The 56,564-nt window shown below is 72.8% G+C and carries 55 protein-coding genes and 2 pseudogenes (1 of these 57 running past the window's edge); 46 read left to right on the forward strand and 11 right to left on the reverse strand.

Annotation, left to right across the window (positions count from 1 at the left end):
- The coding region (locus FB457_RS17545; RefSeq protein ID WP_486589053.1) for a carboxyl transferase domain-containing protein at positions 1-306 on the forward strand (306 nt) is incomplete at its 5' end.
- 216 nt (positions 307-522) lie between these two features.
- Entirely contained in the window at positions 523-1,350 is an 828-nt protein-coding gene (locus FB457_RS17550) for an AfsR/SARP family transcriptional regulator (RefSeq protein WP_047019012.1), read from the forward strand.
- Positions 1,351-1,405: 55 nt separating this feature from the next.
- Here the strand turns inward: FB457_RS17550 and FB457_RS17555 are convergent, their stop codons facing one another.
- Positions 1,406-2,398, reverse strand: coding sequence for an AfsR/SARP family transcriptional regulator (locus tag FB457_RS17555; protein WP_047019013.1), 993 nt, complete (start codon positions 2,396-2,398; stop codon positions 1,406-1,408).
- A gap of 401 nt (positions 2,399-2,799) precedes the next feature.
- On the opposite strand from FB457_RS17555, the pseudogene FB457_RS17560 reads away from it, so the two are divergent.
- Together FB457_RS17560 and FB457_RS17565 are read left to right on the forward strand one after the other, a co-directional pair.
- A pseudogene (locus FB457_RS17560) lies at positions 2,800-3,621 on the forward strand (AfsR/SARP family transcriptional regulator); the annotation flags it as partial.
- Positions 3,622-3,797: 176 nt separating this feature from the next.
- Positions 3,798-4,340 (forward strand): annotated as a pseudogene (locus tag FB457_RS17565) (transposase); the annotation flags it as partial.
- Positions 4,341-4,362: 22 nt separating this feature from the next.
- Here FB457_RS17565 and FB457_RS35685 read toward each other — a convergent pair.
- Positions 4,363-4,584 (reverse strand): DUF6059 family protein, encoded by a 222-nt coding sequence (locus tag FB457_RS35685; protein WP_047019014.1) that lies wholly within the window; start codon positions 4,582-4,584, stop codon positions 4,363-4,365.
- A gap of 677 nt (positions 4,585-5,261) precedes the next feature.
- On the opposite strand from FB457_RS35685, the gene FB457_RS36230 reads away from it, so the two are divergent.
- Together FB457_RS36230 and FB457_RS17570 are read left to right on the forward strand one after the other, a co-directional pair.
- On the forward strand, positions 5,262-5,384 hold the full coding sequence (locus tag FB457_RS36230; protein WP_301540189.1) for a hypothetical protein: 123 nt from the start codon (positions 5,262-5,264) through the stop codon (positions 5,382-5,384).
- 2 nt (positions 5,385-5,386) lie between these two features.
- Positions 5,387-5,842 carry a pyridoxamine 5'-phosphate oxidase family protein gene (locus FB457_RS17570; protein ID WP_078898535.1) on the forward strand — a complete coding sequence of 152 codons (456 nt, stop codon included), beginning with the start codon at positions 5,387-5,389 and terminating at the stop codon, positions 5,840-5,842.
- A gap of 56 nt (positions 5,843-5,898) precedes the next feature.
- Here the strand turns inward: FB457_RS17570 and FB457_RS17575 are convergent, their stop codons facing one another.
- Entirely contained in the window at positions 5,899-6,354 is a 456-nt protein-coding gene (locus tag FB457_RS17575) for a nuclear transport factor 2 family protein (protein ID WP_047019015.1), read from the reverse strand.
- 178 nt (positions 6,355-6,532) lie between these two features.
- Between FB457_RS17575 and FB457_RS17580 the strand changes: the two genes are divergently transcribed.
- The 14 genes from FB457_RS17580 to FB457_RS17645 all read left to right on the forward strand — a co-directional run bounded on the left by FB457_RS17580 (position 6,533) and on the right by FB457_RS17645 (position 20,710).
- A complete protein-coding gene (locus tag FB457_RS17580; protein WP_145782362.1) occupies positions 6,533-7,993 on the forward strand; it encodes an FAD-dependent monooxygenase in 1,461 nt (486 codons plus the stop codon).
- Positions 7,994-8,044: 51 nt separating this feature from the next.
- Complete coding sequence (locus FB457_RS17585; RefSeq protein WP_047019017.1) at positions 8,045-8,740, forward strand: antibiotic biosynthesis monooxygenase family protein; 696 nt, start codon at positions 8,045-8,047, stop codon at positions 8,738-8,740.
- A 31-nt stretch (positions 8,741-8,771) separates the two neighbouring features.
- A complete protein-coding gene (locus FB457_RS17590; RefSeq protein WP_047019018.1) occupies positions 8,772-9,104 on the forward strand; it encodes a TcmI family type II polyketide cyclase in 333 nt (110 codons plus the stop codon).
- The gene (locus FB457_RS17595) at positions 9,101-10,372 is read left to right on the forward strand and encodes a beta-ketoacyl-[acyl-carrier-protein] synthase family protein (RefSeq protein WP_047019019.1); all 1,272 of its coding nucleotides are present in this window, start codon (positions 9,101-9,103) and stop codon (positions 10,370-10,372) included. Before FB457_RS17590 ends, FB457_RS17595 begins: the two co-directional genes overlap by 4 nt.
- The gene (locus FB457_RS17600; RefSeq protein ID WP_047019020.1) at positions 10,369-11,607 is read left to right on the forward strand and encodes a ketosynthase chain-length factor; all 1,239 of its coding nucleotides are present in this window, start codon (positions 10,369-10,371) and stop codon (positions 11,605-11,607) included. The genes FB457_RS17595 and FB457_RS17600 overlap by 4 nt, the downstream gene beginning before the upstream one ends.
- Positions 11,608-11,626: 19 nt before the next feature.
- Complete coding sequence (locus FB457_RS17605) at positions 11,627-11,902, forward strand: phosphopantetheine-binding protein (RefSeq protein WP_047019021.1); 276 nt, start codon at positions 11,627-11,629, stop codon at positions 11,900-11,902.
- 21 nt (positions 11,903-11,923) lie between these two features.
- Entirely contained in the window at positions 11,924-12,709 is a 786-nt protein-coding gene (gene fabG, locus FB457_RS17610) for a 3-oxoacyl-ACP reductase FabG (protein ID WP_145782364.1), read from the forward strand.
- 20 nt (positions 12,710-12,729) lie between these two features.
- On the forward strand, positions 12,730-13,674 hold the full coding sequence (locus tag FB457_RS17615; RefSeq protein WP_145782366.1) for an aromatase/cyclase: 945 nt from the start codon (positions 12,730-12,732) through the stop codon (positions 13,672-13,674).
- Between the two features lies 1 nt (position 13,675).
- A complete protein-coding gene (locus FB457_RS17620; RefSeq protein WP_145782368.1) occupies positions 13,676-15,304 on the forward strand; it encodes an FAD-dependent monooxygenase in 1,629 nt (542 codons plus the stop codon).
- Between the two features lie 19 nt (positions 15,305-15,323).
- A complete protein-coding gene (locus tag FB457_RS17625) occupies positions 15,324-16,877 on the forward strand; it encodes an FAD-dependent monooxygenase (RefSeq protein WP_052770547.1) in 1,554 nt (517 codons plus the stop codon).
- A complete protein-coding gene (locus tag FB457_RS17630; RefSeq protein ID WP_047019025.1) occupies positions 16,874-17,734 on the forward strand; it encodes an alpha/beta hydrolase in 861 nt (286 codons plus the stop codon). Before FB457_RS17625 ends, FB457_RS17630 begins: the two co-directional genes overlap by 4 nt.
- 114 nt (positions 17,735-17,848) lie before the next feature.
- Positions 17,849-18,295 (forward strand): carboxymuconolactone decarboxylase family protein, encoded by a 447-nt coding sequence (locus FB457_RS17635; RefSeq protein ID WP_047019026.1) that lies wholly within the window; start codon positions 17,849-17,851, stop codon positions 18,293-18,295.
- A 162-nt stretch (positions 18,296-18,457) separates the two neighbouring features.
- Complete coding sequence (locus tag FB457_RS17640; protein ID WP_047019027.1) at positions 18,458-19,312, forward strand: sigma-70 family RNA polymerase sigma factor; 855 nt, start codon at positions 18,458-18,460, stop codon at positions 19,310-19,312.
- Between the two features lie 165 nt (positions 19,313-19,477).
- A complete protein-coding gene (locus tag FB457_RS17645; RefSeq protein ID WP_052770549.1) occupies positions 19,478-20,710 on the forward strand; it encodes an acyltransferase family protein in 1,233 nt (410 codons plus the stop codon).
- A 243-nt stretch (positions 20,711-20,953) separates the two neighbouring features.
- On the opposite strand, the gene FB457_RS17650 is transcribed toward FB457_RS17645, so the two are convergent.
- The 4 genes from FB457_RS17650 to FB457_RS17665 form a co-directional block, all read right to left on the reverse strand.
- Positions 20,954-21,763 carry an AfsR/SARP family transcriptional regulator gene (locus FB457_RS17650; RefSeq protein ID WP_047019028.1) on the reverse strand — a complete coding sequence of 270 codons (810 nt, stop codon included), beginning with the start codon at positions 21,761-21,763 and terminating at the stop codon, positions 20,954-20,956.
- A 365-nt stretch (positions 21,764-22,128) separates the two neighbouring features.
- Positions 22,129-22,839 (reverse strand): SDR family oxidoreductase, encoded by a 711-nt coding sequence (locus FB457_RS17655; RefSeq protein ID WP_052770551.1) that lies wholly within the window; start codon positions 22,837-22,839, stop codon positions 22,129-22,131.
- Positions 22,840-23,115: 276 nt separating this feature from the next.
- Positions 23,116-24,624 carry an MFS transporter gene (locus tag FB457_RS17660; RefSeq protein WP_047019029.1) on the reverse strand — a complete coding sequence of 503 codons (1,509 nt, stop codon included), beginning with the start codon at positions 24,622-24,624 and terminating at the stop codon, positions 23,116-23,118.
- A 243-nt stretch (positions 24,625-24,867) separates the two neighbouring features.
- The gene (locus tag FB457_RS17665) at positions 24,868-25,533 is read right to left on the reverse strand and encodes a hemerythrin domain-containing protein (RefSeq protein ID WP_047019030.1); all 666 of its coding nucleotides are present in this window, start codon (positions 25,531-25,533) and stop codon (positions 24,868-24,870) included.
- A 357-nt stretch (positions 25,534-25,890) separates the two neighbouring features.
- On the opposite strand from FB457_RS17665, the gene FB457_RS17670 reads away from it, so the two are divergent.
- The 3 genes from FB457_RS17670 (at position 25,891) to FB457_RS17680 (ending at position 30,536) form a co-directional block, all read left to right on the forward strand.
- The gene (locus tag FB457_RS17670) at positions 25,891-27,357 is read left to right on the forward strand and encodes an FAD-dependent monooxygenase (RefSeq protein ID WP_145782370.1); all 1,467 of its coding nucleotides are present in this window, start codon (positions 25,891-25,893) and stop codon (positions 27,355-27,357) included.
- A 657-nt stretch (positions 27,358-28,014) separates the two neighbouring features.
- Positions 28,015-29,007 carry an alpha/beta fold hydrolase gene (locus FB457_RS17675; protein ID WP_253911501.1) on the forward strand — a complete coding sequence of 331 codons (993 nt, stop codon included), beginning with the start codon at positions 28,015-28,017 and terminating at the stop codon, positions 29,005-29,007.
- Between the two features lie 41 nt (positions 29,008-29,048).
- Positions 29,049-30,536 (forward strand): FAD-dependent monooxygenase, encoded by a 1,488-nt coding sequence (locus tag FB457_RS17680; RefSeq protein ID WP_047019033.1) that lies wholly within the window; start codon positions 29,049-29,051, stop codon positions 30,534-30,536.
- Positions 30,537-30,680: 144 nt separating this feature from the next.
- Here the strand turns inward: FB457_RS17680 and FB457_RS17685 are convergent, their stop codons facing one another.
- The gene (locus FB457_RS17685) at positions 30,681-31,397 is read right to left on the reverse strand and encodes a gamma-glutamyl-gamma-aminobutyrate hydrolase family protein (protein ID WP_047019034.1); all 717 of its coding nucleotides are present in this window, start codon (positions 31,395-31,397) and stop codon (positions 30,681-30,683) included.
- 390 nt (positions 31,398-31,787) lie between these two features.
- On the opposite strand from FB457_RS17685, the gene FB457_RS17690 reads away from it, so the two are divergent.
- The 7 genes from FB457_RS17690 to FB457_RS17720 all read left to right on the forward strand — a co-directional run bounded on the left by FB457_RS17690 (position 31,788) and on the right by FB457_RS17720 (position 39,560).
- Entirely contained in the window at positions 31,788-32,117 is a 330-nt protein-coding gene (locus FB457_RS17690) for a 4Fe-4S dicluster-binding protein (RefSeq protein ID WP_052770553.1), read from the forward strand.
- Positions 32,114-34,072, forward strand: a complete 1,959-nt coding sequence (locus FB457_RS17695) for a hypothetical protein (protein ID WP_145782372.1) — start codon at positions 32,114-32,116, stop codon at positions 34,070-34,072. The genes FB457_RS17690 and FB457_RS17695 overlap by 4 nt, the downstream gene beginning before the upstream one ends.
- Positions 34,069-35,496, forward strand: a complete 1,428-nt coding sequence (locus FB457_RS17700) for an amidase family protein (protein WP_222439508.1) — start codon at positions 34,069-34,071, stop codon at positions 35,494-35,496. The genes FB457_RS17695 and FB457_RS17700 overlap by 4 nt, the downstream gene beginning before the upstream one ends.
- A 3-nt stretch (positions 35,497-35,499) precedes the next feature.
- Entirely contained in the window at positions 35,500-36,996 is a 1,497-nt protein-coding gene (locus FB457_RS17705; RefSeq protein WP_047019036.1) for a glutamine synthetase family protein, read from the forward strand.
- 42 nt (positions 36,997-37,038) lie between these two features.
- Positions 37,039-38,328, forward strand: a complete 1,290-nt coding sequence (gene purB, locus FB457_RS17710; protein ID WP_047019037.1) for an adenylosuccinate lyase — start codon at positions 37,039-37,041, stop codon at positions 38,326-38,328.
- The gene (locus FB457_RS17715; protein ID WP_047019038.1) at positions 38,312-38,716 is read left to right on the forward strand and encodes a GNAT family N-acetyltransferase; all 405 of its coding nucleotides are present in this window, start codon (positions 38,312-38,314) and stop codon (positions 38,714-38,716) included. The genes purB and FB457_RS17715 overlap by 17 nt, the downstream gene beginning before the upstream one ends.
- Before the next feature lie 67 nt (positions 38,717-38,783).
- On the forward strand, positions 38,784-39,560 hold the full coding sequence (locus FB457_RS17720; RefSeq protein WP_486589054.1) for a response regulator transcription factor: 777 nt from the start codon (positions 38,784-38,786) through the stop codon (positions 39,558-39,560).
- Positions 39,561-39,605: 45 nt separating this feature from the next.
- Here the strand turns inward: FB457_RS17720 and FB457_RS17725 are convergent, their stop codons facing one another.
- Positions 39,606-40,637, reverse strand: a complete 1,032-nt coding sequence (locus FB457_RS17725; RefSeq protein ID WP_052770555.1) for a ParB/RepB/Spo0J family partition protein — start codon at positions 40,635-40,637, stop codon at positions 39,606-39,608.
- A 272-nt stretch (positions 40,638-40,909) separates the two neighbouring features.
- On the opposite strand from FB457_RS17725, the gene FB457_RS35280 reads away from it, so the two are divergent.
- Together FB457_RS35280 and FB457_RS17735 are read left to right on the forward strand one after the other, a co-directional pair.
- On the forward strand, positions 40,910-41,080 hold the full coding sequence (locus FB457_RS35280) for a hypothetical protein (protein WP_164492607.1): 171 nt from the start codon (positions 40,910-40,912) through the stop codon (positions 41,078-41,080).
- Between the two features lie 156 nt (positions 41,081-41,236).
- Positions 41,237-41,650: an enediyne antibiotic chromoprotein gene (locus FB457_RS17735; RefSeq protein ID WP_145782374.1), complete on the forward strand. Its 414-nt coding sequence runs from the start codon at positions 41,237-41,239 to the stop codon at positions 41,648-41,650.
- 117 nt (positions 41,651-41,767) lie between these two features.
- Here FB457_RS17735 and FB457_RS17740 read toward each other — a convergent pair whose 3' ends face one another.
- Complete coding sequence (locus tag FB457_RS17740) at positions 41,768-42,220, reverse strand: YdeI/OmpD-associated family protein (protein WP_145782376.1); 453 nt, start codon at positions 42,218-42,220, stop codon at positions 41,768-41,770.
- 169 nt (positions 42,221-42,389) lie between these two features.
- Between FB457_RS17740 and FB457_RS17745 the strand changes: the two genes are divergently transcribed.
- A complete protein-coding gene (locus FB457_RS17745; protein ID WP_047019041.1) occupies positions 42,390-42,848 on the forward strand; it encodes a carboxymuconolactone decarboxylase family protein in 459 nt (152 codons plus the stop codon).
- Between the two features lie 32 nt (positions 42,849-42,880).
- On the opposite strand, the gene FB457_RS17750 is transcribed toward FB457_RS17745, so the two are convergent.
- On the reverse strand, positions 42,881-43,966 hold the full coding sequence (locus FB457_RS17750) for a methyltransferase (RefSeq protein WP_078898537.1): 1,086 nt from the start codon (positions 43,964-43,966) through the stop codon (positions 42,881-42,883).
- Between the two features lie 253 nt (positions 43,967-44,219).
- Here FB457_RS17750 and FB457_RS17755 point away from each other — a divergent pair, with 253 nt between their 5' ends.
- The 13 genes from FB457_RS17755 to FB457_RS17820 form a co-directional block, all read left to right on the forward strand.
- Complete coding sequence (locus tag FB457_RS17755) at positions 44,220-45,335, forward strand: ScyD/ScyE family protein (protein WP_047019043.1); 1,116 nt, start codon at positions 44,220-44,222, stop codon at positions 45,333-45,335.
- A 123-nt stretch (positions 45,336-45,458) separates the two neighbouring features.
- Positions 45,459-46,136, forward strand: coding sequence for a ScbR family autoregulator-binding transcription factor (locus tag FB457_RS17760; RefSeq protein ID WP_145782378.1), 678 nt, complete (start codon positions 45,459-45,461; stop codon positions 46,134-46,136).
- Entirely contained in the window at positions 46,133-46,489 is a 357-nt protein-coding gene (locus FB457_RS17765) for a DMT family protein (RefSeq protein ID WP_486589055.1), read from the forward strand. The genes FB457_RS17760 and FB457_RS17765 overlap by 4 nt, the downstream gene beginning before the upstream one ends.
- A 781-nt stretch (positions 46,490-47,270) precedes the next feature.
- Positions 47,271-48,110, forward strand: a complete 840-nt coding sequence (locus FB457_RS17775; protein ID WP_047019044.1) for an alpha/beta hydrolase — start codon at positions 47,271-47,273, stop codon at positions 48,108-48,110.
- 335 nt (positions 48,111-48,445) lie between these two features.
- Entirely contained in the window at positions 48,446-48,745 is a 300-nt protein-coding gene (locus FB457_RS17780) for a hypothetical protein (protein ID WP_486589056.1), read from the forward strand.
- Between the two features lie 101 nt (positions 48,746-48,846).
- The gene (locus tag FB457_RS17785; RefSeq protein WP_047019047.1) at positions 48,847-49,209 is read left to right on the forward strand and encodes an NADH-quinone oxidoreductase subunit A; all 363 of its coding nucleotides are present in this window, start codon (positions 48,847-48,849) and stop codon (positions 49,207-49,209) included.
- The gene (locus FB457_RS17790) at positions 49,200-50,552 is read left to right on the forward strand and encodes a hypothetical protein (RefSeq protein ID WP_145782381.1); all 1,353 of its coding nucleotides are present in this window, start codon (positions 49,200-49,202) and stop codon (positions 50,550-50,552) included. Before FB457_RS17785 ends, FB457_RS17790 begins: the two co-directional genes overlap by 10 nt.
- Positions 50,545-51,480, forward strand: coding sequence for an NADH-quinone oxidoreductase subunit H (locus FB457_RS17795; RefSeq protein ID WP_145782383.1), 936 nt, complete (start codon positions 50,545-50,547; stop codon positions 51,478-51,480). Before FB457_RS17790 ends, FB457_RS17795 begins: the two co-directional genes overlap by 8 nt.
- 29 nt (positions 51,481-51,509) lie before the next feature.
- Positions 51,510-52,073 carry an NADH-quinone oxidoreductase subunit J gene (locus FB457_RS17800; protein WP_145782385.1) on the forward strand — a complete coding sequence of 188 codons (564 nt, stop codon included), beginning with the start codon at positions 51,510-51,512 and terminating at the stop codon, positions 52,071-52,073.
- Positions 52,070-52,375, forward strand: coding sequence for an NADH-quinone oxidoreductase subunit NuoK (gene nuoK / locus FB457_RS17805; RefSeq protein WP_047019051.1), 306 nt, complete (start codon positions 52,070-52,072; stop codon positions 52,373-52,375). Before FB457_RS17800 ends, nuoK begins: the two co-directional genes overlap by 4 nt.
- Positions 52,372-54,270, forward strand: coding sequence for a proton-conducting transporter transmembrane domain-containing protein (locus FB457_RS17810; RefSeq protein WP_145782386.1), 1,899 nt, complete (start codon positions 52,372-52,374; stop codon positions 54,268-54,270). Before nuoK ends, FB457_RS17810 begins: the two co-directional genes overlap by 4 nt.
- 8 nt (positions 54,271-54,278) lie before the next feature.
- Positions 54,279-55,784: a complex I subunit 4 family protein gene (locus FB457_RS17815; protein WP_078898743.1), complete on the forward strand. Its 1,506-nt coding sequence runs from the start codon at positions 54,279-54,281 to the stop codon at positions 55,782-55,784.
- 17 nt (positions 55,785-55,801) lie between these two features.
- Positions 55,802-56,564, forward strand: the 5' portion of a protein-coding gene (locus tag FB457_RS17820) for an NADH-quinone oxidoreductase subunit N (RefSeq protein ID WP_047020569.1). Its footprint extends 647 nt past the window's final position; 763 of the gene's 1,410 nt are visible here — the first part of the coding sequence; it begins with the start codon at positions 55,802-55,804; the stop codon falls past the right edge of the window.

Below are 56,564 nucleotides of genomic sequence, written 5' to 3' on the forward strand. Positions count from 1 at the left end.
ATCGGTGCGGATCTGACGTATGCCTGGCCGACCAACGAGATCGCGGTGATGGGCGCGGAGGGCGCGGCGAACGTGATCTTCCGGCGTGACATCGCGGCCGCGGACGACCCCGACGCCAAGCGGGCGGAGATGGTCAAGCAGTACAAGGCGGAGCTGATGCACCCCTATTACGCGGCCGAACGCGGCCTCGTGGACGACGTCATCGACCCCGTGGACACCCGCCAGATCCTCATCCGGTCCCTGGCGATGCTGCGTACGAAACACGCGGACCTGCCGGCGCGCAAGCACGGCAACCCGCCCATGTAGTGCGGAAGGTCACCAAACGGCGGCGCCTTCCCGGGCGCCGCAGCTCAGTGCTGCTCTCGCCGAGGGTGACAGTTTTGTCGACGCGGCGATGCATTGACAAACAGACCGCTCAGTATCTTTAATCGGAGTGATTCACGTCACGATGCGCACTGTGCTCAGGGGCAGCAGCGGACGCGGGGCACGTCTAGCCTGGTCCGCTCCACACATGGGGGATCGATGGACATTGAAGTGCTTGGTCCGTTAACAGTGCATTTACGGGGGAGGCTTGTTCTCCCGACAGCGCCCAAACCGCGGAAGCTGCTGGCCATGCTCGCGCTGCGGGCCGATCAGGTGGTGCCGATTACGGTCCTGATCGATGAACTCTGGGGCCAGAACCCGCCGCGGAGCGCCCGCACCACCATGCAGACCTACGTCCTCCAGCTTCGCGAACTCATCGGAGAGGCGCTGGAGCTGGGCGGCGGAGACCGCGGGGCCGCCAAGGACGTCCTGGTCACCCTGCCGGGTGGGTACCGGCTGGAGACCAGCGGCGGAAGCGTCGACTTCCGCGAGTTCGACCGCCGGGTGGCCGCCGGCTACCGGGCGTTCGGCGCGGAGGACTTCCACGCCGCCGCGCGGCTGCTGCGCAGCGCGCTCTCGCTGTGGACGGCGCCCGCCCTCGCGGACGTCCAAGCGGGCCCGTACATCAGGATGGAGATCAACCGCCTGGAGGAGACACGCCTGGGCGCGCTCGACCGGCGGATGGAGGTCGATCTGCGCCTCGGCCGGCACCGGGAGGTTCTCTCGGAGCTGACGCTGCTCGTCAACCAGCACCGCACGAACGAGAGTCTGCACCGGCAGTTCATGCTGGCGCTCCACCGCTGCGGGCGGCCCGGCGAGGCGCTGAGCGCCTACCAGCGGTTGCGGGCCACGCTCGTGGAAGAGCTTGGTCTGGAGCCTTCGCCTCAACTGCAGCGGTTGCAGCGGGCCATCATCGCGTCGCGGGGGACTCAGTCCCCGGGGCGCGCGGTGGTCGAGCAGCCGGAAGCGCCGGCCCGGCACGGATGACCGGTGTGCTCCGGTGGCGCTCGTCGCGCCTGCGGCCGCGTGGGGCGGCCGTCGGTCAACGGCTGCCGGCGGGCCGGGCGGTGAACTGGTCGAAGCGCTGGAGCAGCGCCTGATGGTCCCGGGTGAGCCGGTCGAGGTGACGCCGCATGCTGGCGATCTCGACGTGCAGGGCGCGGTCCCCGCCGCCCGCCGCCGCGGCATCCGTGAGCGCGCCGGGGTCCCGCGCGCCGAGGAGGGGCTCCGTCGCGACGGCGAGCCGTTCCGAGTGCCCGGCGAAGTCCGGCGGATAGAGCGCCGAATCGTGGTCGAGCACCGCCCTGAGGCGACCGCGGAGTACGGGGCCGGGCTCGATGCCCAACTCCCGGGCGAGCCGGGCACGTGCCCTGTCGTACACGCTCAGTGCGTCGGCCTGCCGGCCGCACCGGCAGAGGGCGACCATCAGCAGGTCGTAGAAGCGCTCCCGCAGCGGGTGGCGGACGGTCAGCTCGGTCAGCTCGCTCGTGATCTCGTGGTGCCGCCGGGTCCGCAGGCACGCCTCATACAGCGCCTCGAGCGCGACGAGCCGCGCCTCCTCCAACTGCGCCACCTCGCCCGCGCACATGTCGAGCGACGCCCCCTCCAGTACCGGGCCGCGCCAGCACGCCAGCGCGCGCCGCAGCAGGCGGGCGGCCTGTTCGGGGTCGCGGTCCAGGAGTGAGCGGCCCTCCAGCGCGGCCCGCCGGAAACGGCCCGCGTCCGTCGCCGCCCCGCCGAGGCGCAGCGCGTAGCCCGCTGCACAGGTGGTGATCCACTCCCGCTGCGGCTCGCCGGGGCGGGAGGGGGGCAGGAGCCGGCGCAGCCGGCGGATGTGCGCCTGGAGGGCGTTGGCCTTGTTGGCGGGCGGGGTCTGGACCCAGAGCTCGTCGATGAGCTGCCGGGCCCGCACCGGCCGGTTCGCCTTCGCGATGAGTGCGCCGAGCAGCGCGCGCTGCTTGGCTCCGCCCGGCACCATGCGCAGACCGGTGCGCTCGTCGTGGACCTCCACGGAGCCCAGGATGCGAAACTCCACCGCTTTTACTCCTTGTCCCTGTGGGAGCGAACCGGAACGAGTGCGACAGCGAAACGCTCAGGTGGAAGTGCCGGTCGATCGTTCTCGCTGCATATATCCCACCAGGGATCTTAGACGCCCGGGACGGCTCTGGCTTGTTTGCTCAAGCGGTCTCCAGGGGGTTGTGTAATGAGGCTCAAGTTCTGCGGACGTGGTGGTTCCGTGGACCTGGGTCAATGGAATTCGAGGTCCGCTTGAAGAGCGGTCCAGGGACAATGGGGGAAGCCGAGTTGATTGTTACCGTGCTTCATGCCATGGCTCGGGTGGAAGAGCGTCGGAGTCCGACGATGCGACAAAATCGACATCAACGGCCGGCTGCCCGTCCGGAAACGGAGGAGGCCGGGTGAGGTACGGAGGCAACCGTGCGCATGAAGGTTTTGGGTCCGCTGAACGCCGAGGTCAACGGGTTGTCCGTGGTGCCCACGGCCAGCAAGCCTCGTCAGATATTGGCACTGCTCGCCCTTTATCCGGGGCGGGTTGTTCCGGTATCAACACTCATGGAGGAGATCTGGGGTACAAAACTGCCGGCGAGCGCCATGACTACCCTGCAGACCTACATCCTCCAGCTCCGCAGACTCCTCGGCACCGCCATGGGCCCCGACGCCCCTGGGACGGCCAAGGATATCCTGGCCACCCGGTACGGGGGTTATGTCCTGCAGATCCCGCCTGAACGGGTCGATGTCTACGAGTACGAACGCCTCGTCGCGGCCGGTCAGCGGGCCGCAGAAGACCGCGGCGACGACCGGGAGGCGGCCGAGCTGTTCCGGCGCGGCCTCGACCTGTGGGACGGCTCCGCCCTCGTCGACATCCGGGTGGGCCCGGTCCTGGAGATCGAGGTGACCCGGCTGGAGGAGAGCCGGCTCGTCACCCGCGAACGGTGCATCGACGCCGATCTGCGGCTCGGCCGGCATATCGAGCTGATCGCCGAACTCACCGACCTGGTCGCCCGCTACCCCCAGCACGAGGGGCTGCACTCCCAGGCGATGGTGGCCCTCTACCGCTCGGGCCGCCAGGCATCGGCCCTGGAGATCTACCGCCGGCTGCGCCGGCGGCTGATCGAGGAGCTCGGAGTCGAGCCGTCGCCCCAACTCCAGCGCCTGCACCACGCCATGCTGTCCGTCGACCCGCAGCTCGACGTTGCGGCGGGCCCCCGCCGGACGTCCACCTTCGATCTGTACCCTGCTGAAGCCATCCGTGGCCCCGGCCCGAACGGGCCCCGCCGCGCCGGTGCCGCGGAGAGACGCGCCGCACGGTGAACCAGCCCGGTCCCCGGGGGTCCCCGAGACTTCCTGCCGCTGGGGGCCTGTCGTTCGGGTCCTGTCGCAACCCCCGACGAAGATCCGAACGACAGGCACGGTGGGTGTCCGCAACCGGTTGGCGCGTTGGTCTGTGTGTGGTGCGTCGTCTTGAGTTGACTGATCAGGCGTGGGCGGTGATTGGGCCGTTGCGGGCACCTTCGCGGGACGGGGCGTCCGGTGCGGGATCGCCGCCAGGTGGTCAACGGCATCCTGTGGAAGCTGTCCACCGGGGGCACGGCGGGATCTGCCCGAACGCCACGGCCCGTGGAACACGGTCTGCGAACGCCTCCGCCGCTGGTCGGCCAACGGCACGTGGGAACGGTTGCCGGCCCATGTCCAGCAGCACTGCGATGCTGTCGGGGCGGTCGACTGGAGTGTGGTGTGCGTGGACGCCACGACCGTGCGGCTCACCAACCACGTCAGATCAGCGGCTGCCTGAGGCGTGGCGAAAGCTGCTGCCGGCTCGATCGCACCGCCTGCCGCCGCCGCAACCTGGTCGAACGCGGCTGCAACAAACTCAAGCACCACAGAGCCCCGGCCACCCACTACGACAAGGATCCCGCCATTACCAGGCCATGGTCACCACCGACTGCCTGCAACTCTGGCCCCTGATATTGCGGACACGCCCTATGAGCGCCGGTTCAGTTCCTGTTCGATGGCCCGCTCCAGCGGGGTGAGGGCCATACCGGGGCAGAGCCGTTCCGGATGGCCCGCCGATGGGCCATCCGGCTCCGACTGCTGCTGATCGGGGGTGGGTGCGGGTTGCCAGACCCTGCCCGTGTAGTGCGTCCCGAGGGCTATCAGGCAGCGGTGCAGCTCCTGCGTCACGCGCTTGCCGAGGGCTCGCATGAAGGATCGCACGGCGGCGCTCAGGCTTCCCTCCCTCGTCGGTACCGACGTCTCGTTCCTACGTACCCATCGTCGGTACGCACACCCTCGGTGAGCCGGGTCGAGTTCCCTTCGAAGCCGCCTCAAGCGCTCCGCCGCAGGCTGGGCCGACGACGCGAGCGGCCGGTCGCACGGCCTGGGAAAGGGGCGCCACCATGCCGACGAGCGGCGTGCAGCGGCTGCGGTTGTGGTTGAGCGCCGCCGGTGAGATCAGGTCGTGGACCCTCGTCCGCTCGCTCGGTGCGATACGCAGACGGGTGGAGTTCCGGCTGGAGATGCAGGCCGAACCGGTCAACGCGGTCGTCGTGAGTCGGCGCGTCGAGCCGCTGACGGTGCGTCAGGGAACGGCTGGGGCGCAGCAGCGTCGCCGCGATGGAGGAAAGCGTGGTCCGGCCTCTGTGGCCGGCAGCCCGTCCACCCGGCCCCGCCCGCCGGACCGCGGCGGACCGCGCGGCCCCGCCGCGGAGCTGGTACCGGAGCCGTCTGCGACGCAGCCGGAGATGTCGTCGGCGACGGTGCCCGAGCCCGGTTCCACGGCGCGTCGAGCGGGTCTTCCGGCGCCTCTCCATCCAGCCCTTAGCGCTGCGCGTGAAGCTGCTGTGACGGCGCGACCGCCGACGGACTCCGAGGAGGGGACCATGGACGAAGACGACTCCGTGATCCGTCCGACCGACATGCCGCAGCCCGCCCCGATGCTCAGGCTGCCGGGCTGCGACGACGACGATCCGACGGAACCGAACGTGGTACGGGGGATCGACTGACGATGACGCTGTCCCACCGCCCCGGGGCGGCGCGCGGCCCGGAAGGAACCGAGGCCCTCCCTGCGGCCCTGCCCGGGGTCACGCCGGGGGTCGCCGCCTTCCTCAACGCGCCGCACGCCGCCGTGCTCACCACCCTCAGGCAGGACGGGTCCCCGCACCTCGCGCCGGTGCGCTTCACCTGGGACCCCGGCACGGGCCTCGCCCGGGTGCTGACGGTGCGGACAGCCCGCAAGGCCCGCAACCTGCTGGCCAGTCCGGGGGCGGCGACCGCGCTGTGCCAGGTCGACGGCTTCCGGTGGGTGACCCTGGAGGGCCCGGCCGAAGTCTCGGACCACCCCGCCCGGGTCGAGGAGGGCTTGCGCCGCTACGCCGAGCGCTACTGGTCGGCGCCGCCGAACCCGCCCGGGCGGGTGGTCGTGGAGCTGCGGGTCGAGCGGGTGATGAGCCTCAACTGCTAGGCCCTGCCCGACGAATCCCACCCCCGGCAGGGCCCCTGGTTCCGCCCCCGGGGAGATCAGCTCCCGGGCGGCGTCCCCTCCAGCCAGATGACGGTGAACTCCAGCAGGGTGAGCCGCCACCGGCCGTCGTCCGTGCGCCGGGCCTCGCCGCTCACCCCGGTGCCGGTCACGAAGAGCGGCGGCCGGTCGCCGCCCGGGTGGTGCACGTGGGTGGAGACGAGGTTCGCGCGCAGTTTCGCCACGTTCCCGCGGACGTCGGTCACCACGGGTGAGTGAAGATGCTGGGTGCGCGCGAACGCGGCGAGCGACGTGCGGTGCCATTCCGCCATCCCCCTGATGCCCTCGTGCCGGCTCATCGGGAACACCACGGCCGCGTCCTCCGTGAAAAGTCCGCGGGCCCAGTCGTCGTCCAGTTCCCCGGTGTCGAGACCGATCAGATAGGAATCCACGAGTCCGGCCACGGCGGCGGCGTCGAGAAATTCGAGAACGGCAGGTGATTCGGTGGAAGTCATGGCACGAGGATGCTGCAGGGAGCCATATCAGGCCAAGCGCGGATGTGCTTCCTCTGACATTCTTGACGTTCTTCTGTAATTCCCTGTCAGAGTTCTGTACTGATTCGTCTTTACCGCTCGCCGGCCGCCTGCCCATACTCGACCCGACACCAGTGGGAACGACGACAGTTGGGCGACGATGGATAATCATGACGCAGATGTGATCATCGTGGGCGCCGGGCCCACCGGACTCATGCTCGCGGGCGAACTGAGCCTGCACGGAATGTCGGTCGCGGTGCTGGAGAAGCTCACCGAGCCCATGCGGCAGTCCCGCGCGCTTGGCTTCTCCGCCCGTACGATAGAGGAATTCGCGCAGCGCGGTCTGCTCAGCCGCCTCGGCGACGTGGACGTCATTCCCGTCGGGCACTTCGGCGGCGTACCGCTCGATTACCGCGTGCTCGCCGGCGGTTCCTACGGCGCCCGCGGGATTCCGCAGTCGCGCACGGAGGCCATGCTGGCGGGCTGGATCGGCGAACGCGGCGTCGAGGTGCGCCGCGGCGTCGAGGCGACCGGCCTGGCGCAGGACGCGGACGGGGTCACCCTCACCCTCGCCGACGGCGGCAGCCTGCGGGCGCGGTACGTCGTCGGCTGCGACGGCGCGCGCAGCGTCGTGCGCACCGCCGCGGGCATCGACTTCCCCGGTACGGACCCCGCCATCGAGCTGCGGTTCGCCGACATCTCCGGGGTGCGACTGCGGCCCCGGTTCAGCGGCGAGGCCGTGCCCGGTGGCATGGTGATGGTGCTGCCGCTCGGCCCCGACCGCTGCCGCATCATCTACTACGACCGCCGCGAGCCGCTGCGCACGAGCACCGAGCCGATCACCTACGCGGAGGTCACCGAGGCGTTCGGGCGGCTGGCCGGCGAGGACATCTCCGGCGCCACCCCGCGCTGGGTCAGCTCCACCACCGACGTGAGCCGGCAGGCGGCCGAGTACCGGCGCGGCCGGGTCTTCGTCGCGGGCGACGCCGCCCACATCCACCTGCCGATCGGCGCGCAGGGCATGAGCGCGGGCGTCCAGGACGCGGTCAACCTGGGCTGGAAGCTCGCCCTGGTGCTCCAGGACCGGGCCCCCGACGCGCTGCTCGACACGTACCACACGGAGCGCCACCCGGTCGGCGCGCGCATCCTCGCCAACACCCTCGCGCAGCGCATCCTCTACCTCGGCGACGACGAAGTCACGCCGCTGCGGGACGTGTTCGCCGAGCTGACCCGGCACGACGAGGTGCAGCGGCACCTGGTCGGCATGGTCACGGGCCTGGACATCACGCACGACATGGGTCCCGGAGACCACCCGCTGCTCGGCCGCCGGCTGGCGGACGCCGAGCTGGTCAGGGACGGCTCGAAGACCACGGTGTACGAGCTGCTGCGGACCGGCCGCGGCGTGCTCCTCGACCTCTCCGGCGGCCCGCGGCTCCGGGCGGCGGCCGGGGGCTGGGGCGACCGGGTCGACGTGGTGGCCGCGGAGCCCGGCGAGGGGCTGCCGGAGAGCACCGCGATCCTCGTACGCCCCGACGGCTACATCGCCTGGATCGCCGGGACCCGGGAGAGCACGGCGGGACTCGACGAGGCCCTCACGCGCTGGTTCGGCCCCGCGGCCTGATCCCCGGCTCCGTACGGAAACCCACTTCTCCACCGACTCAAGGAGACAGGCATGCCCATTCTCTCCCCCGAGGACAAGCACCTGACCGTTCTCAACCTGTTCACCACCGACAAGCCCGAGAACCAGGACCGGCTCATCACGGAGATGCGGAAGATCGTCGACACCGCCGCCTTCGAGGGCTGGCTCTCCTCCACCGTGCACGCCGGCCAGGAGAGCCCCGGCACCGCCAACTTCATCCAGTGGCGCAGCGGCGAGGACCTGGAGGCGCGGTACGCGGGCGAGGAGTTCAAACACCGCACGCTGCCCGTCTTCGGCGAGATCACCACCTCCATCCGGCTGCTGCAGAACGAGATCGTCTACACCCAGCGCCACCCCTCCCAGGGGAGCGTCACCGAGGTGTCCCCCGACCGCGACGACTTCACCGTCATCGAGGTCTTCAAGACCACCGAGGAGAACCAGGCGCGGCTCGTCGAGGCGCTGGGCGAGGGCCAGAAGTGGCTGGTGGACGTGGAGGGTTACCGCTCCCACACGGTCTTCCGCGGCCTGCGCGCCCGCTTCCTGGAGGGCGCCTTCGCGGTCGTCTACTCCCAGTGGGAGAGCAAGGAGGCGCACGACGCCTACCGCACCCGGCCGGAGGCCGACATGTCGGAGACCCGCCGCAACTCGGAGGCGACGCTCAAGTCGCTGGCCACCGAGCGGGACTGGAACTCCTACCGCGTGGTGCACAGCCGCAAAGCCGGTGAGTGACCGCCCGCGAGCAGCACGAGGAGACAGAGCCATGCACCGCAGCACCCTGATCGTGGCCCGGATGGCGCCGGACTCCGCCGCCGACGTGGCCCGGCTGTTCGAGCGGTTCGACGGGACCGACATGCCCGGGCGCATGGGCACCACGCGCCGGCAGCTCTTCAGCTTCCACGGGCTCTACTTCCACCTCCAGGACTTCGCGTCCGGCGAGGGCGAAGAGCGCATCGAGGGGGCCAAGGACGACCCCCGCTTCGTGCGCATCAGCGACGACCTCAAGCCGTACATCGAGCCGTACGACCCCGTGACCTGGCGCTCGCCGCGCGACGCCATGGCCACACGCTTCTACGCCTGGGAGGCGGGCGCATGACCCAGCGTCGCGTCGTGATCACCGGGATGGAGGTGATAGCGCCCGGCGGTGTCGGCCGGGAGGAGTTCTGGGAGGAGATCAGCGAGGGCCGTACGGCGACCCGGGGCATCACGTTCTTCGACCCCGCCCCGTTCCGGTCCCGCGTCGCGGCGCAGATCGACTTCTGCGGGCTCGACCACGGGCTGAGCCCGCAGGAGGTACGCCGCATGGACCGCGCGGCCCAGCTCGCGGTGGTCGCCGCGCGCAACGCGGTCGCCGACAGCGGCCTCGACCCGGCGGGGCTCGACCTGTTCCGGGTCGGGGTGACGGTCGGCAGCGCCGTCGGGGCCACGATGAGCCTCGACAGCGAGTACCGGGTCGTCAGCGACGGGGGCCGGCTGGACCTCGTCGACCACCGCTACGCCGTCCCGCACCTCTACAACCACCTGGTCCCCAGCTCCTTCGCGACCGAGGTGGCCTGGGCGGTCGGCGCCCAGGGGCCCACCGCCGTGGTGTCCACCGGCTGCACCTCCGGCATCGACGCGGTCGGCTACGGCGTCGACCTGCTGCGCGAGGGCTCCGTGGACGTCATGGTGGCGGGGGCCTCGGACGCGCCGATCTCGCCGATCACCATGGCCTGCTTCGATGCGATCAAGGCCACCACACCCCGCCACGACGAGCCGGAGCGCGCCTCCCGGCCCTTCGACGGCACCCGCAACGGCTTCGTCCTGGGCGAGGGCAGCGCCTTCTTCGTCCTGGAGGAGCTGGAGAGTGCGAAGAAGCGGGGCGCGCGCATCTACGCCGAGATCGCCGGCTACGCCACCCGCTCGAACGCCTACCACATGACCGGACTGCGCCGCGACGGCGCCGAGATGGCCGAGGCGATCCGGCTCGCGATCGACGAGGCCAGGCTCAACCCCGAGGACGTCGACTACATCAACGCGCACGGCTCGGGCACCAAGCAGAACGACCGCCACGAGACCGAGGCGTTCAAGAAGAGCCTCGGCGACCACGCCTACCGGACGCCGGTCAGCTCGATCAAGTCGATGGTGGGGCACTCGCTCGGCGCCATCGGCTCCATCGAGATCGCCGCGTCCGCCCTGGCGATGCGGCACGACGTCGTGCCGCCCACGGCCAACCTGCACACCCCCGACCCCGAGTGCGACCTCGACTACGTGCCCCTGACCGCCCGCGAGCACCGGGTGGACACCGTGCTCACCGTCGGCAGCGGTTTCGGCGGCTTCCAGAGCGCCATGGTGCTCGCTTCCCCGGAGAGGAGCCCCCTATGACCGCGGTCGCGGTCACCGGCCTGGGCATCGCCGCGCCCAACGGCCTGGGCACCGCCGACTACTGGGCGGCCACCCGCGGCGGCAAGAGCGGCATCGGCCGCATCACCCGGTTCGACCCGTCCGGCTATCCGGCGCGGCTTGCGGGAGAGATCCCCGGCTTCGTCGACGCCGACCACCTGCCCAGCAGGCTGCTGCCGCAGACGGACCGCGTCACGCGGCTCGCGCTGACGGCGGCCGACTGGGCGCTGGCCGACGCGGGCGTCGACACCGGGGCGTTCGACCCGCTGGACATGGGCGTGATCACCGCGAGCCACGCGGGCGGCTTCGAGTTCGGCCAGTACGAGCTGCAGAGCCTGTGGTCCAAGGGCAGCCAGTACGTGTCCGCGTACCAGTCCTTCGCCTGGTTCTACGCGGTCAACAGCGGCCAGATCTCCATCCGGCACGGCATGAAGGGGCCGAGCGGCGTCGTCGTCACCGACGAGGCCGGCGGTCTCGACGCGCTGGCGCAGGCCCGCAGGCAGATCCGCAAGGGCACGCCCCTGGTGGTCTCCGGCGCCGTCGACGCCTCGCTGTGCCCGTGGGGCTGGGTGGCGCAGTTGGCCGCCGGGCGGATGAGCGAGCGCGACGAGCCGACGCGCGCGTACGTGCCGTTCGACCGCGACGCCACCGGCTACGTGCCGGGGGAGGGCGGCGCGATCCTCGTTCTGGAGGACGCGGCCGCCGCCCGCGCCCGCGGCGCCCGGAGCTACGGGGAGATCGCCGGCTACGGCGCCACCCTGGAACCGGGCCCCGAGGCCGGCCCCGGGCACGCAGACCGGGGGGCGCTGCGCCGGTCGATCGAGATCGCCCTCGCCGACGCCGGTCTCGGCACCGGCGACGTCGACGTCGTCTTCGCCGACGGCGCGGGCGTGCCCGAGGAGGACGCGGCCGAGGCCGGGACGCTGTGCGAGGTCTTCGGGCCGCGTGCGGTGCCGGTCACCGTGCCCAAGTCGATGACCGGCCGGCTCTACTCCGGCGCCGCGTCGCTGGACGTGGCGGCAGCGCTGCTGGCCATGCGCGACGGCGTCATCCCGCCCACCGTGCACGTCGACCCCTGCCCCGAGTACGACCTGGACCTCGTGCTGCACCAGGCCAGGCCGGCCGCGGCGCTGCGGCACGCGCTCGTACTGGCCCGCGGCCACGGCGGCTTCAACGCCGCCATGGTGCTGCGCGCCCACCCGACCACCACCGGCTGAGACGGACGGACGGATACCGATGACCGACAAACCCTTCACCCTCGACGACCTCAAGCGGGTCCTGCTCCAGGCCGCGGGCGCCGACGAGTCCACGGACCTGGACGGCGACATCCTGGACGCCACCTTCGAGGTCCTGGGCTACGAGTCGCTGGCGCTGCTGGAGACCGCGGGCCAGATCGAGCGCGAATACGGGATCTCCCTCGACGACGACGCGCTGGCGGACGACCTGACCCCCCGCACCCTGATCGACCTCGTCAACGGCCGTCTGGCCGCGGCCCGCGCCACCACCGCCTGAGCGAACAGTGAGGAAGAAGCCATGACACACCAGCCGGCACGCGTCGCCCTCGTCACCGGCGCGACCAGCGGCATCGGCCTGTCCGTCGCCACGCTGCTCGCCTCGCAGGGCCACCAGGTGTTCCTCGGCGCCCGCACCGAGGACGGCGTCGTCGCCACCGTGAAGTCCCTGAAGGACAAGGGGTACGACGTCGAGGGCCAGGTGCTCGACGTCCGCGACACCGACTCGATCGAGAGCTTCGTCCGGGCCGCCGTCGAGACCTTCGGCGACGTCGCCGTCCTCGTCAACAACGCCGGCAGGTCCGGCGGCGGCGTCACCGCCGACATCGCCGACGAGCTGTGGGACGACGTCATCGACACCAACCTCAACAGCGTCTTCCGCATGACCCGCGCCGTGCTGACCCTCGGCGGGATGCGGAACCGCGACAGCGGCCGCATCATCAACATCGCCTCGACCGCGGGCAAGCAGGGCGTCGTGCTCGGCGCCCCCTACTCGGCCTCCAAGCACGGCGTCGTCGGCTTCACCAAGGCGCTCGGCAACGAACTGGCGCCCACCGGCATCACCGTGAACGCCGTCTGCCCCGGCTACGTCGAGACGCCGATGGCGCAGCGGGTGCGGCAGGGCTACGCCGCCGCGTACGAGACGACCGAGGCCGCGATCCTCGCCAAGTTCCAGGCGAAGATCCCGCTCGGCCGCTACAGCACCCCCGACGAGGTCGCCGGCATGGTCGGCTACCTCGCCTCCGACACCGCCGCTTCCGTCACCTCCCAGGCGCTGAACGTCTGCGGCGGCCTCGGCAACTTCTGACCCGGCAAGGAGCAGCCGTCATGACAACTCGCGAGGTCGAGCACACGATCGACATCGGTGCTCCCGCCGACACCATCTACACCCTGCTGGCCGACGTCGGCCACTGGCCGCGGATCTTCCCGCCGACGATCTACGCCGACCGGGAGGAGACGGGACCGGACGAGGAGCGCATCAGGATCTGGGCCACCGCCAACGGCGCGGCCAAGAACTGGACGTCGCGCCGCTTCCTGTACCCGGCGGAACGGCGCATCCGGTTCCGCCAGGAGGTCAGCACCCCGCCGGTCGCCGAGATGGGCGGCACCTGGATCATCGAGGAGCTCGGCGCGGGCGGGTCGCGGGTGCGGCTGCTGCACGACTACCGGGCGATCGGCGACGACCCGGACGACCTGGCCTGGATCGACCGGGCCGTGGACACCAACAGCACCAGCGAGCTGGCCTCGCTGAAGGAGAACGTCGAGCGGGCGCACGCCGCCGACCGGTCCGAGCTGACCTTCTCCTTCTCCGACGAGGTACGGATCGAGGGCAGCGCCAAGGACGTTTTCGACTTCATCAACGAGGCCGGCCAGTGGCCCGAGCGGCTGCCGCACGTGGCGACCGTGCGCTTCAGCGAGGAGACCCCGGGGCTGCAGTCCCTGGAGATGGACACCCGGGCGAAGGACGGCTCGACGCACACCACCAAGTCCTACCGGGTGGCCTTCGCGCCGCACCGGATCGCCTACAAGCAGGTGACACTGCCCGCGCTGATGACCCTGCACACGGGGATCTGGACCTTCGAGGAGGACGGCGGCGGCGCCGTCACCGCCACCTCCCAGCACACCGTCACGATCAACACCGAGAACATCGCCCGCATCCTGGGCGAGCAGGCCACCGTGGCGGACGCCCGCGCGTACGTCCAGGGCGCGCTCAGCGCCAACAGCAGCGCCACCCTGGGGCACGCCAAGGACTACGCGGAGCGGATGGCCTGAGATGAGCGCGCAGGACGGCGTCCCGGGCGTACGGGCCGGGGGTCCCTCACGGACCACCCGGCTCGACGCCCAGGTGATCATCGTGGGGGCGGGGCCCGTGGGGCTGATGCTGGCGGGCGAACTCAGCCTGCGCGGTGTCCGCGTGGTGGTCGTCGAGCAGCGGCACGGGCCGACGACGGAGTCGCGGGCCTCCACCCTGCACGCGAGAACCATGGAGATCTTCGACTCCCGCGGGCTCCTCCCCGATGTCGGCGGGCCGCCGAACGCGACCCGCGGCCACTTCGGCGGCATCCCCCTCGACCTGACGCTGCCCGGCGCGTACCCGGGACAGTGGAAGGTGCCGCAGGCCAAGACGGAGTCGGTGCTGGAGGAGTGGGCGCTGTCGCTGGGCGCCGACATCCACTGCGGCACCCGGCTGCGGGTGCTGGGCGTCACGCAGGAGGGCGACTCCGTCGAGGCCGAGGCCGTCGGCAGGGACGGCGAGGTGGTGCGGCTGCGGGCCGCGTACCTCGTCGCCTGCGACGGCCAGGACTCGACGGTACGCAGGCTGACCTCGGCCCCGTTCCCGGGCCACGGTGCCGCCCGCGAGCTGCTCCGCGCCGACGTGGCGGGCATCGACGTGCCGGACCGCAGGTTCGAGCGGCTGCCCCGCGGGCTCGCGATCGCCGCCCGCCGCGAGGACGGCGTGACCCGCGTGATGGTGCACGAGTTCGGCGCGCCCGTACGCGCCTCGGGCAAGCCGGACTTCGCCGGATTCTGCGCCACCTGGCGGCGGGTGACGGGCGAGGACATCAGCGGCGGCACCCCGCTGTGGGTCAACAGCTTCCACGACGCCAACCGCCAGCTCGCCTCGTACCGGCAGGGCCGCATCCTCTACGCGGGGGACGCCGCCCACCAGCAACTGCCCATCGGCGGCCAGGCGCTGAACCTCGGCGTGCAGGACGCCTTCAACCTGGGCTGGAAGCTGGCGGCCACGGTCCGCGGCCGGGCCCCGGAGGGGCTGCTCGACTCGTACCACACCGAACGGCACGCGGTCGGCCGCGCGGTGCTCGGCAACATCCGCGCGCAGGCGCTGCTCCTGCTCGGCGGGCACGACAACGACCCGCTGCGCACCGTGCTGACCGAACTCATCGGCCACGAGGCGGTACGCACCACCCTCGCCGGCGCCGTCAGCGGACTCGGCATCCGCTACGACGTCGGCGGCCCCCCGCACCCTCTGCTCGGCGCGCGGCTGCCGCACGCCCGGCTCCTGGTGGCCGGCGCTCCGCGGACGACGGCGGAGCTGCTGCGCTCCGGCCGCGGCCTGCTGCTCGGTCTCGGCGGCGCGCCGCCGGCCGGCGCGGACGGCTGGGCGGACCGGGTCGACGTGGTCACCGCGGAGCCGGAGCCCCCGCAGGCGGACGGCGCGGCCGGGCCACTCGACGGCACCGGCGCCCTGCTCGTACGCCCCGACGGCTACGTGGCCTGGGCCGGCGACCGGCGCGGCGACGGGCTGGCGGAGGCACTCCGGCGGTGGTTCAGCACACCCGGCGAGCCGCACGGCCGGGCCACCGCGGCCACGGCGGCCGGCGCGGCCCGGCGGACGGAACGCACCCACACCCCGGCCCCCGTGCACCACGGGCCGGCCTGACGGACACGAGAGGGACGACGTGGATACAGATGTGATCGTCGTCGGCGCCGGCCCGACCGGGCTGATGCTGGCGGGAGAGCTGCGGCTCGGCGGGGCCCGCGTGGTGGTGCTGGAGCGCCTCGCGCGGCCGACGGGACAGTCGCGCGGACTCGGCTTCACCGCGCGCGCGATGGAGACGTTCGACCAGCGCGGGCTGCTGCCCCGCTTCGGGCAGGGCGAGACGCTGGAGATCAGCCCGATGGGGCACTTCGGCGGCGTGCAGTTCGACTACACGGTGCTCGCGGACGGCCACTTCGGCGCCCGCGGCATCCCGCAGAACCAGACCGAGGCGGTGCTGGAGGAGTGGGCCGCGGAGCTGGGCGCGGACATCCGCCGCGGCGCCGAACTGGTGGAGATCGCCGACGGGTTCCTCGACGGCGACCACGTGGAGGTGGCCGTCGCCACGGCCGGCGGCGTGGAGCGGCTGCGGGCCGCGTACCTCGTCGGCTGCGACGGCGGCCAGAGCCGCACCCGCAAGCTCGCCGGGTTCGACTTCCCCGGGCTGCCCGCGACCCGCACGATGTTCCTGGCCGACGTGCTCGGCTGCAACCTCAAGCCCCGCTTCCTCGGCGAGCGGCTGCCCAACGGCATGGTGATGGCGGCACCGCTCCGCGAGGGCGTGGACCGCATCATCGTCTGCCCGCACGGCGCGCCCGCCCGCGACCGCGACGACGACGTGACCTTCGCCGAGGTGGCGCGCGCCTGGCAGCACATCACCGGCGAGGACATCAGCGGCGGCAGCGCCGACTGGGTCAGCTCGTTCAGCGACGCCACCCGGCAGGTCCGCGAGTACCGCAGGGGCCGGGTGCTGCTCGCGGGCGACGCCGCCCACATCCACCTGCCGGCCGGCGGCCAGGGCCTGAGCACGGGCGTGCAGGACGCGGCGAACCTCGGCTGGAAGCTGGCCGCGGAGATCCGCGGCACCGCGCCCGCCGGGCTGCTCGACAGCTACCACGCGGAGCGGCACGCGGTCGGGCGGCGGCTGCTGATGAACACCCGCGCGCAGGGCATCGTGTTCCTCGGCGGGGAGCAGTCGGACCCGCTGCGGGAGCTCTTCGCCGAGCTGATCGGTGGCTACGACGACGTCAAGCGGCATCTGGCGGGCATCGTGAGCCATCTCGACATCCGCTACGACCTCACGGCGGCGGACGGTGCGGACGGTACGGAAGGCGCCGGCGGCCCCGACTCCGCCGCCGCCCCGGTGCATCCGCTGCTCGGCCGCCGGATCGGCAAGCGCCCGCTGACCGGCGCCGGCGGCGACACCGACACCGTACGGCTGCTGCGCGCCGGCCGCGGCGTGCTGCTGGATCTCGCCGACGACGCCGCCCTCAGGACCGCCGCGGCGCCGTGGGCGGACCGGGTCGACGTGGTGACCGCGGTGGCCAAGCCGCCCGAGGACGGCGACGACCTGCTCGCCGGCGCCGGCGCCGTGCTCGTACGCCCCGACGGCTACGTGGCGTGGGTCGGCGCGGACACGGAGAAGGACCCCGCGGCCGCCCTCGGCCGCTGGTTCGGCGCCGGCCGGAGCGCGTGACCGCCGACCCGCGGCCCGTCGTCCTGGAGGCGGCCGGTATCCGGCTGTCGGCTCTGCTCAGCGAGCCGGCCGGGGACCGGCCGCCCCTGGCGACGGTCGTCGCCCTGCACGGCGGCGGCATGACGGCCTCGTACTTCGACGCCCGCGCCCGCCCCGGCCTGTCGCTGCTGGAGCTGGGCGCCACGCTCGGCTTCGCCGTGCTGGCCGTGGACCGCCCCGGCTACGGCCGCTCGGCGGCCCGACTGCCGGAGGGCGTCAGCCTCTCGCGGCAGACCCGGCTGCTGCGGGCCGGGCTCGCCGACTTCGCAGAGCGGCACCCGACCGGCGCCGGGACGTTCCTGCTGGCGCACTCGTACGGCGGGAAGCTGGCCCTGTCGCTGGCCGCCGCGGCGGGCACAGGGGACCGGCTCCTCGGCCTGGACGTCTCCGGCTGCGGCCACCGGTACGCGGCCCTGCCCGGCGCCACCCCGGGGGCGGGCCCGTCCCGGCGCGACACCCTGCGGCACTGGGGGCCGCTGCGGCTCTACCCGCCGGGTACGTTCCGCGCGGGCCGCGGCATGACGACGCCGATGCCGGGACGGGAGGCGGCGGGACTGCCGCGCTGGCCGCGGCTCTTCGCCCGGCTGGCGCCCCGGGTCCGGGTGCCGGTGCGGCTCACCTTCGCCGAGCACGAACGCTGGTGGCGGCACGGGGAGCCGGATCTCGCCGACCTGGCGGGCCGGTTCACCGCGAGCCCGCGCGTCCAGGTGGACCGGCAGCCGGGCGCAGGACACAACATCAGCCTCGGGTGGGCGGCCCGCGCCTACCACCTGCGCGCGCTGGCGTTCCTCACGGAGTGCCTCACCCCGGCGGGGTGAGGCCGCCCGGTTCCGGCGGTCACATTCTCCCGCGTTGGTGCGTCATCAATACGCAGACGTCACGCGTGCGTCGGACGAGGTGTCCGGTCGCGCAGAAACAACCCGGAGGAGAACATGACTGCTCGTATGCCCAACCCTGCGGTCGTAGCGGGGCCCGATCTGATGCCGGCCCTGCTCACCGTGGCCGGGGCTGCGAAGAGCTGCGGGGTGCCGGAGACCACGCTCAACCTCGTCTACCTGCGTGTCAGTCAGATCAACGGGTCCAGCTGGAACGTGAACAAGCACGCCGCCGATCTGAAGGCGGCGGGTGAGAGCGACGAGCGGATCGGCACTGTCGCCGCCTGGCGCAACACCGCGTACTTCACGCCCGCGGAGCGGGCCGCTCTGGCCCTGGCCGAGGCCGCCACCCGCCTGAGTGACCGCGCCGACGCGGTGTCGGACGAGGTGTGGGATGAGGCTGCGAAGCACTACTCCGAGCAGCAGCTCGCCGGGCTTCTCATAGCCACCGGGCTGAGCAACTTCTGGCACCGCCTGATGCCGACCACCCGTCAGCCGGCCTGACGGTCGAGGGTCCGGGTGGGCGCGGCCGCATCGCGCCGTACCACCGCGGCCTGCCGTATGTGTCGCGCGGTCGGACCCCGTGGCGCCGGGCCGCGCGTCCTGCCGGCGTGCGGGCGCCAGGAGCCTGCCGAGGACTTCGGAGAATCAACCAGGAGGGTACTGATGGACGAGCATGAGGCGCTGCTGGCGGAGCAGTTCGAGGAAGCCAGGGATCATCTGCGCGCCGTCGCGTTCCGCATGCTCGGGTCCGTGACCGAGGCGGACGACGCCGTCCAGGAGGCGTGGCTTCGTCTCAGCCGGTCGCGTGAGGACGGGATCCGCAACCTCCACGGCTGGCTGACCACGGTGGTCAGCCGGGTGTGTCTGGACATGCTGCGGGCGCGTCGGCGGCGCCGGGAGGACCTCGTGGAATCCTCGGTCCTGGCGGTGGGCGGCGGTTCCGATCCCGTGGAGCAGGTGCTGCTGGCCGATTCGGTCGGGCTGGCGCTGCTGGTGGTGCTGGAGTCGCTGGAACCCGCAGAACGGCTGGCGTTCGTCCTCCACGACCTGTTCAACGTTCCCTTCGACGAGATCGCTCCGATCGTCGAACGGACGCCTGCAGCGGCGCGGAAGCTCGCCAGCCGGGCCCGCCGCCGGGTGCGCGGCGGTCATCTGCTCTCGGAGCCCGACCTGGCGCGCCGACGGGAGGTGGTCGAGGCGTTTCTCAGCGCGGCGCGTACCGGGGACTTCGACTCCCTGATCAGTGTGCTCGACCCCGATGTCGAGTCGCGGAACAACGGGGTACCCCGTGCGCGTGGTGCGCTGGCCGTGGCCAAGGGAGCGTCCTCGTTTGCGCAGATCGCCCGGTTCGCTCAGCCGGCGCTGATCAACGCGTCCCCCGGGGTGATCGCGGCGCACGCGGGCCAGGGGGTACGGGTGATCACTTTCGAGATGAGGGACCGGATGATTACCGTGATTGATGTGATCACCGATCCTGCCCGGCTCCTCGCCCTCGACATGGCTTTGCTCGACGGCTGATCACTGAAACCGGCCCGCGCCCGGCGGGGCGAGTACGGCGATTCAGGACCGTTTCACCAGAGAAGTTCGAGCCGGTCCGAGTTCAATTGCCGCGTGGTGGGTGCTCTGCGGTTCGCGGAGAGTATTCCCGCCGTTCATGATTCCCGACGCTGAGGGTGGTGTGCTGTGGCACAGGACGAGAGAGCGGGCGGTAGTCCGCCGGCGCGGGTCGGTGGGAGTGCGGAGAAAGGCGCCGCCACCGCCACGGGACACGGGCGGGCCTCGCGGCTGCCCTCACTGACCGGGCTTCGGTTCGCCGCGGCGCTGCTGGTATTTCTCAACCACGTCGGGCTCCCCTTCCCGCACTCGCGCCTGCTGGAGTCCGATTCCGCGGCGATGAACCTGTTCGACGTGACGGGGAATGCCGGTGCGCTCGGTGTGACGTTCTTCTTCGTGCTCAGCGGGTTCGTGCTGACCTGGTCGGCCCGGGAGCGGGACAGCGCCCCGCGGTTCTGGCGGCGCCGGATCGTCAAGATCTATCCCAATTACGCCGTCACCTGGCTGCTGGCGATGGTTCTCTTCGCCTCCGCGTACACATCGACCGGCACCGCAGTGGCGAACCTGTTCGCGGTTCACATGTGGTCGACCGACTTCGCCGTCTACTCCAGCGTCAACCAACCGAGTTGGTCGCTGGGTTGCGAGATCTTCTTCTATGCCTGCTTTCCGCTGTTGCACAACCTTTTCCAGCGCATACCGACGGCACATCTGAAGTACTGGATAGCCTCCGTGACGGCAGGGGCCATGGCCACGCCGGCCGTCGCCTATGCGTGGATCACGGACTGGCCGCTCTTCCCCGGCGCGGCGTTGGACGCTCCGGTCTCCTCGGAGCAGTACTGGTTCGCCAACTTCTTTCCCGCCACGCGCATTCTCGATTTCGTCCTCGGTATGCTGGTCGCGCACGCCGTGATCCGGAAGCGCTGGTTCAACATCGGCATGCTGTGGTCCGGCCTGCTGTTGGCCGGCAGTTATGTACTCTGCTCGTACGTACCATTCCTGTACTCGCAGCGGTCGATCACCGTCATCCCGATGTGCCTCTTCATCGCCGCCGCCGCGATCGCAGACATCCAGGGAAAGCGGAGCGTGTTCCGCAACCGGGTGATGATCTGGCTGGGGGAGATATCCTTCGCCTTCTACCTGATCCACTTCATCGTCCTGGCGTATCTGCGCAAGGAGATCGATGGCTTCTTCTCGGTCCCCGAGACCGTCGGTCTCGTGACGTTCGCTCTGGTGGTCAGCGTGCTCGCCTCCTGGGCGATGTACACACTGCTGGAACGGCCGATCACCCGACGCTTCTCGTCGCCTCGCAGCGCCGTCACCGTGCAGAAGGGTGAGCTGTCAACCCCCGTCACGAAGAGCTGACGTCCTTTCGCCGCCGGGCCCTGGGGCCCGGCGGCGAAAGGAGGGGCCGCCGTGACAGTGCGCTTCGATTCTCCGGGGCGCCGGGGACGCGGCTGCGGCGGACAGCCGCTCTCCGTTCGCCTGCCGATGGCGGCCGGCCCGCGGGGCGGTCCGCGTGGATCGCGAGCGGCTGATGCCGGCGGCCGGCATCAGCCGGGCTCACCTCCCGCATACGCGGGTGTGACGTGGGGGAGCCTCCCGGGCTCACCCGACGGCGAGCGGATCGTCGGCCGCGGAAGCCGTCCCGGTCCGGGACAGCAGGATGTGACGCTGGAGGCTGCTGAGTGCGCCGGACGGTTCGAGGCCCAGCTCGGTGACGAGTGTGGACCGCAGCCGCTGGTAGACGTTGAGTGCCTCGACCCGCCGACCCGAGCGGTGCAGCGCGAGCATGAACTGGCCGTGCAGGTGTTCGTGCATCCTGTACTGGTTGACCAGCACGGTCAGCTCCGCCAGCAGTTCCCGGTGGCGGCCGAGCCGCAGTTCGGCCTCGATGCGCTGTTCCAGCGCGCACAGCCGGGCCTCCTCCAGCCGTTGGGCCTCCATGACGATCTGCGGGCCGGCCTCGATATCCGTCAGCGCCGGGCCGCTCCACAGCGAGAGGGCGGCGCCGAGATGGCGGGCCGCCCCCGAGTGATCCAGGGTGTCCATGGCCCGGTAGCCGCTCTCCGTCCTGCGTTCGAACTCCCGGTAGTCCACGGTGCCGCCCCGGGTGGCCAGGCGGTAACCGCCGGGAACGGTGGCGATGATGTCCTTTGCCGTCCACAGCTCGTCCGGACTCGTCGCCAGCGCCCGGGAGATCATTTCGCGCAATTGCAGAATGTACGTCTGAAGGGTGGAACGCGCGCTTCGAGGTGGATTCTTCCCCCATAACTCATCGATCAGCACTGTCACGGGGACGACTTGGTCCGCATGAAGGGCGAGCAGGGCAAGAGCCCGGCGCGGCTTGGGCGCGGTCGGCACGACCGAGACGCGGTTTTCGCACGCTAAGAGCGTCCCCAGCACTTGGATTTCCACGTTCTCCCTCATCGTCAGCTGGTGGGCCAGTGAGGTCTGCGGAGCCTGCCTACTTCACGATGTGATCACCTGTCCAATGGTCGGTTACTCATTCCCAACAGCAAAACAGCGCAGTCGGATTGTGTCAATAGGCTTTAGAGGTGCCCGCACGTCGCCGCACCTTCGTTCTCCTGAATGGACGGCGAGGATAGCTGCTCGGTGAAATGGGGGGTGGGTGAGTCGCGCCGACCGGCTTGCCGCCCTCGGAACGGCGCCGGCAAGGACTGGACCCCCTCGGCTCCGGTGACGGGAGCCGAGGGGGTGCTCAACTGATCAGATCCACAGAAAGCGGGTGATGCCGTGAACGCCGGCACCGGCGTGGCGTTTCACCAGGGCAGTGCGCTGCCGTCGTGTTTGAAGAACCGGGCGTTGGAGTCGTCGGCCGTCGCGAGGCGGACGGCGATGCGGGCGCCGTATTCGGCGGTGAAGAAGCCCTGACCTCCGTTGATGTCGGTGCGGCAATAGCCGGGATCCACGACGTTGACCTTGATGGAGGTGTCCCAGAGCTCCTTGGCGAAGGCCGCGGTAATCATGTTGAGGGCCGCCTTCGAAGAGTTGTAAGGCAGATTGTTGAGGGGCCACAGAGGACTCTCCTCGATCAATACCTGAGTCACGGAGCCCAGTTCGCTTGACTGGTTGACGATTCGGGCCGCGGGCGCCTTGCGGAGCAGCGGGAGCATCGCGTTGGTGACAGTGACGACGCCGAAAACGTTGATCTCGTAGACGTGCCGCAGTGTTTCGAGAGTACTCGCGGTGGGGCGGCCCTGGTCGGGCGGAACGGTGACGCCCGCGTTATTCACCAGGATGTCCAGGCGGCCGTGTTCCTTGTCGAGCCAGGCGGCGGCTTCCTCGACACTCTCGGCATCGGTCACGTCGAGACGCACGAACTGGGCTCCGAGTTTCTCGGCCGCGGCCCTGCCGCGTTCCTCGTCGCGGGCACCCACGACCACGTGGATGCCGAGTTCGCCGAGCTGCCGTGCGATTTCGAATCCTATGCCCTTGTTGGCTCCGGTGATGAGAGCGATCTTCGTGCTCATCTTCTCTCCGCCTTTCACTGACGTGTTCGGGACGGTGATGTCGGGTCGCGGCCCAGTGGCCGGTGCGTTCATGTGCGGCTGTCGGCCGGGTGTGCGCACGCCCCGGGCCGCGCCCGGGACCAGGAGGGGCCGACCGGCATGCGCCCGGGTGGCGATGCCGGGGAGAACGGCGCTCCGCCGCCTCCCCTTGTGCAACGGCGTGCTGCTGATCCGAATCCGGACGTCTCGTTCCGAGGCCGGAGCCCAGTGGTGCGGTGCGGTGGGTGGAGACCTGCCTTACGTGTCCGATTCGGCCGGGGCGAGGTCTGTCTCGTTGAGGTTCTTGCCGTCGTCCTCGGCGTGGGAGGCCCCGGCGTCGGCCCTGGGCATCAGGAAGGCGACGACGAGCAGGGCGATGACGCCCAGGACCGCTCCCGACAGGAACGCGTCGTGGTTGGCGCTCTCCTGGATGTTCATGATGAGCTCCGGATCGCCCCCGGTGGCCTCCATCTCGGAGTCGATTCCGCTGTAGGCGATGGTGGCGATGATGGCGAGGCCGAGGGCGCCTCCCGCCTCCTGGCTGGTGTTGATGAGGCCGGCACCGACGCCCGCCTCCTCGTCGGAGACTCCTACGAATGCAGCGATCTGGAGCGTCACGAAGACAATGCCGCAGCCGAGGCCGAGCAGGATGAAGGGGGTCAGCAGGTCGACCAGGTAGGTGCCGTCGGCGGGGGCACGCCACATCAGCAGCAGGCCGACCACGGCCAGGACCAGCCCGGCCATCACTAGGTTCCGCGGGGGGAACTTGGCGACCAGACCGGACGCGATGCCGGCGCCCGCAGCGACGGAGACGGCCAGCGGCACGTAGGCGAAGCCGGCTTCCAGGGGCGTGTAGCCGAAGGCGTTCTGCATGAAGAGGCTGGCGAAGAAGAACAGCGCGGCGAAGGTGCCGAAGACCAGCACGGCGGAGATGTTGGCGACCCGCATGGTCTTCAGCCGGAAGATGCGCAGCGGCATCATCGGCGACTTGACGAGGGACTCGATGACGATGAAGCCCGTCAGCAGCACGGCGACGCCGATCAGCGAGCCGATGGTCCGGAAGGTGCCCCAGCCCACGTGGGTGGCCTCGCCGAGGGTGAAGATCAGGAGCAGCAGGCCGGCGGTCAGGGTGGCGGCGCCGAGGGAGTCGAACTGGCTGCGCTCCTCGGCGCGGCTCTCCGGGAGGATGCGCACCGCGAAGAGTGCGGCGCCCAGGCCGATCGGCACGTTGATCCAGAAGATCCACTCCCAGCCGGGACCGTCGGCCAGGACACCGCCGAGGATCACACCGGCGATCGAGGCGATACCGGAGAGTGAACCCCACACACCGAGGGCCTTGTTGCGCTCCGGCCCCTCGGCGAAGGTGTTGGTCAGGATGGCCAGTGCCGCCGGGGTGATCAGCGCGGCGCCGAAGCCCTGGACGCCACGCGCGGCGATCAGGGTCGGGCCGTTCTCGGCAAGGCCGGAGACCAGGGAGGCCAGGGCGAAGAGGGTGAAGCCGATCTGGATGAGCCGACGGCGGCCGAAGGTGTCCGCGAGTCGCCCGCCGAAGAGCAGGAAGCCACCGAGCACGGTCGCGTACGCGGTGACGATGTAGTTCAGACTGACGTCGGTCATGTCCAGACCCTCCTGGATGGAGGGCAGGGCCAGGTTCACGATGGACACGTCGGTGAACACCATGAACTGCCCCAGGCAGACGAAGGCCAGAATCGCCCCGGAACCCGCCTTTTGCGGCGCACGGTTCGCGGTGGAGTCCGGTCCACTCATGGATAAGTCTCCTCAACTGTGATGGAAGCGGCCATGTGGAGGACTCTCCCGACCGTGCCAGCGCAACAGTGAACCTCCAGGACGGGGTGCCGATCGCGGGGAACTGTCCCGGCTTGCCGACGCACCGGACAACTCACGTGTTCTCCGTGTCCGTCCGGCCGATCCCGGCCTGGGGGGGGACCTCCGACACCATGACGAACGGGAACGGGGAAGTGTGACCGGACCCGGGAACCTGTCCCGGGCTCAGGCAGCCAGCGCCTCCCGGGTGATCCGGTACTGCTCCAGGAGCCCTTCCCGGGCGTCCCGCAGGGCCGGGGGGAAGTTTTCCCTCAACAGGTCCTGACCGCGCGCCGGTTCGGGGTCCTCAAGCAGTCCGAACATCAGATGCAGCCCGAATCGCGGCGAGCCCTGGATGAATGCCTCCCGCAGCCAGACGACATCGGCTTCCGGTACGCCCGGGAACAGACCCTCCACCACGGCCTCCTCAGCGGCGAGGTGGCCGGCCATGATGTCCCGCACCCGCGTCGCCGCTTCGGAGGCGCGGCCGGTCGGCCCGGGGGAGGGTTCCCCGTCCCGGTGGCTCGGGCCGAGGGCCGCCGCTTCCAGGTCGTTCAGCGCCTGGTCGAGCACGGCGTGCTCCGCGGAGAGCTCCGCCAGCTCGGTCTTCTGACGCGGGTACAGGGCGTGCAGCAACGGCCAGAAGACGTCGTCCTCCGCCCTGTGATGGGCATGGGTGAACGCCAGCAGCCAGCGGGCCGCCTCGGCCAGTTCGCCGGGATCCACCTCGTCGCCCCGGGCCAGTGCCTTGTAGGCATCCGCCACCATGGCCGTCCCGCGCCGCAGCACCTCGTGGATCGCGACGAACTCCTCGTACAGGAGGGCCCCCGCATTCTTGGTCGTGTCGCCCATGACGCCTTCCTCTCCAGCTAAGGGCAGTGATGACGGCCAGTACAACGGTGTCGACTACAGGTGAGCTCGAAGGCCGGTCGAGGAATCCCGCCCGGCGAAGCCGGGCCCCGGCACCCGACGCATCCGCCGACCGTCCGGAGCCGGCACACCGGGCGGGATGACGGACAGCGCGCCATGCCCCCGCCGTGCCGCCGCCCCTTACGGTCGCAGGTGTGTGCCCTTGACCACGGCTAAAGCGCCTCTCGACCCGGCGGCGCTTCGCTTGGGCCGACTCATCGGCGAGCTGACGTGGTCCGCATGACGTCCAGCCGCCGATGCGGGAAGAGCCGGACCACACCCATCTGCGAGGAGTAGGACATGGCAAAGGGCGCGATAGTCGTCGGTGCCGGACCGGTCGGGCTGATGTCGGCCGCTGAGCTGCGGCTCGGCGGTGTGGACGTCATGGTCTACGACAGACTTCCCGCCCCCAGCGGTGAGTCGCGCGGCCTGGGCTTCACCGGCCGCACCGCGGAGATCCTCGACCAGCGGGGCCTTCTCTCCCGGCTCGGCCCGTTCCGCTGGGGACAGCAGGGGCACTTCGGCGGCGTGCGCATCGACTTCGACTTGCTGGAGGAGAGCCACTTCGGGGTGATGGGCCTGCCCCAGTCGCGTACCGAGCAGTTGCTCGGCGACTGGGCCGCCGAACTGGGCGTGCAGATACGCCGCGGCTACGAGGTCACCGGCTTCGCCGAGACCGGCACCGGCGTCACCGTCCAGTACCAGGGCCCGGACGGTCCCGGGGAGGACACCGCCCAGTACCTCGTCGCCTGCGACGGCAGCCACAGCGTCGTGCGGGAGCGCGCCGGGATCGCGTTCCCCGGCGACCCCGCCACGCGCGGCCTCTACCTCGCGGACATCGTCGGTGCCGAGATCCAGCCACGGCCCATCGGCGAGCGGATCAAGGGCGGCGGCATGGTCCTTGCGGTCGGCCTGGGCGACGGCGTCACCCGTATCGTGATCCACGAGCCGGGCGTCCGGCCGCACCACGGCGAGGGCAGCCTGACGTTCACCGAGGTCGCCGACGCCTGGCAGCGGATGACCGGCGACGACATCCACCACGCCGAGCCCCGCTGGATGGCAGCGCTCACCGACGCTACCGGCCTCGCCGAGACCTACCGCGCCGGGCGGGTCTTGCTGGCGGGAGACGCCGCGCACGATCACGCGCCGCTCGGTGCGCAGGGGCTGAGCGTCGGCCTGCAGGACGCGGTGAATCTCGGATGGAAGCTGGCAGCCGTCGTCAAGGGCCGGGCTCCGGAGGAGCTTCTCGACACCTACCACGCGGAGCGGCACCCGGTGGGCCGGCACTTGCTGCGCAACGTCCATGCCCAGTCGCTCCTGTACCTCAATGCCGAAATGGAGCCGCTGCGTGCCGTGATGCACGAACTCGTACAGCTTCCTGAGGCCGCCCGCCAACTCGCCGGTCAGGTCAGCGGCCTGCACATCCGTTACGACGTGGGCGCCGAGGGCCACCCGCTGCTCGGGCTGCGGCTGGCCCCGGGCTACGAGCTGGCGTGCGCCGACGGCACCGTCGTCCGGGTCGCGGAACTCCTGCACGCGGGCCGCGGCGTCCTCATCCTCACCTCCGACGTCGGCCTGCGGCAGAAGACCGCCGCCCGCTGGGCGGACCGCATCGATGTCGTCGTCGGCTCCTGGGTCCGCGAGAACGGCCCGGAGGCGGCGCTGCTGCGCCCTGACGGGCACGTCGCGTGGGCCGCGCCGGACGGCGGCGACCTTGAGGACGGCCTGACCCGTTGGTTCGGCCCCGGCACCGCGCCGGAGGGCTGAACTGGTGCCCGGCACCGCCCGGAAGACTCCGCACCGCCCGCGTCTCGACCTGGAAGGGGCCTCCACGACCGTTCTCGTTACCGGTAGCCGTGGATATGTCGGCTCCGCTCTCGTGCGCACCCTGCACGAGCGAAACCTCGACGTCCGCGCCGGCTCGGCCGGCCCCGGCAAGCTGGCGGTTCCTGCCGGCGTCGAGACGGTGCCGCTCAGCCTCGAAACCCCGACAGCTGCGCGGACCCGGTCGACGAGCGGGACGTCGCCGGGCAGCGTTCGCGGTGCTCACCGACCTCGCCCGGCGGGGCCGTTCTTACCACCTCACCGGCCCAGAAGCACAGTCCTTCGCCGAACAGGTCCGGCTCATCGCAACGGCGGCGGGCCGGGACATACCGATCGACGGGGTTGCTCCCGAGGTACGGCGGACCAACAAGCCGGACTTCATGCCCGGTGAGATCGCGGACGCGTTGCTCACCGTGTGGGCGGCGAGCACGGCAACCGTGTCGCTGACCCGCGATGTCGAGGATCTGGTAGGCCGCCCCGCCCGCCCGTTCACCAATGCGCACCAGCCACGTGGATGCATTCCGCGCCTGACCACAAGCCGGGTCGCCGGCACAGCGACTGACGAGAAGGGTTCCTCACATGGCGTTAAGCAGAAGAAGGATGCTCACTCTCAGCACGGGAGCGACCGCCCTCGGCACGGCGGGGACGTCGGCAGTGGCCCGGGCCGGGACTGCCGGTCCGGACGCCGCGTCCCCGCGCCATCCCGTACACGCCCCGCTGCCGGACGACCGGGGGCTGGCCCGGATGCTGCCGGGGCACTTCCGCAGCCGGTACGCGACAGTCAACGGGGTGCGGCTGCACTACGTGATCGGCGGTCGGGGCGCCCCGCTGATTCTGCTGCCCGGCTGGCCGCAGAGCTGGTGGGCGTACCGCAAGGTCATGCCGCTGCTGGCCCGTCGGTTCCGGGTCGTCGCGGTCGATCTGCGCGGCATGGGCTCCTCCGGCCGGCCTGGGAACGGCTATGACAAGAAGACGATGGCCAGCGACATCCTCGGGTTGGTGCACCGGCTCGGGTGGCGCAGCGCGAACGTCGTCGGCCACGACATCGGTTCGATGGTGGCGTTCAGCTACGCCGCCAACCACCCGCAGGCGACCCGGAAGGTCGCGCTGCTCGACACCGTCCACCCCCACCCGGGCTTCTACGACCTGCCGCTGCTCCCGCGGCCAGGCGAGGGCTTCAGCCTCTGGTGGTCTGCCTTCAACCAGATCGAAACGCTGCCCGAGCAACTCCTGGCCGGCCGCTCGCGGCACCTGCTGGACTGGCTGCTCCTCCACTCCCTGGCCGATCAGAGCCTGGTCTCCCCCTTCGACCGTGCGGTCTACGCGCGGACCTACGACCGGCCGGACGCCATCCGGGCCGCCTGCGGCTGGTACCGGTCGTTCCACCAGGACATCGAGGACCTGGCCGGCTACGGGCCGGTGACCGCTCCGCTGCTCGGGGTGTCCTCCGAGGCGAGCGATGGCGAACTGCGGCAGGTGCTGCCCGGCGTCGCCACGGACGTGCGGGTGGTGAAGCTGGACAACACCGTCCACTACCTGCCGGAGGAAGCCCCCGAGCGGCTAGAGGAGGTCTTGCGGGACTTTTTCGCCTGACCGAACTCCATCCGATTTCTTCCTCCGTCATAGGGAGTGACATGACCAAAGGCGTGATCGTCGTCGGTGCCGGACCCGTCGGACTGATGCTCGCCGGTGAACTCCGGCTCGGTGGCGTGGAGGTGACCGTCTACGACAGACTCCCCGGACCGAGCGGGGAGTCGCGCGGTGTCGGATTCACCCGGCGCGCCGCCGAGGTGTTCGACCAGCGTGGGCTCCTGGAGCGCTTCGGCGACGTCGAATGGGCCCAGGGCCACTTCGGTGGCGTGCGGATCGACTTCGGCAAGCTGGCGGACAACCACTTCAGCGTCCGGGGCATCCCCCAGTTCCGGACCGAGGAGATCCTGGAACGGTGGCTGGGCGAGCTCGGCGTGCCGGTCCTGCGCCGGCACGAGGTGCACGGTTTCCGCGAGACGGCGGACGGGGTGGTCGTGGAGTGGGAGGGGCCCGGGGGGCGTGGCGAGGACTTCGCCCGGTACCTGGTGGGGTGCGACGGCGCCCGTAGCCTGGTCCGGCGGCTCGCCGGGATCGACTTCGTCGGCTGGGATGCGACACGCGGTATGTACATGGCCGACCTGGTGGGAGCCGGGATCCGCCAGCGACCGATCGGCGAGAAGGTCGCGGGCGGCATGGTGATGGCCTTCAACCTGGAGAACGGGGTGGACCGCATCGTCATCCACGACGAGAAGCTGCGCCCGCCGGAGGACAAGAGCGCGCTGCGGTTCACCGAGATCGCCGACGCCTGGCAGCGCATGACCGGCGAGTCCCTGCACCACGCGGAGGTCCGCTGGATCAGTTCCTTCACTGATACCACCCGCCAGGCCGAGCACTACCGCAGCGGCCGGATCTTCCTGGTGGGCGACGCCACGCACATCCACATGCCCGCCGGCGCCCAGGGCATGAGCGTCGGAGTGCAGGACGCCGCCAACCTGGGGTGGAAACTGGCCGCGGCGGTCAACGGCTGGGCTCCCGAAGGGCTCCTCGACACGTTCGAGAGCGAACGCCACCCCGTGGGCCGGGACCTGATGCGGAACACCCGCGCCCAGACCCAGCTCTATCTCACCGACGACACCATGGAGCCGCTGCGCGCCGTCATGCGGGAACTCGTCGAGCTTCCGGGGGTCGCGCGGCACCTGGCGGGCATGGTCAGCGGCGTGGACATCCGGTACGACTCGGGCCCCGGCGACCATCCGCTGCTCGGCCTGCGGATGCCTCCCGACGTCGCGCTGCTGCTCCCCGACGGCACCCGTCGTCGTATCGCCGACCTCCTGCGCACCGCGCGCGGCGTCCTCGTCCTCACCGACCGGTCCGCCCTGCCGCGCGACGTGGCTGCCGCATGGTCCGACCGCGTCGACACCGTCACCGGCTCCTGGGCCGACGACGCCGACGGCCCGAGCGGCAAGGCCCCCGAGGCGGTGCTGCTGCGCCCCGACGGCCATGTCGCGTGGGCGGCACCGGATTCCGTCTCCCCGCAGCAGGCTGTCGAGCGCTGGTTCGGCGCCCCCGGGGTGGTCGCTGGTCAGGCGTGACCGCACCCGGACCGCCCGGCCGTGGGCGAAGCACCTCCGGATGGCGGTCACCGTCCTCGGGCAGCGTACCGCCCGGGTATCCGCGCCTCACCGCGCAAGGACCCGGGCGGTACGTACGGCTTCCGGTGGCCTCGCCAGGCACGTTCAGGCCGGCGCCCCGGACTTCGCCTTCTTCTCCGCGGCTTCGACGAACGCCCGGAACAGCGGCGCGGTGTCCTGTCCCAGTTCGCCGTGCGCCTGCAGCCCCGCCAGGAACGGCGCCGAAGGGTCGGCGGCCTCCGCCCCCTCGATCACCCCGTCGTCGGACCACGCCGTCGCCACCAGCCCGGCACCGAGCCCGTCAAGACCCTGGTGGTGGTGGCAGTACACCGTCGGCGACGGCCCCAGCGCCGACCCGAGCACCGAGTCCGGCCGCACCCGGATCGTCCGCGGCTCGTACTGCCCCGGAACCTTCGGCGAGTGCTCGGGCAGATGCTGGTTCAGCCGGCCGCCGCGGGAGACGGAGATCAGCTGGAGGCCCCGGCACACCGCCAGAACCGGAATGCCCCGCCGCTCTGCGACCGCGAACGCGGCCGACTCCGCGGCGTCCCGCGCCCGGTGCGGGGGGAAGGTGAACTCGCCCGGCTCCTGCCCGTAGAGCGCCGGGTCCAGGTCCCCGCCTCCGCTCATCAGCAGCGCGTCGACCCGCTCCATCACCGGCCCGACCGCCTCCGCAACCGGCGGCAACAGGACCGGAGCCCCACCCGCCACCGCCACCTTGTCCAGGTACGTCTGCGGCAGCAGCGATACCGCCACGTCACCCCAGATGGCCCAGTTCACTGTCGTCGCATCGGCGGTCACCGCCACCACGGGTCGCGTCATCGCTGCCACTCCTCTCATCGCCTGAATCACGCCGACCGGGCCCGTCACGCGCCCCGCACGGCTTACCCGCGCAGTGCACCGCACCGTGCTGGAATCACGGTCGAATCCCGCCCGGACCGCAGCGTGGGCGCGCACGGCCAAAGGCGGCTCCGCGTAGGCCCCGGGCCTCGTACGTCACCCCCCAGGCCCGGGGCGTCGGCGCGGAGTCCAGCGGACCACCAGCCGCGCTCCGGGAGTGGTCGAGACCGTCCGGCGAGCATCGGCACCGCGGCACCTCACGTGCCCCGTACCACCTCTCAGATTCCCCGGGCCGGCAGCGCCGCCGGCGACATCCGGACTGCGGAGCCCGACGCCGCGGTCGCACCCCGCTGACTCGAAGGGTGACCACCCGTGAACGACGACAACGCACCGGCCGCCAACGCCGAGCGCACCGAGCGGATCGCCAATCGGTCCCGCGCCGCCAACTGGAAGAAGCCCCCGCGGCGTATCGAGACGTCGGAGTGCATCACCTGCGACAGCTGCCTGCGGAGCTGCCCCGAGGAGTTCGGCGCCATCTTCGACCGCGGCCTCGACGTCGTGATCGTCCCGGAGCTGTGCTCCGGCTGCCCCGTGTGCGTACTGGAGTGCCCGGTCGACTGCATCTACGTCGACGAGGACTGGGCGCCCACGGACGAATCGATGTGGAGCCACATCGAGGTCACCCCGGTGAGCGCCCCGTGACCGCCCCCGCGCCGCGCGACGAGTCGCGCGAAACGCGCCGGGCCGCCAACGCCCGCAAGCGCATCAGCCGCCGGCCCAGCCGCCTCGGCAGCCCGGCCGGCGCCACCCCCAAGCCCGACCGCGAACGGGAGCCGGGCGCCGGCTTCACCGGGCTGCTGGAGCGCGCCTGGGCCCGGGCGCGGCAGGCCGGGGGGCCGCGCGCCGCGGTCGGCGTCCTGCTCACCCTCGACGGACACGTGCCCGCCGGGGTGCAGTTGCGGGCGCTCGGCACGGCGGAGGAGGCCGCGTTCAAGGCGCTGTGGGGCCTCACCTGGCGTACCGGCGAGGCCGCCGCGGACACGGCCGCGGACGGCGCGGCGGACCGGGACGCGGAGGACGAGCCCGTCTTCACGGGCGAGCTGGCGCTCGCCCGCAGCGGCCGGGTGGCCGTACGAGCCCCCTCGCAGCCCTCGCTGCGCCAGCAGGACCTGGTCGGCGGCTCCCTGCGGGTGCCGTGGTCCGCCCGGGCCGTGCGGGCCTACCGGCGCGAGCTGGCCGCCGCCACCGCCCGGCGCGCCGACGAGGTCGCGCACTGCCGCGCCTGGCTCGCGGAGCAGGGCGAGGCGGGCCGCGACGAACTGCTTGACCTGGCCACGGAGGCGGCCCTGCGCACCGCGCCGTTCGTCCTGTACCAGGAGGAGAAGCAGTACACGAACTTCCGCGACCAGAACAACATCACCGGCAAGACCCTTTTCCCCGGGCACCCCGACTGCGCGCTGAGCAGCCTCCGGGGCCTGCCGCTCGACCTCTGGTCCGACCACGACGTGCAGCTCCTGGTCTGCCTCGTCCTCCTCATCCGCTCGGCCGGACCCGGCCGGGTCGAGGAGGCCAACGGCACGCAGCTCAGCCTCGACCACGTCGCCGCCATGCTGGAGCGGGTCAGGCGCGGCTACGCCGCCGCACCCGGCGGCCCCTCCCTCCCGCACGCGGCGGCGCCCGACATCGCCGCGCTCGACACGCTCGCCACGACGCTCGGCACCGTCCGCAAGGCGTTCCCCGGCCGGGTCCAGCTCTACCGCGAGATCCACGGCGCGCTCATGCACAAGATCGAGCGCGTCGCCGCCCCGCCGGCGGCCCGGGCGCACCGCTACGAGCAGGACATCTGCGCCCGCCTCAGCGAGCGGCTGCCGCTGGCCGGCGGCACCTTCGACGCGCTGGCGGACGCCGCCGCCGCGGCGCCCGGGTGGCTGGCGCGGCCGCACGGCGCGTTCGGCAGCGGTCTGGAGTCGCTGGTGTACGAGACCGTCGCGGCCAGCGCGGACGTGTTCCGTACGGACTTCGCGATGAGCCGCGGGATGCGCTCGCTGCCCACCCTCGTCGCGAGGCTGAGGGCGGAGAGCTGGGCGGAGATCTGCGGCTGGGACATCACCAAGTACTTCTGCTGCGTGGTGCCCGCCCCGGAGGCACGCCGCCACTTCGGCGACTCCGCCACCGCGATGGCGGACGCGGCGTGGGCGATGTCGTCGCGCATGCAGTACAACTCCTGGCACTTCATCGCGGGCAACCTGCCCCGTACCGAAGAGGTCCTGGCCCGCGACCACTTCGTGCCGCCCACCATCCCCGACGTCGCCTTCTTCTCCGACCAGCACCACCACGGCCACGTCACCAACAAGGTCCGCTTCTCCATCCGTTCGCCGCAGGCCGTCGAGGTCGCCGGGCGACGGTTCAACGGGTTCGTCGACCTGCGGCTGCTGCGCTGCGACGGGACCCCCTTCGACGAGCAGGACCTGCTCGCCGCGCACCGGGTGTCCGGCCTCGTCGGCCGGGTGACCGGCCTCGCCGCCGAACTGGCCGCCGCCGGGGAGCCGGTGGAGGTCACGGCCTTCGACGCCGGCTGGCACCGGGCCGCCATCGCGGGGGCTCCGGCCGCCGCGCGGACCGCCGGGGCCGCCGGCAGAGCGACCGGCCGCTCGTGACGGCGGGGCAGAGCGCGGGGCCCGCTCCGGGGCCCGCCCGGCTCAGGGAGCTGCTGGCAGCCGGCGAACTCACCGCGGAGCGGCACGTACGGACCGTGCTGGACGCCATCCGCGCCGACACCACCGGCGCGTACGTCGCCGTCGCCGGCGAGGGCGCGCTGCGCGCGGCCCGGGAAGCGGACGCGCTGATCCGCGAGCGGGGCGCCGCCGCCTGGCTGGAGCGGCCCCTGCTCGGTGTGACGGTGTCCGTGAAGGACCTGCTGCAGACCGGCGACCTGCCCACCGGCCGCGGCTCGCTGCTCCCCAACACCCGCCCGCCGGAGGACACGCCCGCCGTGGCGCGGCTGCGCGCGGCCGGCGCGGTCGTCGTCGGCAAGACCGCCACCTCCGAGTACGGCTGGAGCGCGAGCACCGTCCGCCGCGTCGGCCCGCCCGTGCGCAATCCGTACGACCCCCGGCGCACCGCGGGCGGCTCCAGCGGCGGCGCCGCCGCGGCGGTGGCGACGGGGATGTGCGACGGGGCGCTCGGCACGGACGGCGCGGGCTCGGTCCGTATCCCCGCGGCGTTCTGCGGCGTCGTCGGCTACAAGCCGTCGTACGGCCGTATCCCCTACGTCCCCGGCAGCATCGAGCGGCTCTCGCACCAGGGCACGCTCGCCCGTCGCGTCGAGGACGCCGCCGCCCTGGCCGCCGTCGCGGCGGGCCCGCACCCGTACGACCCCGACTCGGCCCTCGGCTCCCTCGACCCCGAGCGCTCCTCGCGGCGCCTGCGCGTCGGCTGGGTCGAGTACGAGCGGACCGGCGCCGGCGTCCGCGAGGTCACCGAACGGGCGCTGGGGGCGTTCGCGGGACGCGGGCACCGGGTGGAGCGGATCGAGGTGCGCTGCGACGGGCTGTACCCGGCGCTGGTCGACATCCTCGCCGCCGCCGAGGCGGCCGCCACGGGACCGGAGGACGAGGAACTCTGCGACCCCGGCCGCCTGGAGGTCGTCCGCCACGGCCGCATCCTCAGCGGCACCGCGGTCATCCGCGCCGAGGAGGTGCGCCACGCGCTGCGGACGAAGCTGCGCTCGGTCATGGACCGCTACGACATCCTGGCGATGGCCACCGTGCCGGTCGAGCCGTTCGACGCCGGGGCCATCGCGCCCGAGTGGGCCGCCGACCCGCGCGACCTGCTGTGGCTCGCCTGGTCCCCGGCCACCTACCCGTTCAACATGACCGGCCAGCCGGCCGTCTCGGTCCCGGCGGGTCTCACCCCCGCGGGCCTGCCCGCGGGGGTACAGGTGGTCGGGCCCGTGGGCGCCGACGCCCTGGTGCTCGCCACCGCCGCGCGGCTGGAGACCGACCTCGGCGCGCTGCCGGCCCCGTGGGCGGCCCAGCCGCCGCCCGCCCCCGCCGCCCTGCCCGTCGTCGAAAGGATCTGAGCCGTGTACTCCAGAAAGTGGCGTTCGCCGTCGGGCGAGGAGAGCGTGGGGCGGCCGTCGTTCGTCGCCGACCACGACCTGTGGACCGACGACCAGGCGGCCGTCGCCGACCGGATCGAGGCCGAGCTGGGCCAGCTCGAACTGGTCCGCCTGGTCTACGGCGACCCGCACGGGCTCGTCAGGTCCAAGACCCTGACCGTGCCGGCGTTCCGCTCCGTGCTCCGCCACGGCATGAACTTCAGCCCCGGCCCCTTCCTCTTCGACACCGGGCACGCCGTCGCCGTCGACTTCCTCGGCGACCCCGGCATCGGCGTCGAGGAGATCGCGGGCGCCGGGAACTTCATCCTGGTGCCCGACCCGCTGACCTTCCAGGTGCTGCCAGGCACCGAGCCGCGCACCGCCTGGGTCATCGGCGACGAGTACCTGCGCGAGGGGAGCCCGCACCCGCTGTCGTCCCGCGCCGTGCTGCGCGCCGTCGAGAAGCGGTACGCGGTACGCGGCCTCGACCCGCTGCTCGGTCTCGAGGCGGAGTGGTACCTCACCCGGCGGCTCGACGACGAGCCGGGCAACGAGGGCAACGGCTTCGGCACCCAGGGCCGGGCGCCGCGGGTCGCGGCCGTCAACGCGGGCTACCAGTTCAACCTGGACTTCCGCTACGACTCCGTCGCCGCCGTCGCCGACCCGCTGGCGCAGTGCCTCACCGCGCTCGGCCTGCCGCTCCGCTCGATGGAGCACGAGTCGGGACCCGGCCAGGTCGAGACGACGTTCGCGCCGATGCCGCCGCTCGACACCGCGGACGCCATGCTCCTCTTCCGTACGGTCACCAAGCGGCTCGCCGCCCGCCGCGGCTACCACGCCTCGTTCATGTCGCTGCCGAAGCTGCCCTCCTTCGACCCCAGCGGCTGGCATCTGCACCAGTCCGTACGGGAGTCGGCCACCGGCCGCAACCTGTTCGGCGCCGAGGGGCTCTCCGGCGGGCTGTCCCCGGAGGGCAAGGCGTACACCGACGGGCTGCTGTCCTGGGCGCGGGAGCTGCTCCTGCTCTCGGTGCCCACCGTCAACGGCTACCGGCGCCTGGACTCCGCCCACACCCTGGCCCCGACGCGGATCGGGCTGAGCGTGGAGGACCGCACCGCGATGCTGCGGGTGGCCGGCGGCGGCGCCAACGCCCGGATCGAGAACCGCATGGGCGAGCCGTGCGCCAACCCGTACCTGAACATCGCGGCGCAGCTCTTCGCCGGGCTCGACGGGCTGGAGGGCGGCGCCGCCGGTACGCCCGCGGACCCCGGCGCCGGCCTCGTGCCGCAGTCGCTGCGCGAGTCGTTCGGGGCGTTCCGCGCGGGCCGCGCCGAGCAGTTGCTCGGCGCCCCGCTGACGGCCTGCCTGACGCGGCTGAAGGAGAGCGAACTCGACCGCTTCGAGACCTGGTGCGCGGCGACCGGCGCGCCGGCCGGCGAGGTCACCGACTGGGAGCAGCGCGAGTACTTCGAGGCGTACTGAATCCGAGGCGTACGAGGAACGACGACGGGACGGGTGGCACAGATGATTCCCCGCTACACGCTGCCGGACATGGGGCGGCTCTTCTCCGATCAGGCACGGTACGAGACCTGGGTACGGGTCGAGATCCTCGCCTCCGAGGCGCAGGAGCGGCTCGGCCGCGTCCCCGCCGGGGTCGTCGAGGACATGCGCCGGGCGCCGGTGCCCGCCGCCGCGCGGGTCGCGGAGCTGGAGCAGGAGCGCGACCACGAGGTGCTCTCCTTCCTCGCCGCCTACTGCGAGGGCCTGCCCGACGCCTCGGCCCGCTGGGTGCACCTCGGCATGACCAGCTACGACCTGGTGGACACCGCGCTCGGCCACACCCTGGCCACCGCCTGCGACCTGCTCTCCGGGGCCGCCCGGGAGCTGCGGCGCACCCTGGTCGGCCGCGCGCTCGAGCACTGGGACACGGCGATGATCGGCCGCACCCACGGGGTGCACGCCGAGCCCACCACGTTCGGGCACAAGCTGGCCGGCTTCGCGTTCGGCGTCGACCGGTCGCTGCGCCGGCTGGCGGCGGCGCGCGAGGCGGTGGCGGTCGGCACGGTCTCCGGCTCCGTCGGTACGTACGCGCTCATCGAACCCGCGGTGGAGGCGCACGTCTGCGCGGCTCTCGGGCTCGGCGTGGAGGACTGCCCCAGCCAGGTCGTCGCCCGCGACCGGCACGCCCAGTTGCTCCAGGCCGTCGCCGCACTCGGCGCCTGCGTGGAGCAACTCGCCCTGGAGCTGCGGCTGCTCCAGCGCACCGAGGTCGCGGAGGTGGAGGAGGGCAGGTCCGCGGCGTACCAGGGCTCCAGCGCCATGCCGCACAAGCGCAACCCGACCACCAGCGAGCGGCTCTGCGGCCTCTCGCGGCTGCTGCGCGGCCACGCCACCGCCGCGCTGGAGAACGTCCCGCTCTGGCACGAACGTGACCTCGCCCACCAGTCGGTCGAGCGGGTGATCCTGCCCGACAGCCTGACCGTGGCGCACTTCCAGGCGACGAAGGCCGCCGAACTCGTCGCCTCGCTGCGGGTGCACCCCGAGCGGATGCGCGCCCACATCGACCAGACCGCGGGACTCGTGCACAGCTCCGCGGTCCTCGCCGAACTGCTGACCGACGACGGTGCGGAGCGCGAGCGCGCGTACCGCGCCGTGCAGCGGGCCGCCGACCGTACGGTGGCCACCGGGGAGCACTTCGGCGCCACCCTCGCGGACGAAGGCATCACCGTCGGCGAGCTGCGCCCGGAGCGCTTCCTCACCCGTCACGACGTGATCCGCGACCGATTGGAGAAGCTCGGTGCACTGGAAGACTGAACGCGTCGCGGGCGCCTCGCTCGACCTCGACGAAGTGCTCGCGGTCTACCGGGACTCGGGGCTCGGCGAGCGGCGGCCCGTCGACGACCGGGAGCGGATGGCCACGATGGTGCGCGAGGCCAACCTCGTGGTCGTCGCGCGCGACGAGGACGGCGCGCTCATCGGCCTCGCGCGCAGCGTCTCCGACTTCGCCTACGTCACGTACCTCTCCGACATCGCCGTCGTCCGCGCCCACCAGCGCGCGGGCGTGGGCCGCGCGCTCATCGACGCCACCATGGCGGAGGCCCCGGCGGCCAAGCTCGTCCTGCTGTCCGCGCCCGCCGCCCGGGACTACTACCCGCACCTCGGCTTCACCCGGCACGACTCCGCATGGGTGCGCAGCACGTAACCACCGCGTGCGGCGCCGCTGCCCGCGGCCCGTCCGCCCACCTGCCGAGCACACCACACGGGGAGGTATGACTCAGATGACGTCGCAGGTGCTGCCCGACCTACGCGCGCCGGTGACCAGGACCGCCGTGCCCGAGGATCCGGCGGACGCCGGCCCCTCGGGCACGGCGGCCGCGGGGCCGGCGGGCCGGCGCATCCTGGTGGTCGACGGGGACCCCGACACGGGCGAGTCGCTGATGGCCCAGCTCCGCCGCTACGGGCACGAGCCGGTGGGGGCGAAGCAGGGCGGCGCCGCGCTGCGGGCGCACCAGAACACGGAGATGGTCCTTCTCGACCTCGAACTCCCCGACCTCGACGGTCTGGAGGTGTGCCGGGGCATCCGCGCGGTGAGCCACGTGCCGATCATCATCGTCACCGGCCGGGAGTCCGAACTCGACTGCGTGCTCGGCCTCCAGGCCGGCGCGGACGACTACGTCACCAAGCCGTACGGGATGCGCGAGCTGATGGCCCGTATCGAAGCCGTGCTGCGCCGCTCCCGGCCGCAGCAGCCCGCGGCCGGCCGGCACCTCAGGCACGGCCGGCTGCACATCGACGTGGCCTCCCGCCGCGTCACCGTCGGTGGCACGGAAGTCGCGCTCACCCGCAAGGAGTTCGACCTGCTCTGCCAGCTCGCCTCGCACCCGGACACGGTCATACCGCGCAAGCAGCTCCTGCAGCGGGTCTGGGGCGACTCGTGGTCGCGGCGCACCGTCGACACGCACGTCAGCAGCCTGCGCGGCAAGCTCGGCGGCAGCGGCTGGGTCGTGACCGTCCGGGGGGTGGGGTTCAAGCTGGGCCACGCGTGACGGCACGCGCCGGGCGGCGCGTGCCGTCGGGGTCCCGGGGGGCGGTCAGCGTACGGCGCCGACCGCCCCCGCTGCGCGTCCCGCGCCGAGCTCGCCCGCCAGGTCGCGCCAGAGGCCGGCGTAGCCCCGCAGCAGCTCGGCCAACTGCTCCCTGCAGTGCGGCGGCAGGTTCACGGTGATCTTCTCGCGGTCCCGCGCGATGAGGTGGCAGGCGTCGAGCATGCGCAGGACCGTACGGCCCGTCTCCGTCATCCGCAGCGAGGGGTCGCGGCAGAGCGAGTCGAAGATGACGAACAGCTCCCCGGGCGACAGCGCGGGGACGGGCGGTGGCGCAGGCTCGCGGGCAGGCCGCTCCGCCGCGGGCTCCTCCCGCTGCCCCAGCGGTACGGGGTCGTCGCCGCGGCGCAGCCGGTCCCGTACGTCGGCGACGGTGGCCGGCGAGATCCCGGCGCGCCGGGCGACCGACCGCAGCGACGCCCCCGGCTCCTCGCCCAGCAGCTTCGCCGCCAGCTCCCGGCCCTGCGCGGAACGGAACGGCCTGCGCCTGCCGTCGAGCCCGATCCGCGGCGCGTCGTGCGCCTGGCCCCGGGCACGGCCGCGGAGTTCGGCGACCGTCCGCGCGGACAGTCCGGCGACTGCCGCCACCGAGCGGTCCGACCACTGCGGCCGGGCGGTGAGGATGCGCAGCGCGGAGGCGATGCGGTCGCCCCGCGACAGGGGCAGCCCCTGGGCCACGTTCATCGCGACGGCCAGCAGCCGCGCGTCGCTCTCCGAGCCGTCGAAGAACCGCGTGCCGATGTACGCGGCGCCGTTGAGCCGGGCGGCGCGCAGCCGGTGCCGGCCGTCGATCACGGCCATCCGCCCGCGGTGCACGAGGATGGGCGGCAGCTCCGCCTCCACCTCGGAGAGGGCCAGCGCGTAGCCGGCGTCCACGCCCGCGGCGCGCGGGCTGAACGTGACCACCAGACTGGCGACGGGTACCTTCTCGACCGGCAGGTCGCGGACCGCCTCGCGGAGCGCGAGCAGGGTGTCGGAGCCGCCCGCCCGCTCGGCGCGCACGATCTGATTGATGAGCACAGACTCCTCCAGTGGCAGTCGGGGTCCGGCGGCGCGGCCCGCGCACGACGACGGGACCGCTGTCTCGACTCGAAGGCTCCCAGGGCGATCTGACGGCCCGCTGACACGCCGCTGACACGGCGCCGGGGCCCTGTCCGGGACCGGCCGCCGCGCGACCCGTACGCGAGCCGGCCCTGCTGGACTGCGGCTGCTCCCGTTCCGGGGGAACGGGCGTCGCCTCGTCGGCCGTCACCCTCTGCCGCACGCTGGGCAGCTCCCTCGGGGTCGCCGTCATGAGCGCGCTCTCCGGCGGCCTCGGCGGGCACGGGGTGCCCGCCGCCGCGGCGGCCGCGGAGGGCGTGCGGTCGGCCTTCTGGGCGGCGGTCGTCGCGGCCGCGCTGACGCTGCTCGCCGCGCTCTGCGTACGCGAAGTGCCCCTCGGCGGCGCCGGGCCGAAGAGGTGAAGGAACCCGCCGGTACGTACGGGAGCGGCGGATTGTGACACCCCGGCAGGACCGGACGCCGACTCGCGAGCAACCGCGGCTCCGCGTCACATCTGACGCTGGAGCCGTCAACCGCACAACCCCGTGAAGTCGACACCCGGGAGGCAGGGAGATCACATGCCCGCACGCCGTATCCGTCTGGCCACCGCCGGAGTCCTCGGCGCCGCCGCCGCGTCGGGCGCCCTGGCGGCCGGTCCCGCCGCGGCCGCCGCCCCGGCCGTCACGGTGACGCCGAGCACCGGCCTCGCCGACGGCCAGACGGTGTCCGTGAGCGGCTCCGGCTACGTCGCCGGCAGCGCGATCGGCGTCAGCGAGTGCGTCCGCGACACCGTGTGCGCGGAGGACACCGTCCACACCACCGCGGCCGCGGACGGCACCTTGTCGGCCCGGTACGTGGCGCGCAGGCAGTTCCAGGCCACGGACCGGAGCACCGGCCAGACCATCACGGTGGACTGCGCCGTGGAGCAGTGCCAGATCGTGGCCTGGGAGCAGGAGACAGGCCCCATCGCCCAGCCCATCTCCTTCGGCTGACGAAGAGCGCCGGCGCCCGGCCGGTGACTCCGCAGCGATGACAGTGCCCCGTACCGCCCAGGCCCGGGCGGTGCGGGGCGCGCCTGCCGGGGACCGCCGCCGGCGCGCCGCCCGCCGTCAGCCTCCCGGCGCTTCCTCGCCGGCCAGCTCCGCCAGCACCCTGGCCACCCGCCGTTCCCGGGTCGCCGCCGTCTTCGCGCCCTCGACCGCGCGGACATGGCGGCGCTTGTGGGTCGGCGCCAGCCGGTCGTACGCGGCCCGCGCCCCCGGCTCCGCGTCCAGCGAGGCGGTCAGCTCGGGCGGTTCCACGATCTCCCGCGGCTCGGTGTCCAGCCGCACCTCCGCCTCCACCTCCTCGCCCTGCACCACCCCGCTCGCCTTGCGGTGGGCCGCGCTGACTCCGACGACGTACCGCCCGTTCACCGGCGCGATCCGAGTCCGCCAGGAGTGGCCGTTGATCTCGACGACCACCGGCGGCCGCCGGCCCGCCCCGAAACCGTCGACCACCTCGCCCGGCACCTCGAACCCGGTCGCGTTGCCGGCGGGCTCGATCATCGTGCGGAACCTCATCGTTGCTCTCCGTCCTGGGGGTGAAGGTGTCAGGGGCGGTGGCCGCCGTCACACTCTTCCGCTGCCGATCGTCATGGAGATGACGGATGGCACCCGGCCGACGTGACTGCGCCCTGGCGCGCCCGGCCCCCGGCCGTCCGAACCCTATGGTGCGACAGCGAGGAGAGAGATGCAGGCGCGAATAGCCAGCCCCACGGCCGCGGTACCCGGTGCCGTACCGGCGCTGCGGGCACTGGGCGAGGCACTGAAGCGGTCCGGGGTCCCCGAGAGCACCCTCCTCCTCGTCTATCTGCGCACCAGCCAGATCAACGGAGCGAGCTGGAACGTCGACCGGCACGCCGCCGAGATGCGCGCCGCGGGGGAGTCGCCCGAGCGGATCGCCGCCGTCGCCGCCTGGCGCGACGCGCCGTACTACAGCGACGCCGAACGGGCGGCGCTGCTCCTGGCGGAGAGCGCCGCCCGGCTCGGCGACCGGCCGGACGCCGTCCCCGACGCCGTCTGGCACGAAGCCGCCCGCCACTTCGACGAGAGCCAGCTCGCCACCCTCGTCCTGGCCTCGGGTTTCTGCAACCTGTGGCACCGGGTCGTCGCCACCACCCGGCGGCCGGCCGGGCAGCCGCCGGGATGAGCCCCGGCACCCCGCCGGCGCGCCGGGCGGGCTCAGATCCGGCTCGCCTCCACCACGGAGATGGCCGCGGGCGTCCGCACCACCCGCTCCACCTTCAGCCCCGCCTGCGCCAGCAGCTCCCCGTACAGCGCCCCGGTCCGCTCCCGGCCGCCGACGAGCAGCATCAGCCACAGGTCGACGAGCTTGCCCGCGTGCGGCGCGTTGCGCTTGTCCGGCAGCACCATCTCCATGATGAGGACCCGGCCGCCGGGGTTCATCGCCTTCCGCACGTTGGTGAGGATCTCCACGGCCTGCGGCTCCGGCCAGTCGTGCACGATGTGCTTCAGGACGTACGCGTCCCCGCCCTCCGGCACCGGGTCGAAGAGCCCGCCGTCCGCGATCGTGCACCGGTCGGCGACGCCCTCCTTCTCCAGGAAGGCGGCCGCGCCGTTCTCCCCGACCCGGGGGTCGGACAGCACGCCGCGGGCCTTCGGCGACTTGCGCAGCACCCCGGCGAGGAAGTCGCCGCGGCCGCCGCAGAAGTCGACGACGGTGCGGAAGCGGGAGAAGTCGTACGCGGCGAGCAGCGGCTCCGTCTCCGTCGCCGACATCGAGCCCATGCCGCGGATGAACACGCCCCCGTACTCGGGGTTCTCCTCCAGGTACTCGAACGCGCCCATGCCGCGGAGCTTCGGCAGGCTCGGCTCTCCGGTGCGTACCGCCTCGGCGAAGTGCGCCCAGTCCTCCCAGTGCGTCGGATGTCCCATCAGCAGGGCGATGCCGTTCATCGACATCGGCGCGTCCGGCAGCAGCGCCCGGGCCATCGGGGTGAGCGCGAACCGGCCGTCCTTCCGCTCGGTGAAGATCCCGTACGTCGCGAGGAGGCGCAGTAGCCGGCGCAGCGACTCGGGGTCGGTCTCCGTCTTCTCGGCGAGCCGCGCCACCGGCAGCGGCCCGTCCGTCAGCGCCTCCGCGACCCGCAGCTCGGCGGCGGCGTAGATCGCCTGGGAGACCATGGCGCCCTGCGCCAGCTCCAGCAGCGCGAACGGCGGCGGCGCCATCTTGCGGGTCAGCGACTGCAGTGCGGAGCGAATCCCTTCGACGACACGGACGAGACGAGCGGGGGGCAGCGGTGGCATCGGATTCCTCCGTAAGGCGAGTTCCCGTCTTTCCCGGATTCGCCGACGGTAGGCCAGCGCACCGCCGACCGTCATGTGTCCAATTCCGGCGCGGAAACGGAGTCCTGCTCGAGCGCCACTTGAATACCGGGGGGTTGTCCAACTGCGCCCGCTGCGCAGTCGAACAATGCACGACGTCATACCGCGGCAGTGTTTATGGTGTCGCGGATTGCCCATATCAAGCCCGCTCCATGCGGCGGCAAGAAGGAGTGAGATGTCGAGCAAGAACAGGAAGTGGAAGAGGGCTGTCCTGTCCGCAGGCGTGCTCGGCGGTGTCACCGCGGTGACGCTGCCGGCGCCCGCGGTCGCCGACGAGACCGAGCCGGCGATCGAGGTCGTGGCCGGCGAGCTGAACAACCCGCGCGGGCTGCACGTGGACCGCCACGGGCGGATACTCGTCGCCGAGTCCGGCAAGGGCATGGCGGGCTGCGAGGCCGGCAAGCAGTGCGTTGGCGCGACCGGTTCCGTCTACCGCATCGACGGCCGGAAGCAGGGCCGCGTCGTCAACGGCCTGCCGTCCCTCGCCGCCGGCGTGGCCAACCCGCAGCAGCCCATCTCGGCCACCGGCCCCGTCGACGTGGAGCCCAGCGCCTTCGGGTACGTGGTCCTCAACGGCGGCGGCAACACCAACGAGTTCCGCGCGGGCCTGGGCGCCGGGGCCAAGCACCTCGGCACCCTGCGGCACTCCGCCGGCCACACCCTCGCCGACCTCGTCGACTACGAGACGCGGATGGACCCCGACTGGGTGCTCGGCGAGCCGCCCACCCCGAACGAGCCCTCGTCCGTGCAGAGCAATGCCTGGCGGCTGGCCAAGACCGGCAAGGGCGGTTACCTGGCGACGGACGCGGCGGGCAACGACCTGCTGGGCATCTCGGCGTTCGGCTCGATACGCGCCGAGGCCGTCTTCCCCGGCAACACCGTGAACGGCCAGCTCTCCGAGGCCGTACCCGGCGGCGTCGTCGAGACCCGCGACGGCACCGTCTACGTCTCCGACATGGGCGCCCTCAAGCCCGGCGCGGCCCGGATCTGGAAGATCGCACCCGGCCACCGCCCCGTGGTGTTCGCCGAGGGCCTGACGGCCGTCAGCGACCTCGCCCTGGACAAGTCCGGCGATCTCGTCGCGCTCACGATCACCGGCGGCTACGGGCCCGAAGGCCCCAAGCCCGGCGCGGTCAACGTGGTCGACACCGGCACCGGCGACGTCACCCCGGTCGAGACCGGCGACCGGCTGACGATGTCCTCGGGGGTCGCCGTCGGCCCGGACGACGAGATCTACGTGACCAACAACTCGGTCGGGACCAGCGGCGAAGTCCTCAAGATCACCCGCTGACCACCGCCGGTGTCCGTCACCGGCCGACCGGCCGACCGGCCGACCGGCCGGTGACGGACACCCCTGCCCCCTGGCCACTACCATGGCGGCTTCCGGGAGCACCTGTTCGAGTCGGAGAGGTCCATGGCGGGAGTGCGGCAGGCGCGGGCGATGCGGACCCGCCAGGCGATCATCACGGTGGCCGCCGAGGTCTTCGACGAGTACGGCTACGACAGCGCCAGCCTCAGCCGGATCGTGCAGCGTGCGGGCACCACGATGGGCGGTCTGTACTTCCACTTCGAGTCCAAGCAGGCGCTGGCCAAGGCCGTACTCGCCGAACAGGGACCTGAGCAGTGGCTGCTCCCGCCCGGGGCCAACGGGCTGCAGCAGCTCATCGACGTCACCATGCGCCTCGCCCACGAACTCCGCAGCAACGTCGTGCTCAGTGCCGGCCTGCGGCTGACGTTCGAGCGCAGTGGCCTGGAGAAGGACGGCGCGACCCTCCACCACCTCTGGACCGACCACCTCCGCAGCCAGATGGCCGCCGCCCGCGCGGCGTCGGAACTCCTGCCGGAGGTCGACGAGGCGGAGTGCGCCCACATGCTGATGGGCGCGTACTTCGGCATCCAGGTGCTGTCGCAGGCGACGACGGGCCGCGCGGATCTGCCGGAGCGGGTGGCGGCGCTGTGGCGGTACCTGCTGCCGGGGATGGCGACAGCGGAGGCGCGCGCGAGGCTGGAGATCCGCCCGTACGAGGACGCGGCCGCGGACCTGTCCACGCCTGGACCGCCGGCTCGCGTGGGAGGAGAGGCGGACGGATGAGGCTCACGGTCCTGGGCGCCACCGGCGCCATCAAGACCGCCACCTTCACCCTGATCCACGACGGCCTGCTCGCCTTCCTGACGACCTGGCAGACCTACGGCTTCGTCCTCTGCGGCATCGCCGCCGTACTCCTCCTGGAGAACGCCCTGCAAGCCGGCTCCCTCGCCGCCTCCCAGCCGGCCCTCACCATCGGCGACGCCACGGTGAGCCTGGCCCTCGGCGTCTTCCTCTTCGAGGAGAGCATCCGCCTGGGCTGGTGGCTGCTCCCCGCCTGCGTAGGCGTGGCCATCGTCCTGACCGGCGTCCTAGCCCTGGCCCGCGCGGTCCCCGACGCCCGCACCGCAACCGGCTGACCGCCACCGCCGACGCACGCCCCCGGCCCGTATCCGGGCGTATGAGAGTTTCCTGTGAATGGCGGCTTCGACCGCCGGCGGCCGGTTCGGGTCCTAGGCTGTGCTTCCTCGATCAACTCCTATGGGAGCGGATGGCGTTCGCGCCCGGTGGGCCCGTCCGTCACCGTCGTCACCTGTCAAGGCGCCGACCATCGACGGCGAGTACATGGAGACCGGCGAGGACACGCGGCGGATCACCGGCCGGATCCAGATCTGCGTTCCGTTCCCCGCCGGTGCTCACAACGCCGTCTCCACCTCAGCGAGTTGATGGGCGGAGGGGGCGGTCGGCAGCCTGCAGAAATCGGATCTGACGGAGGGGCAGCGGATCCGCGTCGACCGGTTTGTACGCGACCTGCCGAAGAACGCGGAACCGCCGACGTTCACCGTGCTGCCGAGCGGCATCGTCCAGGTCTGCTGCGAGGTTCCCGCGAAGGGTGCGCCGGGACTCTACGACACCCACGCGATCCTCATGGACTCCGCCGGCGCCCCGGCCGAGCCCCGTCCCGGCGATCTCTGACCCCTCCCGGCGGGTCACCCGATTGCCCCTTCGACGGCGTGACGCGGGGCCCGGGTCCTTAGCGTGGGGACGCGGGCAGGACCGCCCATCGAGGGAGCCGGGACCGGAGCGAGGGCCGGCTGCTCGCGGCGAATCGCTCACCCTCCTCCCCGTGATGTCCGAATAGTCTGAAACCCTCTGCGCGAGAGCCCGCGCACGCCGCCGCCGGAGAGATCGGACGGGACGATGGACCAGACCGCATCACCACCGGACACAATCGTACTCATCCACGGCCTCTGGATGACGCCCCTGTCGTGGGAGCACTGGGTCACCCGGTACGAGCGGCGCGGCCTGAAGGTGATCACGCCCGGCTACCCGGGGATCGAGCCGGGCGAGGCCGGCGTCGAGGCGCTGCGCCGTGACCCCTCGCCGCTGGCGGGGCTCGGCGTGCGCGACATCTTCGACCACCTGGCCGGGGTGGTGGCGGCGCTCGACACGAAGCCGGCCCTCATCGGCCACTCGTTCGGCGGCACCTTCGTGCAGCTCCTCCTCGGCGCCGGGTACGGCGCGGTCGGTGTGTCCATCGACGGCGCGCCCGTCAAGGGGATCCGGGCGCTGCCGGTGAGCGAGATCAGGGCCCTCTTTCCGGTCCTGCACAACCCGGCGAACAAGAACCGCGCGGTGCCGATCACCGAGAAGCAGTTCCACCACGCGTTCACGAACAACATGAGCGAGGAGGAGTCGAAGGCCGTCTACGACCGCTACGCCGTCCCCGTCTCCGGCCGGCTCCTCTTCCAGGGCGGCTTCGCCAACCTCGCGCCGCACGCAGCGACGGCCTACGACTTCGCCGACCGCGACCGGGCGCCCCTGCTCTTCGTCTCCGGCGGCGACGACCGCATCCTGCCGCCGGCCGTGCAGCACGAGAACTACCGGAAGAACGAGAAGCACGGCGGCGCCATCGTCGCGTACCGGAAGTTCCCCGGCCGCAGTCACTACACCTGCGGCGAGGACGGCTGGGAAGAGGTCGCCGACTTCGCGCTCGACTGGGCGATCGAACCCGCGCCCCTGCACATCGACCCGAGCTGAGCGCGGCGGAGCAGGTTCCCGGCGGCGGCCGGGCCGTCAGTGCCCGGTGGCAGTATCCCGGGCAGGAGCGGCGACGGGTCCGACGGGCACGGGTTCCTGGGGGCGTTGGCAGGAGGAGTGGGTTCCGCGGGCGGACGGCCAGGAGGACTACCAGGAGGACGAGGAGCAGGACGAGGGCGGTGGGGGGGCCGGCTTCGCGATGGGCGGGCCGGGGCGGCGGAGGCGGTGATCGTCGCGGCCGAGGAGCGGCTGGGGCTGCGGCTGCCGGAGTCGTACCGGGAGCGCCGTCCTGCTGAACCAGCTCCGGTACGTGCGGGCGCGCCTTCCACCTGTCCGTGGCCGAACGGGGCGAGGAGCTCTGGGCGTTCACCGTACGAGGCGCGAAGGCCGAGCGCTCCGGCGTGATACCCGACGCCCCGGACCCCGCCCGGCTCTTCCGCCCGGAGGGCACCGAGCAGGAGCGCGAAGCGCGCGTGCCGGCGGCCCTCCGGGCCGAACTCGGGCTCCCGCTCCCGCGCTTCGCGCTCACCCGGGGCAGGCTGCCCACCCTCACCACCCGGTCCTGGACCCGCGAGCCCCGCGAGGGAGAGGGGTTCGCCTGCGCCTTTCTCACGGGCGGCCCGCACCGGAGCTGAACGCCCCCCTCGGCGCGATCGGTGTGCCTATCCGTTGAGATGACGGCGCATCACCCTTCGCGGTCGGCCGTGGCGTCCGGCGGTCACGGTGTGTGTCGGGCATGATGCTCGGCGTGGCGGTATGGGAGCCGGTGGCGGTGCTGCTCGGCGTGGTGATCGGCGGGGTCGCGGCGCTGCACGGGCTGGGCGCGTGGCTGCGGGGCGGGCCGGGGGCGCTGGTGTCGGGGCCGTTCAGCGGCGGACTGCCGCCCGCGGAGCACGCGTTCTCCCGGTTCCACGTGCGCTGGTATCCCGTGACGATGATCTTCCTGGCGTTCGACATGGAGATGCTCTTCATGTACCCGTGGGTGCGCGTCGTCAGCGAGATGGGCACGCCGGCCGTGGTCGAGATGTTCCTCTTTCTGGGCATCCTCTTCGCGGCCGTCGTCTACGCCTGGCGCGAGGGCGCGCTGCGGTGGGCCTGAGGGAAGCGCTGCGCCGCACGGGGACCCGGCATCCCGCCGTCCTGCTGGCCGTCCACCCCGGTGGTACGGAGACGCGGCTGGCGGTGGAGGCGGGGCTGCGGCGGCGTGGCTGGCCGGTGGCCGCGAGCCCGGCGGCGGCGAGCGGGCTGCTGGTCGTCGGGGCGGGCGGCGCCGGGGCGGGGGAGTGGACGGACGCGCTCTGGCGGCAGATCCCGTACCCCAAGTCCCGGTCCACGGTGACCGGAGCGGAAGGCGTCGAGACGGCGCTGGACGGACTGCTGCGGACGCTGGCGGCACCCGCCGGAGGCAGCGGCGGGGGTGTGGCCGGTGAGGTGGGCCCGGGGGAGGGCGCCGCGGGCAGGCGGCCCGGTGCGGGGCACGCCGCTCACCAAGACCACGGCACCCACGAGGGCCCCCGTGGCGGGGAGGACAACCGCGGCCACGGAGGCGAACCCGGCCACGAGGGGCACACGGGGCACGAGAGCGCTGATGGCCATGACGCCCACGAGCCCCCCGGCGGCCACGGTGCGCACGATGCTCACGCGGCGCATCTCGGTCACGCCGGCCCCGTCGCCGGGTTGCCCATGGCCGAACGTGCCGACGACCGCGACGGGCTCCGGCTCGACCGGTTGCACCTGCCGCTCGGGCCCGGGCTCGCCGACTGGCCCGCCGGGCTCGTGCTCGACGTCGCCCTGCAAGGGGACGTCGTGCAGCACGCCGGGGTGCGTACCGCCACGCCCGCCGCGGAGGAGCTGCCGTACTGGGACGAGCCGTGGCTGCGGGCGGCCCGCGGTGAGGACGTCGTGCGCGGCGCCGCCCACCGGCGGTGCTGCGCCGCGCATCTGGACAGCATCGCGCGGCTGCTCGCGGTCTCCGGATGGCCCGATCCCGCCGCCCGCGCCCGCCGGTTGCGCGACGCCGTGCTCGACGGGGTGCCGGCCCGGGTGTGGAGTGCGGGGCTGGAGCGGCTCGGACGGCGCGTGCGCCGGTCGCGCGTGCTGCGGGCGTCGACGGCCGGGCTCGGCGCGCTGCCCGCCGCGCGGGCGCGGCGGTCCGGGGTGACGGGTCCCGCGCTGGCCGCCGACGGTGACGCGTACGACCGGCTGCTCACCTGGCTCGACGAGGCTGCGCGCCACGCCGCCGGCGTCGACGACGACCGGCCCCTGGCACGGTACGGCCAGGACGGCCCGCGCGGGCGGCTCGACGGCCCGCGGCCGCCGTCGCGGGCGCTCCTGGACGTCCTGCCCGACCTGCTGCGCGGCGCCGAGTTCACGTCCGCCCGCGTGATCGTGGCCAGCCTCGACCCCGACCTCGACGAACTGGCGGTGGTCGTCCGTGGCTGACACCGCGCCCGTGTGGGCCGTCGTGCTGCTGCCCTTCGCTCTCGCCGCCGCGGCGGCCCTCGTCGCCGGCTTCGACGCCGTGCTGGCCGCCGCGGCGGGAGGCGGCCGCCGGGGCCGCCCCCTGCGCGCCGCGCCGGCGCCGCTGCGCGCGGGACTGCGGCTGCTGGGCCAGCAGCCGCGGCGTACGACCGTGGATGATCCGTGGCTCGGCCGCATGGGGATCGCGCTCGTCCCCGTGTCCGCCGTGCTCGCCGGCGCCGTGCTCCCGTGGGGGTTCCGGGCCGTCACGGATCCGGTGGTGGGCGTGGTGTGGTTCAACGCGATGGAGGCGCTGGCGTGGGCCGCGGTGTGGCTGGCCGGCTGGGGACCGAACTCGGCGCTGTCGCTGATCGGCGGCTATCGCTTCCTCGCCCAGGGCCTGGCCTACGAGCTGCCGCACATGTTCGCGCTCACCACCGCGGCGCTCGGCGCGGAGTCGCTGCGGGTCGGCGAGGTGGTGGCGGCGCAGCGGGGGCTGTGGTTCGCGGTGTGGATGCCGGCGGCGTTCGCCGTGTTCCTCCTCAGCGCGCTGGCGATGGCCTTCTGGGGCCCGTTCGACCACCCCCTCGGGCGGGACGCCGCGGGCGGTGCCGCCGCCGAGTACGCGGGCGTGGACCGGCTGGTGCTGCTGGCCGGGCGGTGGCTGCTGCTGGTGGTCACGGCCGGGTTCAGCGTGCCGCTGTTCCTCGGCGGCGGCCACGGGCCGTGGCTGCCGGCGTGGGCGTGGACGCTGCTGAAGACGGCCGCGGTGCTCGGCCTGCTGGTGGCCGGCAGGCGGCTGCTGCCGACGCTGCGCATGGAGCGCTACGTGGAGTTCGCGCTGATGGTGCTCGTGCCGGTGACGCTGCTGCAGGCGCTGGCCGTCGCCGTCGTCGTCCTGAGCCGATGAGAGACCGATGAGGGAAGGAGGCCGGACCGATGCCCGATGACGCGGTGTTCTGGGTGCTCGCCGTGACGGCGTTGGCGAGCGGGGCGATGGTGTTCCGCTTCGACTCCATGGCCCGGGCGACGTACGCCCTGCTGCTGTCCCTCTTGTGCGTCGGCGGCCTGGTCCTCCGGCTCGGCCTCGACTACCTGGGCGTGGTCGTCATCCTCATGATGACGATCGAGATGTCCATCATGGCCCTGTTCATGGTGATGTTCATGATGAACCCGGCCGGGCTGCTGCCCATGTCGATGCTGCACAACAAGCGGGGCGCGGCGGCGGTCAGCGCCGCCGTCTTCGTCCTGCTGGCCGCCGGCATCCTGCTGGCCCCCTGGCCGGGGCGGCACGGGAAGCCGGACGACGACCCGACGATGGCCCTGGGCGAGTCGCTGATGGGCCCGCACATGCTGACGATGATGACGCTGGGCCTCGCGCTCTTCGCCACCATCGTCGCCACCGTCGTGCTCGCCACCGGCCGCGGCCGGTACGACCGCTTCGGCGACGACCTGCGCGCCCGCCGCCCCGCCGATCCCGTACGCCCCGGGGCGCGCCGGTGACGCTGGAGCCGCTCCTGCTCGTGGCCGCCGCGCTGTTCTCCGTCGGGCTGTTCGGCGCGCTCTCCCAGCAGTCCGTCGTGATGCTGATGATGGGTCTGGAGCTGATGCTCGGCGGCGTCATCCTCGCCGCCGCCGCGGTCTGGCACTTCGTCGCGCCCGCCGCCACCGACGGGCAGGTGCTCGTCGTGCTGGCCGTCACCGTGATGGCGGTGGAGATGGCCGTCGGCTTCGCCGTGGTCACGGCCCTGTTCCGGTGCCGCGAGGTCGACATGACCGACGACGCCGCGGAGTTGAAGGGGTGAGCGCGGCGCTCTGGGCGCTCGTCGCCCTGCCGCTCGCCGCCGGGACGCTGCTCGCCGCGATCGGGCGCCGGACCGACCGGTTCGCGCCCGCCGTCGCCGTCGCCACCTCCGCCGCCGTGCTCGCCCTGGCCGGCTACGCCGCCGCGGTCCCGGCGGCGGTGCGGGCGCCGCTGCTGGCGGGGCTGCCGTTCGGGCTCGGCGCGCACGGGCTGTCCGGGCCGATGGCGGTGACCGTCGCCGCCGTCACCCTGGCCGTGCTCGTCTTCAGCGCCGGCGACATCGGCGCCGGGCAGCCGCGCGCCCGTTTCTTCGGCCTCATGCTGCTGTTCGGCGGCGCCATGCTCGTCACCGTCACCGCCACGACCCTGCCGGCGCTGCTGATGGGCTGGGAGTTCATGGGCGCCACCTCCTGGGCGCTGATCGGCTTCCGGTGGCACGATCCGGCAGGGGCCGAAGCGGCGGGCGTCGCGTATGTGACCACCCGGGCCGCCGACCTGGGGCTCTACCTCGCCGCGGGTGCGGCCCTCGCCGCCGGCCAGGCGTCCGGTCTCGCGCTCGACCGGCTGCACGAGGTGCCCGCCCCCTGGCTGCACCTGCTGACCGCGGGCGTCGTCGCCGCGGCGCTGGGCAAGTCCGCGCAACTCCCGTACAGCTTCTGGCTGTCGCGCGCCATGCGGGGCCCGAGTCCCGTCTCGGCGCTGCTGCACTCCGCGACGATGGTCGTCGCCGGCGCGTACCTGCTGCTGCGGCTGCAGCCGCTGCTCGCCGCCTCCGGCTGGGGCGACGACGCGGTGGCCTGGACCGGCGCGGCCACCGCGCTCGCCCTCGGCCTGGTCGCGGTGGCGCAGCGCGACCTCAAGCAGCTCCTCGCCGCGTCCAGTTGCGCCCAGATCGGCTTCATGGTGCTCGCCGCGGGCGCGAGCGCGACCACCGGCGGCACCCTGCAACTCATGGCGCACGCCGCGGCGAAGAGCCTGGCGTTCCTCGTGGCCGGCTTCTGGCTGACGGCGTTCGGCGCCGGTACGCTGCCCGCGCTGCGCGGCGCCGCCCGGCGGAACCGGATCGGAGGCGCGGCGTTCACCGTGGCCGCCCTGAGCCTGGCCGGGGTGCCGCCGCTGTCGCTGTGGGCGGCGAAGGACCTGCTGCTGGCCGGGGCGCTGGAGACCAGCCCGGCGCTGTACGCGGCGGGTCTGGCGGCGGCCGTCGTCTCCGCGGTCTACGCCGTCAAAGCCCTCTGGTACGTATGGCGCCCGCCCGGACCCGTACGGCTCCCGGTCCCGGCACCGGCGGCGGCCGGACGACGCGAAGGCCGGCCACAGGGCCCCCGCGCTCTCCCCGTGCCCGGGGCGGCGGCGTTCGCCGCGCTCGCCCTCGCCGTCGCCGCCCTGGCCGTCCTCGCCCTGCCCGGGCCGCGCGCCGCCGTCGCCGACCGGATCGGCGCGGGCGGCGAAGCCGCCCCGTACGCCTGGGAGCTGGCGCTCTCCGCCGCCCTCGCCCTCGCCGCGGCCGCCGCCGCCTGGGCGTGGGGCGACCGCCGCAGCCCCCTGCCCGCGCGGGTCACCGCCGCCGCGTCCGCCTGGCTCGGCCTGGAGGCAGGGGTCCGCGCCCTCCTCGTACGCCCCGTGTGCCGCCTCGCCGCCGCGCTGGCCGCCTTCGACGACCGGGTGCTCGACCGCGGCGTCGACGGCCTCGCCCGCGGCACCGTCCGGCTCGCCGGCGGCGCCGACCGCGGTGCGGAGGCGGCCGTCGACGGCGCCGTCGAAGGCATCGGCGCCCTGAGCCGCGCGCTGGGCCGGCTCGCCCGCCGCCCGCAGACCGGCCAGGTGCACACCTACCTCGCCCAGGCCGTCGCGGCCTTCACCGTCCTCGCCGCCGTCTTCGTCCTCGTGAGGTGACCGCCCCCGTGCTCACGGCCATCGTCTTCGTCCCCGCCGCCGCGGCCGGCGCGCTGCTGTGCGTACCGCGCGCCGCCGGCCGCCGGGTCTTCCTCCTCGCCTGGGCAGCCGTGTCCGCCGCCGTCCTCGCGCTGACCGTCGCGCTGTGGCTCGGCTACGACCCCGGCGGCGGCATCCAGTACGAGACGAACGCCCGCTGGATCCCCAGCGCCGGCATCGGCTACCACATCGGCGTCGACGGCCTGTCGCTTCCGCTGCTCGCCCTCACCGCCGTCCTCTTCCCGGCCTGCGCGCTGTACGCGCTGCGCGAGACCCGCCGGGTGCGGGAGTTCGCCGCCCTCTTCCTCTTCCTGGAGACCACCTGCCTCGGCCTCTTCGCCTCGCTCGACCTCATCCTCTTCTTCGTCTTCTTCGACCTGTCGATCGTCGCGATGTACTTCGTCATCGCCGGCTGGGGCCACCCGGGCGCCGCCCGCGCCGCGCAGAAGTTCTTCCTCTACACCTTCTCCGGCTCGCTCGCGCTGCTCCTCGGCTTCATCGGCCTGTATCTGGCCGCCACGCCGCACACGTTCGACATCGTCGCGCTGGCCGGGGAGAACCCGCTGGCCGGGCGGTCCGGCTACGGCGCCCTGGTGCTGCTGGCGATCGGCCTCGGCCTGGCGGTCAAGACGCCGACGGTGCCGTTCCACACCTGGCTGCCCCCGGCCCACACCGAGGCCCCGGCGGCCGGTTCCGCGATCCTGGCCGGGGTGCTGCTGAAGATGGGCACGTTCGGGTTCCTGCGCATCGCGATGCCGCTGCTGCCGGGGTCGTGGCGCACGTACGCGGCCGTCTTCGTGGTCGTCGGCGTCGTCTCCGTGCTCTACGGGGCACTGGTGGCCCTGGCGCAGACGGACTTCAAGCGCATGATCGCGTACACCTCGGTCAACCACATGGGATACATCCTCCTGGCGCTCGGCGCCGCCGCCGCTCTGGGCGAGGAGACCGCGGCCGCCCGCCGTCTCGCCGTGACCGGGGCGACGTACCAGATGGTGAGCCACGGGCTGCTCACCGGCGCGCTGTTCCTCCTCGCCGGCGTGCTGCACGAGCGCGGCCGCACGTACGCCATGGGCGCCTACTCCGGCGTCGCCGCCCGCGCCCCGGCCTTCGCCGCGCTCACCGGGGTCGCCGTCTTCGCCTCCCTCGGGCTGCCCGGGTTCTCCGGCTTCATCGCCGAGTTCCAGATCCTCGCCGGCAGCCTCGGCCCGCGCCCGGTGGCGACCGCGCTGGCCGTGCTCGGCATCCTGCTGACCGCAGCGCTGCTGGTGCGGGCGCTGCAGCGGATCTTCCTCGGGCCGCTGCGGCTGCCCGACTCGCCCGGCACGCCGCGGCCGTTCCCCGACCTGCGCGCGCACGAGGCGGCGGCGATCGTCCCGCTGCTGGCCCTCGCCGTCGTGCTCGGCGTCTTCCCGCGCTTCGTCCTCGACGTCATCGAGCCGTTCTCGCGCGGCGTGCTGGAGCTCGTCGCCCGGTGAGCGGGACGGCGACCGGCATGGACGAGAACCCGCTCGACCTGCTGCCCGAAGTGCTCCTCGCCGGCTCCGCGGTGCTCGGCCTGCTGCTCGGCGCCTGGCTGCCGCGGCGGCGGCAGTGGCTGGTCGGCGCGCTGGGCCTGGCGGCCTGTACCGCGGGGATCGCCGCGGCGGCCGTGGCGGCGGGCGGCGGGCCCATGGCCGCCTTCGACGGTGCCTTCGCCGTCGACACCGTGACCTCGGCCGGCCGCATCGTCATCCTCGCCGGCACCGTGACCGTGCTGCTGCTCGGCTTCGCGCCCTTCCGCGGCGACGCGCGCGAGAGCGAGTTCCACGTCCTCGTCCAACTCGCCGCCCTGGGCGCCCTGATGCTCGCCGGCGCCCAGGACCTGCTGCTGCTCGCCGCCGCGTACCTGCTGGCGAGCGTTCCCTCGTACACCCTGGCCGGCTTCCGCAGGGACGCCCCCGGCACCGAGGCGGCGCTGAAGTACTTCGTCACCGGCGCCCTGCTCGGCGTCGTCATGCTCGCGGGCATCACCGTGCTGTACGCGGCCGGCCGCGCCAGCGCGTACCCCGCGCTCGGCGACGCGCTGCCCGGCGCCCCGGCCGTCCTCGTGACCGCCGGCACCGTCGGGCTGCTGGCCGGGCTGCTCTTCAAGACCGGCGCCGTGCCAGGACACTTCTGGGTGCCCGACGCCGTCGAGGGCAGCAGCGCGCCCGCCGCGGCGCTGCTCACCACTCTGCCCAAGGTGGGCGCCCTCGCCGCGCTCCACCGGCTGGCCG

The sequence above is a fragment of the Streptomyces sp. CNZ287 genome, from assembly GCF_007827615.1.

Excerpts from the sequence above, each read along its gene's own strand:
- FB457_RS17550 (WP_047019012.1), top strand. The coding sequence starts at position 523 with ATGGACATTGAAGTGCTTGGTCCGTTAACAGTGCATTTACGGGGGAGG.
- FB457_RS35685 (WP_047019014.1), bottom strand. The coding sequence starts at position 4,584 with ATGCGAGCCCTCGGCAAGCGCGTGACGCAGGAGCTGCACCGCTGCCTG.
- FB457_RS36230 (WP_301540189.1), top strand. The coding sequence starts at position 5,262 with ATGGACGAAGACGACTCCGTGATCCGTCCGACCGACATGCCGCAGCCC.
- FB457_RS17570 (WP_078898535.1), top strand. The coding sequence starts at position 5,387 with ATGACGCTGTCCCACCGCCCCGGGGCGGCGCGCGGCCCGGAAGGAACC.
- FB457_RS17575 (WP_047019015.1), bottom strand. The coding sequence starts at position 6,354 with ATGACTTCCACCGAATCACCTGCCGTTCTCGAATTTCTCGACGCCGCC.
- FB457_RS17580 (WP_145782362.1), top strand. The coding sequence starts at position 6,533 with ATGGATAATCATGACGCAGATGTGATCATCGTGGGCGCCGGGCCCACC.
- FB457_RS17585 (WP_047019017.1), top strand. The coding sequence starts at position 8,045 with ATGCCCATTCTCTCCCCCGAGGACAAGCACCTGACCGTTCTCAACCTG.
- FB457_RS17590 (WP_047019018.1), top strand. The coding sequence starts at position 8,772 with ATGCACCGCAGCACCCTGATCGTGGCCCGGATGGCGCCGGACTCCGCC.
- FB457_RS17595 (WP_047019019.1), top strand. The coding sequence starts at position 9,101 with ATGACCCAGCGTCGCGTCGTGATCACCGGGATGGAGGTGATAGCGCCC.
- FB457_RS17600 (WP_047019020.1), top strand. The coding sequence starts at position 10,369 with ATGACCGCGGTCGCGGTCACCGGCCTGGGCATCGCCGCGCCCAACGGC.
- FB457_RS17605 (WP_047019021.1), top strand. The coding sequence starts at position 11,627 with ATGACCGACAAACCCTTCACCCTCGACGACCTCAAGCGGGTCCTGCTC.
- fabG (WP_145782364.1), top strand. The coding sequence starts at position 11,924 with ATGACACACCAGCCGGCACGCGTCGCCCTCGTCACCGGCGCGACCAGC.
- FB457_RS17615 (WP_145782366.1), top strand. The coding sequence starts at position 12,730 with ATGACAACTCGCGAGGTCGAGCACACGATCGACATCGGTGCTCCCGCC.
- FB457_RS17620 (WP_145782368.1), top strand. The coding sequence starts at position 13,676 with ATGAGCGCGCAGGACGGCGTCCCGGGCGTACGGGCCGGGGGTCCCTCA.
- FB457_RS17635 (WP_047019026.1), top strand. The coding sequence starts at position 17,849 with ATGACTGCTCGTATGCCCAACCCTGCGGTCGTAGCGGGGCCCGATCTG.
- FB457_RS17640 (WP_047019027.1), top strand. The coding sequence starts at position 18,458 with ATGGACGAGCATGAGGCGCTGCTGGCGGAGCAGTTCGAGGAAGCCAGG.
- FB457_RS17655 (WP_052770551.1), bottom strand. The coding sequence starts at position 22,839 with ATGAGCACGAAGATCGCTCTCATCACCGGAGCCAACAAGGGCATAGGA.
- FB457_RS17660 (WP_047019029.1), bottom strand. The coding sequence starts at position 24,624 with ATGAGTGGACCGGACTCCACCGCGAACCGTGCGCCGCAAAAGGCGGGT.
- FB457_RS17665 (WP_047019030.1), bottom strand. The coding sequence starts at position 25,533 with ATGGGCGACACGACCAAGAATGCGGGGGCCCTCCTGTACGAGGAGTTC.
- FB457_RS17670 (WP_145782370.1), top strand. The coding sequence starts at position 25,891 with ATGGCAAAGGGCGCGATAGTCGTCGGTGCCGGACCGGTCGGGCTGATG.
- FB457_RS17675 (WP_253911501.1), top strand. The coding sequence starts at position 28,015 with ATGCTCACTCTCAGCACGGGAGCGACCGCCCTCGGCACGGCGGGGACG.
- FB457_RS17680 (WP_047019033.1), top strand. The coding sequence starts at position 29,049 with ATGACCAAAGGCGTGATCGTCGTCGGTGCCGGACCCGTCGGACTGATG.
- FB457_RS17685 (WP_047019034.1), bottom strand. The coding sequence starts at position 31,397 with ATGACGCGACCCGTGGTGGCGGTGACCGCCGATGCGACGACAGTGAAC.
- purB (WP_047019037.1), top strand. The coding sequence starts at position 37,039 with ATGATTCCCCGCTACACGCTGCCGGACATGGGGCGGCTCTTCTCCGAT.
- FB457_RS17720 (WP_486589054.1), top strand. The coding sequence starts at position 38,784 with ATGACTCAGATGACGTCGCAGGTGCTGCCCGACCTACGCGCGCCGGTG.
- FB457_RS35280 (WP_164492607.1), top strand. The coding sequence starts at position 40,910 with ATGAGCGCGCTCTCCGGCGGCCTCGGCGGGCACGGGGTGCCCGCCGCC.
- FB457_RS17735 (WP_145782374.1), top strand. The coding sequence starts at position 41,237 with ATGCCCGCACGCCGTATCCGTCTGGCCACCGCCGGAGTCCTCGGCGCC.
- FB457_RS17740 (WP_145782376.1), bottom strand. The coding sequence starts at position 42,220 with ATGAGGTTCCGCACGATGATCGAGCCCGCCGGCAACGCGACCGGGTTC.
- FB457_RS17745 (WP_047019041.1), top strand. The coding sequence starts at position 42,390 with ATGCAGGCGCGAATAGCCAGCCCCACGGCCGCGGTACCCGGTGCCGTA.
- FB457_RS17750 (WP_078898537.1), bottom strand. The coding sequence starts at position 43,966 with ATGCCACCGCTGCCCCCCGCTCGTCTCGTCCGTGTCGTCGAAGGGATT.
- FB457_RS17755 (WP_047019043.1), top strand. The coding sequence starts at position 44,220 with ATGTCGAGCAAGAACAGGAAGTGGAAGAGGGCTGTCCTGTCCGCAGGC.
- FB457_RS17760 (WP_145782378.1), top strand. The coding sequence starts at position 45,459 with ATGGCGGGAGTGCGGCAGGCGCGGGCGATGCGGACCCGCCAGGCGATC.
- FB457_RS17765 (WP_486589055.1), top strand. The coding sequence starts at position 46,133 with ATGAGGCTCACGGTCCTGGGCGCCACCGGCGCCATCAAGACCGCCACC.
- FB457_RS17775 (WP_047019044.1), top strand. The coding sequence starts at position 47,271 with ATGGACCAGACCGCATCACCACCGGACACAATCGTACTCATCCACGGC.
- FB457_RS17785 (WP_047019047.1), top strand. The coding sequence starts at position 48,847 with ATGATGCTCGGCGTGGCGGTATGGGAGCCGGTGGCGGTGCTGCTCGGC.
- FB457_RS17800 (WP_145782385.1), top strand. The coding sequence starts at position 51,510 with ATGCCCGATGACGCGGTGTTCTGGGTGCTCGCCGTGACGGCGTTGGCG.